At 66.5% G+C, this 57671-nt stretch carries 49 protein-coding genes, 1 tRNA gene, 1 other RNA gene and 1 pseudogene (2 of these 52 running past the window's edge); 29 read left to right on the top strand and 23 right to left on the bottom strand.

Going from position 1 to position 57671, the window contains the following annotated elements; genetic code table 11:
* The 3 genes from clpP to NL2_RS13740 form a co-directional block, all read left to right on the top strand.
* Window positions 1-689 carry the 3' portion of an ATP-dependent Clp endopeptidase proteolytic subunit ClpP gene (gene clpP, locus NL2_RS13750; protein ID WP_068076228.1) on the top strand. Its footprint begins 22 nt before the window's first position, so the window shows 689 of its 711 coding nt (coding positions 23-711); its start codon lies beyond the left edge, outside the window; it ends in the stop codon at window positions 687-689.
* Window positions 690-837: 148 nt separating this feature from the next.
* Window positions 838-2106 (top strand): ATP-dependent Clp protease ATP-binding subunit ClpX, encoded by a 1269-nt coding sequence (clpX, locus tag NL2_RS13745; protein WP_068076221.1) that lies wholly within the window; start codon window positions 838-840, stop codon window positions 2104-2106.
* A gap of 108 nt (window positions 2107-2214) precedes the next feature.
* Complete coding sequence (locus tag NL2_RS13740) at window positions 2215-2964, top strand: SIMPL domain-containing protein (protein ID WP_169799513.1); 750 nt, start codon at window positions 2215-2217, stop codon at window positions 2962-2964.
* Window positions 2965-3053: 89 nt separating this feature from the next.
* On the opposite strand, the gene NL2_RS13735 is transcribed toward NL2_RS13740, so the two are convergent.
* A complete protein-coding gene (locus tag NL2_RS13735) occupies window positions 3054-4025 on the bottom strand; it encodes a cation diffusion facilitator family transporter (protein ID WP_068076217.1) in 972 nt (323 codons plus the stop codon).
* A gap of 412 nt (window positions 4026-4437) precedes the next feature.
* Between NL2_RS13735 and NL2_RS13730 the strand changes: the two genes are divergently transcribed.
* Entirely contained in the window at window positions 4438-7776 is a 3339-nt protein-coding gene (locus NL2_RS13730) for a TonB-dependent receptor (RefSeq protein WP_068076215.1), read from the top strand.
* 184 nt (window positions 7777-7960) lie between these two features.
* Window positions 7961-9118, top strand: a complete 1158-nt coding sequence (locus NL2_RS13725) for a hypothetical protein (RefSeq protein ID WP_068076212.1) — start codon at window positions 7961-7963, stop codon at window positions 9116-9118.
* Window positions 9119-9124: 6 nt separating this feature from the next.
* Here the strand turns inward: NL2_RS13725 and mtgA are convergent, their stop codons facing one another.
* Window positions 9125-9832, bottom strand: coding sequence for a monofunctional biosynthetic peptidoglycan transglycosylase (gene mtgA, locus NL2_RS13720; RefSeq protein ID WP_068076280.1), 708 nt, complete (start codon window positions 9830-9832; stop codon window positions 9125-9127).
* Window positions 9833-9946: 114 nt separating this feature from the next.
* Here mtgA and NL2_RS13715 point away from each other — a divergent pair, with 114 nt between their 5' ends.
* Entirely contained in the window at window positions 9947-10759 is an 813-nt protein-coding gene (locus NL2_RS13715) for a transporter (protein WP_169799512.1), read from the top strand.
* Between the two features lie 115 nt (window positions 10760-10874).
* Here NL2_RS13715 and rpoH read toward each other — a convergent pair whose 3' ends face one another.
* Both rpoH and NL2_RS13705 read right to left on the bottom strand, forming a co-directional pair.
* Complete coding sequence (gene rpoH, locus NL2_RS13710) at window positions 10875-11780, bottom strand: RNA polymerase sigma factor RpoH (protein WP_068076209.1); 906 nt, start codon at window positions 11778-11780, stop codon at window positions 10875-10877.
* 113 nt (window positions 11781-11893) lie between these two features.
* Entirely contained in the window at window positions 11894-12865 is a 972-nt protein-coding gene (locus NL2_RS13705) for an RluA family pseudouridine synthase (protein WP_068076208.1), read from the bottom strand.
* Between the two features lie 28 nt (window positions 12866-12893).
* Here NL2_RS13705 and NL2_RS13700 point away from each other — a divergent pair, with 28 nt between their 5' ends.
* The 4 genes from NL2_RS13700 (at window position 12894) to rnpB (ending at window position 15264) form a co-directional block, all read left to right on the top strand.
* Entirely contained in the window at window positions 12894-13316 is a 423-nt protein-coding gene (locus NL2_RS13700) for a M67 family metallopeptidase (RefSeq protein ID WP_068076279.1), read from the top strand.
* A 99-nt stretch (window positions 13317-13415) separates the two neighbouring features.
* Window positions 13416-14072, top strand: a complete 657-nt coding sequence (locus tag NL2_RS13695) for a histidine phosphotransferase family protein (RefSeq protein ID WP_068076206.1) — start codon at window positions 13416-13418, stop codon at window positions 14070-14072.
* 6 nt (window positions 14073-14078) lie between these two features.
* On the top strand, window positions 14079-14783 hold the full coding sequence (locus NL2_RS13690) for an N-acetylmuramoyl-L-alanine amidase (RefSeq protein ID WP_068076204.1): 705 nt from the start codon (window positions 14079-14081) through the stop codon (window positions 14781-14783).
* A 39-nt stretch (window positions 14784-14822) separates the two neighbouring features.
* Window positions 14823-15264: RNase P RNA component class A (gene rnpB, locus NL2_RS13685), an RNA gene on the top strand.
* A 212-nt stretch (window positions 15265-15476) separates the two neighbouring features.
* Here the strand turns inward: rnpB and NL2_RS21660 are convergent.
* A pseudogene (locus NL2_RS21660) lies at window positions 15477-15929 on the bottom strand (metallophosphoesterase); the annotation flags it as partial.
* Window positions 15930-16232: 303 nt separating this feature from the next.
* Between NL2_RS21660 and NL2_RS13675 the strand changes: the two are divergent.
* Window positions 16233-16652 (top strand): VOC family protein, encoded by a 420-nt coding sequence (locus NL2_RS13675; protein ID WP_068076200.1) that lies wholly within the window; start codon window positions 16233-16235, stop codon window positions 16650-16652.
* 7 nt (window positions 16653-16659) lie between these two features.
* On the opposite strand, the gene NL2_RS13670 is transcribed toward NL2_RS13675, so the two are convergent.
* The 7 genes from NL2_RS13670 to NL2_RS13645 all read right to left on the bottom strand — a co-directional run bounded on the left by NL2_RS13670 (window position 16660) and on the right by NL2_RS13645 (window position 24761).
* On the bottom strand, window positions 16660-17340 hold the full coding sequence (locus tag NL2_RS13670; RefSeq protein WP_068076199.1) for a response regulator: 681 nt from the start codon (window positions 17338-17340) through the stop codon (window positions 16660-16662).
* Window positions 17337-20000 carry a DUF4118 domain-containing protein gene (locus NL2_RS13665; RefSeq protein WP_068076197.1) on the bottom strand — a complete coding sequence of 888 codons (2664 nt, stop codon included), beginning with the start codon at window positions 19998-20000 and terminating at the stop codon, window positions 17337-17339. The genes NL2_RS13670 and NL2_RS13665 overlap by 4 nt, the downstream gene beginning before the upstream one ends.
* Complete coding sequence (gene kdpC / locus NL2_RS13660) at window positions 19997-20590, bottom strand: potassium-transporting ATPase subunit KdpC (RefSeq protein WP_068076196.1); 594 nt, start codon at window positions 20588-20590, stop codon at window positions 19997-19999. The genes NL2_RS13665 and kdpC overlap by 4 nt, the downstream gene beginning before the upstream one ends.
* Window positions 20591-20635: 45 nt before the next feature.
* Window positions 20636-22660 carry a potassium-transporting ATPase subunit KdpB gene (gene kdpB, locus NL2_RS13655; protein ID WP_068076194.1) on the bottom strand — a complete coding sequence of 675 codons (2025 nt, stop codon included), beginning with the start codon at window positions 22658-22660 and terminating at the stop codon, window positions 20636-20638.
* A 12-nt stretch (window positions 22661-22672) separates the two neighbouring features.
* Window positions 22673-24376: a potassium-transporting ATPase subunit KdpA gene (gene kdpA / locus NL2_RS13650; RefSeq protein ID WP_068076278.1), complete on the bottom strand. Its 1704-nt coding sequence runs from the start codon at window positions 24374-24376 to the stop codon at window positions 22673-22675.
* Window positions 24377-24387: 11 nt separating this feature from the next.
* Window positions 24388-24477, bottom strand: coding sequence for a potassium-transporting ATPase subunit F (locus NL2_RS20825; protein WP_084356081.1), 90 nt, complete (start codon window positions 24475-24477; stop codon window positions 24388-24390).
* Window positions 24478-24687: 210 nt separating this feature from the next.
* Window positions 24688-24761, bottom strand: a tRNA-Gly gene (locus tag NL2_RS13645).
* Between the two features lie 158 nt (window positions 24762-24919).
* Here NL2_RS13645 and NL2_RS13640 point away from each other — a divergent pair.
* Window positions 24920-27040: an acetate--CoA ligase family protein gene (locus NL2_RS13640; protein ID WP_157083170.1), complete on the top strand. Its 2121-nt coding sequence runs from the start codon at window positions 24920-24922 to the stop codon at window positions 27038-27040.
* A gap of 177 nt (window positions 27041-27217) precedes the next feature.
* On the opposite strand, the gene NL2_RS13635 is transcribed toward NL2_RS13640, so the two are convergent.
* The 6 genes from NL2_RS13635 to lgt form a co-directional block, all read right to left on the bottom strand.
* Window positions 27218-27754, bottom strand: a complete 537-nt coding sequence (locus NL2_RS13635; RefSeq protein WP_068076276.1) for an adenine phosphoribosyltransferase — start codon at window positions 27752-27754, stop codon at window positions 27218-27220.
* A gap of 80 nt (window positions 27755-27834) precedes the next feature.
* Window positions 27835-28653 (bottom strand): cytochrome c1, encoded by an 819-nt coding sequence (locus NL2_RS13630; protein ID WP_068076190.1) that lies wholly within the window; start codon window positions 28651-28653, stop codon window positions 27835-27837.
* A 28-nt stretch (window positions 28654-28681) separates the two neighbouring features.
* Window positions 28682-29977, bottom strand: coding sequence for a cytochrome b (locus NL2_RS13625; RefSeq protein WP_068076186.1), 1296 nt, complete (start codon window positions 29975-29977; stop codon window positions 28682-28684).
* Between the two features lie 12 nt (window positions 29978-29989).
* Window positions 29990-30556 carry a ubiquinol-cytochrome c reductase iron-sulfur subunit gene (gene petA / locus NL2_RS13620; RefSeq protein ID WP_068076184.1) on the bottom strand — a complete coding sequence of 189 codons (567 nt, stop codon included), beginning with the start codon at window positions 30554-30556 and terminating at the stop codon, window positions 29990-29992.
* Between the two features lie 255 nt (window positions 30557-30811).
* Complete coding sequence (locus tag NL2_RS13615) at window positions 30812-31894, bottom strand: class I SAM-dependent methyltransferase (RefSeq protein WP_068076182.1); 1083 nt, start codon at window positions 31892-31894, stop codon at window positions 30812-30814.
* On the bottom strand, window positions 31891-32787 hold the full coding sequence (lgt, locus tag NL2_RS13610; RefSeq protein ID WP_068076180.1) for a prolipoprotein diacylglyceryl transferase: 897 nt from the start codon (window positions 32785-32787) through the stop codon (window positions 31891-31893). The genes NL2_RS13615 and lgt overlap by 4 nt, the downstream gene beginning before the upstream one ends.
* A 145-nt stretch (window positions 32788-32932) precedes the next feature.
* On the opposite strand from lgt, the gene NL2_RS13605 reads away from it, so the two are divergent.
* Both NL2_RS13605 and NL2_RS13600 read left to right on the top strand, forming a co-directional pair.
* Window positions 32933-34636 carry a class I adenylate-forming enzyme family protein gene (locus NL2_RS13605; protein WP_068076177.1) on the top strand — a complete coding sequence of 568 codons (1704 nt, stop codon included), beginning with the start codon at window positions 32933-32935 and terminating at the stop codon, window positions 34634-34636.
* An 83-nt stretch (window positions 34637-34719) separates the two neighbouring features.
* Complete coding sequence (locus tag NL2_RS13600) at window positions 34720-37464, top strand: [protein-PII] uridylyltransferase (RefSeq protein ID WP_068076175.1); 2745 nt, start codon at window positions 34720-34722, stop codon at window positions 37462-37464.
* Window positions 37465-37477: 13 nt separating this feature from the next.
* Here NL2_RS13600 and gltX read toward each other — a convergent pair whose 3' ends face one another.
* On the bottom strand, window positions 37478-38824 hold the full coding sequence (gene gltX / locus NL2_RS13595; protein ID WP_068076171.1) for a glutamate--tRNA ligase: 1347 nt from the start codon (window positions 38822-38824) through the stop codon (window positions 37478-37480).
* The gene (locus NL2_RS13590; RefSeq protein WP_068076168.1) at window positions 38821-40488 is read right to left on the bottom strand and encodes an NAD+ synthase; all 1668 of its coding nucleotides are present in this window, start codon (window positions 40486-40488) and stop codon (window positions 38821-38823) included. Before NL2_RS13590 ends, gltX begins: the two co-directional genes overlap by 4 nt.
* A 188-nt stretch (window positions 40489-40676) precedes the next feature.
* On the opposite strand from NL2_RS13590, the gene NL2_RS13585 reads away from it, so the two are divergent.
* Window positions 40677-41612 carry a ribose-phosphate pyrophosphokinase gene (locus tag NL2_RS13585; protein ID WP_068076164.1) on the top strand — a complete coding sequence of 312 codons (936 nt, stop codon included), beginning with the start codon at window positions 40677-40679 and terminating at the stop codon, window positions 41610-41612.
* A gap of 133 nt (window positions 41613-41745) precedes the next feature.
* On the opposite strand, the gene NL2_RS13580 is transcribed toward NL2_RS13585, so the two are convergent.
* Window positions 41746-42687, bottom strand: a complete 942-nt coding sequence (locus NL2_RS13580) for a helix-turn-helix domain-containing protein (RefSeq protein WP_068076162.1) — start codon at window positions 42685-42687, stop codon at window positions 41746-41748.
* Between the two features lie 299 nt (window positions 42688-42986).
* On the opposite strand from NL2_RS13580, the gene NL2_RS13575 reads away from it, so the two are divergent.
* From NL2_RS13575 to pheT, 7 genes are all read left to right on the top strand, one after another.
* A complete protein-coding gene (locus tag NL2_RS13575) occupies window positions 42987-43769 on the top strand; it encodes an inositol monophosphatase family protein (protein WP_068076160.1) in 783 nt (260 codons plus the stop codon).
* Window positions 43765-44265: a gamma-glutamylcyclotransferase family protein gene (locus NL2_RS13570; RefSeq protein WP_084356080.1), complete on the top strand. Its 501-nt coding sequence runs from the start codon at window positions 43765-43767 to the stop codon at window positions 44263-44265. Before NL2_RS13575 ends, NL2_RS13570 begins: the two co-directional genes overlap by 5 nt.
* Window positions 44266-44454: 189 nt before the next feature.
* On the top strand, window positions 44455-44655 hold the full coding sequence (rpmI, locus tag NL2_RS13565) for a 50S ribosomal protein L35 (RefSeq protein ID WP_068076156.1): 201 nt from the start codon (window positions 44455-44457) through the stop codon (window positions 44653-44655).
* An 18-nt stretch (window positions 44656-44673) separates the two neighbouring features.
* Window positions 44674-45033: a 50S ribosomal protein L20 gene (rplT, locus tag NL2_RS13560; RefSeq protein WP_068076154.1), complete on the top strand. Its 360-nt coding sequence runs from the start codon at window positions 44674-44676 to the stop codon at window positions 45031-45033.
* A gap of 164 nt (window positions 45034-45197) precedes the next feature.
* Window positions 45198-46115: a helix-turn-helix domain-containing protein gene (locus NL2_RS13555; protein WP_068076152.1), complete on the top strand. Its 918-nt coding sequence runs from the start codon at window positions 45198-45200 to the stop codon at window positions 46113-46115.
* A gap of 46 nt (window positions 46116-46161) precedes the next feature.
* Entirely contained in the window at window positions 46162-47277 is a 1116-nt protein-coding gene (gene pheS / locus NL2_RS13550) for a phenylalanine--tRNA ligase subunit alpha (RefSeq protein ID WP_068076150.1), read from the top strand.
* Window positions 47274-49703, top strand: a complete 2430-nt coding sequence (gene pheT, locus NL2_RS13545; protein WP_068076148.1) for a phenylalanine--tRNA ligase subunit beta — start codon at window positions 47274-47276, stop codon at window positions 49701-49703. Before pheS ends, pheT begins: the two co-directional genes overlap by 4 nt.
* On the opposite strand, the gene NL2_RS13540 is transcribed toward pheT, so the two are convergent.
* On the bottom strand, window positions 49704-50375 hold the full coding sequence (locus NL2_RS13540) for a hypothetical protein (protein ID WP_157083169.1): 672 nt from the start codon (window positions 50373-50375) through the stop codon (window positions 49704-49706). It lies immediately after the preceding gene.
* Between the two features lie 115 nt (window positions 50376-50490).
* On the opposite strand from NL2_RS13540, the gene NL2_RS13535 reads away from it, so the two are divergent.
* From NL2_RS13535 to NL2_RS13505, 7 genes are all read left to right on the top strand, one after another.
* A complete protein-coding gene (locus NL2_RS13535) occupies window positions 50491-51375 on the top strand; it encodes an aldose 1-epimerase family protein (RefSeq protein WP_068076145.1) in 885 nt (294 codons plus the stop codon).
* A gap of 11 nt (window positions 51376-51386) precedes the next feature.
* On the top strand, window positions 51387-52937 hold the full coding sequence (locus NL2_RS13530; protein WP_068076144.1) for a peptide chain release factor 3: 1551 nt from the start codon (window positions 51387-51389) through the stop codon (window positions 52935-52937).
* Window positions 52938-52968: 31 nt separating this feature from the next.
* Complete coding sequence (locus NL2_RS13525; protein ID WP_068076140.1) at window positions 52969-53838, top strand: alpha/beta fold hydrolase; 870 nt, start codon at window positions 52969-52971, stop codon at window positions 53836-53838.
* Window positions 53835-54404 carry a pyridoxamine 5'-phosphate oxidase family protein gene (locus NL2_RS13520; RefSeq protein ID WP_068076138.1) on the top strand — a complete coding sequence of 190 codons (570 nt, stop codon included), beginning with the start codon at window positions 53835-53837 and terminating at the stop codon, window positions 54402-54404. Before NL2_RS13525 ends, NL2_RS13520 begins: the two co-directional genes overlap by 4 nt.
* 27 nt (window positions 54405-54431) lie before the next feature.
* A complete protein-coding gene (locus NL2_RS13515) occupies window positions 54432-55130 on the top strand; it encodes an endonuclease/exonuclease/phosphatase family protein (RefSeq protein ID WP_068076136.1) in 699 nt (232 codons plus the stop codon).
* Between the two features lie 198 nt (window positions 55131-55328).
* Entirely contained in the window at window positions 55329-55667 is a 339-nt protein-coding gene (locus NL2_RS13510) for a P-II family nitrogen regulator (protein ID WP_068076134.1), read from the top strand.
* 32 nt (window positions 55668-55699) lie between these two features.
* Window positions 55700-57205 (top strand): ammonium transporter, encoded by a 1506-nt coding sequence (locus tag NL2_RS13505; RefSeq protein ID WP_068076133.1) that lies wholly within the window; start codon window positions 55700-55702, stop codon window positions 57203-57205.
* Between the two features lie 326 nt (window positions 57206-57531).
* Here the strand turns inward: NL2_RS13505 and NL2_RS13500 are convergent, their stop codons facing one another.
* Window positions 57532-57671 carry the end of a sterol desaturase family protein gene (locus tag NL2_RS13500; protein ID WP_068076132.1) on the bottom strand. It continues 757 nt past the right edge of the window, so the window shows 140 of its 897 coding nt (coding positions 758-897); the start codon falls outside the window, past its right edge; its stop codon occupies window positions 57532-57534.

Raw genomic sequence — 57671 nt, 5'->3', positions numbered from 1 at the left:
CCGGCGCAGGCGCCTATGGCGCACAAGGTAAGTTCACGCACGATCCGGTCACCGGCGCGCTCGTTCCCGTGGTGGTCGAGCAGACCAGCCGGGGCGAACGCAGCTTCGACATCTTCAGCCGCCTGCTGCGCGAACGCATCGTGTTCGTGACCGGAGAGGTCGAGGACAACATGGCCTCGCTGATCGTGGCGCAGCTGCTGTTCCTGGAAAGCGAGAATCCGTCGAAGGATATCTCGATGTACATCAACTCGCCCGGCGGCGTGGTGACGGCGGGCATGGCGATCTACGATACCATGCAATACATCCGCCCGCGCGTGTCGACCGTGTGCATCGGCCAGGCGGCATCGATGGGCAGCTTCCTGCTCGCCGCGGGCGAGCCGGGCATGCGCATCGCCCTGCCCAGCGCGCGAATCATGGTGCACCAGCCGTCTGGCGGCGCGCGCGGCATGGCGTCCGACATCGAGATCCAGGCGCGCGAAATCCTGCGCATCCGCGCGCGGATGAACGACCTGTATGTCAAGTTCACGGGCAAGTCGCTGGAAGAGATCGAGAAGGTCATGGATCGCGACACGTTCCTCGAAGCCGAGGAAGCCAGGGCGTTCGGCCTGGTCGACAAGGTGTTCGAATCGCGCCCCGCTGCTGAAGCTACCGGCGGTGCGGAAGGTACCGGCGGCGCGCCCAACGCCTGATTCTTTCCCCCGTACAGGCGCTTAAGCTTTGCGAAAGCGACTGTGCGGTAGGGCTTTTTTCGCTTTGATCGTGTCAGGTTGATTAATGGCCTAAGGCTATTAGGATGGCCAGACCCGTCTCCCGTGGGGAGACGATTGGGACTCAAGAATGACCAAGCTTTCCGGATCGGATACCAAGAGCACCCTCTACTGCAGCTTCTGCGGGAAGTCGCAGCACGAAGTGCGCAAGCTCATCGCCGGGCCGACCGTGTTCATCTGCGATGAATGCGTCGAACTGTGCAACGACATCATCCGCGAGGAAACCAAGGCCGGCATCGCGGGCAAGAAGGATGGCGGGGTACCCACCCCGCGTGACATCTTCGCGACGCTGAACGACTATGTCATCGGCCAGGACCGCGCCAAGCGCGTGCTCTCGGTGGCGGTCCACAACCACTACAAGCGGCTGAAGCACAGCGGCAAGGGTGGCGAGGTCGAGCTGTCGAAATCGAACATCCTGCTCGTCGGGCCGACCGGATCGGGCAAGACCCTGCTCGCGCAGACGCTGGCCAAGACGTTCGACGTGCCGTTCACCATGGCCGACGCCACCACGCTGACCGAAGCGGGCTATGTCGGCGAGGATGTCGAGAACATCATCCTCAAGCTGCTGCAGTCGAGCGACTACAACGTCGAAAAGGCGCAGCACGGCATCGTCTACATCGACGAGATCGACAAGATCAGCCGCAAGGCCGAAAACCCCTCGATCACGCGCGACGTGTCGGGCGAGGGCGTGCAGCAGGCGCTGCTCAAGCTGATGGAGGGCACCACCGCATCGGTGCCGCCGCAGGGCGGGCGCAAGCATCCGCAGCAGGAATTCCTGCAGGTCGATACCACCAACATCCTGTTCATCTGCGGCGGTGCGTTCGCGGGGCTGGAAAAGATCATCGCCGATCGCCTGCAGAAGCGCTCGATCGGATTCGGCGCGCACGTCGCCGATCCGGACAAGCGAAAGGTCGGTGAACTGCTGCAGAAGGCCGAACCGGAAGACCTGCTCAAGTTCGGGCTGATCCCCGAATTCGTCGGCCGCCTGCCGGTGATCGCCACGCTGGAAGACCTCGATATCGAGGCGCTGGTCAAGATCCTGAAGGAACCCAAGAACGCGCTGATCAAGCAGTATCAGAAGCTGTTCGACTTGGAAGACGTGGCTCTGACGTTCACCGACGATGCGCTGGAAACGATCGCCAAGAAGGCGATCGAGCGCAAGACCGGCGCGCGGGGCTTGCGCTCGATCGTGGAAAGCATCCTGCTCGACACCATGTTCGACCTGCCGACGACCGAAAACCTCTCGGAAGTCGTGGTCGATTCGGACGTGGTCGAAGGCCGCAAGGAACCCGTCCAGGTGCTCAAGGGCGACAAGGACAAGGAAGCCAGCGCGGCTTGATCTGACCGATCCGGTTAAAGTAGTTCGACGAAAAAGCGCTCTGCAGTAACTGATTGTTATTTGAGGGATGGTTATCTCGTGCATCTGGTGATGCGCGAGAGGCTATCCATGTTCGAATCCGAAAAATCTTTGTCGAAATCTTTGGTAAGACACTGGAAGCTGATTGCTTTAATTTCGGCCCCTTTGCTTTTGGGCGCTGCTACAGCGGCTGAAAACAGCGATGGTCGGTTCACGCGTCTTTCGCTGAGCGGCGAGGGATATTCCGAACAGGTTGCGGAATTTGTGTCCGTCAACGCGGCAACGATGACCTGGTCACGCAGTGCCTCATCAGCGATGACCGACAACGCGCAGGGCATGAGTCGGCTTCAGGCCCGACTTGAGCAGATGGGGGTCGCCAAGGCAGACTTTCGCACCTCTGACTTCAGCTTTCAGAAAGCGCGCGATCCGGACGAACACGATGGCCAACCCGCCGAAGGGTTCGCCGTCCGTCACCGCTTGTCCATCGTGATCCGTGATGCCGACAAAGCGGGAAAGATCATGGATGCCATGGTATCTGCCGGGGTACAGGATCTTTCGGTTAACCGCTCTTGGGGATATGCGGATCATATCGACGCCGCAGCACTGCAAAGCGCCCGCGCCCTCGCGATCAAGGACGCCATGACCAAAGCCAACGACTATGCCGTAGCCTTGGGAATGAAGGTTCGCAGGGTTGTTTCGGTGGAGGATCGTTCGGCCTACGCCAGCGACCGGCCCAAGCCCGCGATGAGTTTCGCGGCTGATACGGCTTCGACCCCGATACAGACTCGTCCTCAGGCGGTGCTGGCATCCGTGGGTGTAGAGTTCGAACTTGAAAAGTGACTGACGCGCTCGCGTTCGCAAGCGGCTGAACACCCCTTCACCGCCGCGCGGGCGGTCCCCTTCCCCATTCCTGCGGAACGGGGAGGATCCTAGACCACTTCCTCGGCTACCAGCTTGCAGGTTTCGTCGGCGGCGATCTCGACTTGCACGGTCGCGTGGCCGATGCCGAAATCGTGTTCGAGTTCCCCCGCCAGATCGTGCAGGAACGCGTCTCCGGGATGGCCCGTGGGCATCACGAGGTGCGCGGTCAGCGCGGTTTCGGTGGTGCTCATCGGCCAGATGTGCAGATCGTGGACGGCGGTGACGCCGGGCAGCCTGCACAGGAATGCGCGCACCTTGCCCTCGTCGATCCCGGCCGGGACGCCGAGCAGCCCCAGCTTCAGCGATTCCTTGAGCAATCCCCACGTGCCGATGCCGATCACCGCGACGATGGCCAGGCTGGTGACGGGATCGATCCATTTGGCGCCGGTCCACGCCATCAGCAGCCCCGCCACGACCACACCCGCCGAAACCGCCGCGTCGGATGCCATGTGCAGGTAGGCGCCGCGGATGTTTATGTCGTGTTCGCGGCCCCGCATGAACAGCAGCGCGGTGGCGGTGTTGACCGCGATCCCGACCAGCGCGACCGCGATCACGGTGCCGCCGGGCACCGACACGGGTTCGAACAGGCGGCGGATCGTCTCGACCAGGATCGCGCCGATCGCCACCATCAGCAGCGAGGCGTTGGCCAGCGCGGCCAGGATCGAGCTGGACTTGAAGCCGTAGGTAAACCGCGCCGAGGGCGGGCGCGCCGCCAGCACGCTCGCCGCCCAGGCGATCACCAGCCCCAGCACGTCCGACAGGTTGTGCCCCGCGTCGGCCAGCAACGCCATCGATCCGGTCAGCAGCCCGAAGCCGGCCTCCACCAGCACGAATCCGGCATTGAGCGCGATGCCGATCGCAAACGCGCGGCCCCGGCTCGCGGGCAGCCCGTGGGCATGACCGTGGTGCCCGTGGCCATGATGCCCATGATCGTGATGACCATGATCGCTGGATTGGCCGCCTGTGTGTGTCTCGTTCATCGTGCCTCGCTAGCGGTGCGCGATCCGACAGGCCACAACGATTTGATATTGCATTGCGGCAAAAAAATCGGGTGCGTTGCGCGGGTGCAACATCGCTAACAATAGTTCAGAAACTTGCGGTTTCCGGTAACTTTACAGTTACAGACGCAACCATTCATGGCGTTCTGTTACAGATCCTGCGGCTCGTCCGTAGCCGAACCGCAACCCCGTCATGCGCTTGTAACATCCGGGCCGTTTTTGCGCCGGGCAAGCGCGGCTAACTGCTGTTCCTGCGAACCGGACGGGGGTGATTCACGGGGGCGGTCGATTGGCCGTTGAACCATGCCTTTGCCTGGTGAAGCCAATGTAATCGTTCGCGTTTTCCACACAATTCCTGCCAGCAAGCAAGCTGGCCGAAGCTCGGGGTCACACGATGCAGCTCAGATTCTTCCTTGCCGCCAGCGTAGCCAGCCTGTCGCTCGCCGCCGGTCTCTCCACGCCGGTGATGGCGCAGGAAACCTCGTCCGCGATGCAGGGTTCGGTCACCGCCAGCGGCAAGGCCGTTGCCGGTGCGGCGGTCACGATCACCCATGTCCCCTCGGGCACGACCACGGTCGCCACCACCGACGGTTCGGGCGTGTTCAACGCCAACGGGCTGCGTCCGGGCGGACCGTTCACGGTCAAGGTATCGGCGGCGGGCTATCCCGATGCCTCGATCACCGATGTCTACACCGTTGTCGGCCAGACCTTCAGCCTGCCGATCGACCTGTCGAGCAGCGACCTGTCGAGCCCGGGCAGCGAAGGCGGCGCGATCATCGTCACCGCCACGCGCATCAAGGGCGCGGGCAGCCTTTCCGCCGGGCCGACCACGGTGCTCACCACGCAGGACATCGCCAAAGTGGCCTCGGTCAATCGCGACATCCGCGACCTGATCCAGCGCGATCCGTTCGCCACGCTCGACACCAGCCAGTCGTCCGGCCGCCAGGTGACCTTCGCCGGGCAGAACCCGCGCTTCAACCGCTTCACCATCGATGGCGTGGCGATCACCGACAGCTTCGGGCTCAACCCCGATGCGCTGCCTTCGCGGCGCGGGCCGGTGCCGCTCGATTCGATCGGCCAGTTCGAAACCAAGGTCGCGCCCTACGATATCCGCGAAGGCTTCTTCCAGGGCGGCGTGATCAACGCCATCCTGCGGTCGGGCACCAACAGCTTCCAGGGCACCGCGTTCTATTCGTTCAGCTCGGATGAACTGACCGGCAAGAAGACCAAGTCGTACATCACCAACCCGACCGGCGTGGTCACCCAGCCCAACTTCACCAGCAAGGACTTCGGGGTAGAGCTCTCTGGCCCGATCATTGCCGACAAGCTGTTCTTCATGGTCGCGGCGGAGCGCGTGCGCGCCAGCCTGCCGGTGCCCAACGGCACGGTTGATGACAACGCCGGTTCGCCCGTCACCAACCTGACCAGCGCCACGGTCGCGCAGATCCAGGCGATCTCGAAAGCGCGCTACAACTTCGATCCGGGCGGCATCCTGCGTACCAATGGTGACAAGGACGACCGCATCGTCGGCAAGCTCGACGCGAACCTGTCGGACACCCAGCGCCTGTCGCTGACCGGGCTGTACACCAAGGATTCGCAGCTGGTCGCCACCACCACCAGCAACACCTCGCTGGGGCTGGAATCGAACGCCTACATCAAGCCGAACAAGCTGCGCGCCGGGATTCTGCAGCTGAACTCACAGTGGAGCGACAACTTTTCGACCGAAGCGCGCGCGATCTACAAGGCGTATGACAGCGGCCAGTTCCCGCTGCTGGGCCGCACCGCCGCGTTCACGATCTGCACCGCGCCGACATCCGATCGCACCGCCGGTGGCGCCACCACGACCAACGTCAGCCTGAGCTGCCCGACCAACGTTCCGACCGTCGTGATCGGCTCGGGCGGTCCCAGCCAGTCGAACATCCTGACCGTGCGCAGCTGGGGCGGATCGCTCGTCGGGCGATTGATCGCGGGCGATCACAATGTGCGCGAACTGTTCGAATTCAACCACACCAAGACGTACAACCTGTTCGTCAATCCCTCGGCCGGCACGTACTATTTCGATTCGCTGGCCGATTTCCAGAACGGCAACTCGCAAAGCTTCAGCTACAACAACGCCGGGTCGCTCAACCCGAACGATGCCGCCGCCAAGTTCAGCTACACCACCTACACGTTCGGCCTGCAGGACGATTGGCGCGTCAATCCGATGCTCAATGTGTCGCTCGGTGTCCGCTATGACCTGTTCGGGTCGGGTTCGCGGCCCGCGCTCAACCCCAACTGGTTCAAGCGCTACGGCTATTCGAACACCTCGTTCCTCAGCGGCCGGGGGCTGTTCCAGCCGCGGTTCGGCTTTACGTTCAAGCCGATGCCACGGCTGATCGTGCGCGGCGGCGGCGGCATCTTCGGCGGCGGTTCGCCCGATGTCTATGCCGGCAACGCGTTCTCCAACACCGGCGTGCTCAACACCTCGATCACCGCGCGCCAGACCGATGGCGGCGTGTACCAGCTCAACGGCGCGGCCAGTGCCGCTGCGGGGACGATCCTCAACAACCCGTCGTTCACGACGATCCCCACCGCTGCGGATACCGCGCTGCAGGCGGCGGCGGCGGGGCTGACCACCAACCCCAACGCCACCACCACGCTCAACGCGCTCGACCCCAACCTGAAGATCCCGTCGCAGTTCCGCGCGACGCTTTCGACTTCGTACACCGCCAACCTCGGCCCGCTGGGCGATGGCTGGGTGTTCGGGCTCGACGGGCTGTATTCCAAGGTGCGAAGCCAGCTGATCGTCACCGATCTGCGCTCGATCCCGATCGCGGGCTCGCTCACGCCCGACGGCCGCCAGCGCTATACCAGCAAGATCGGCAACGCGAACGACACTGGGCAGGATCTGCTGCTGACCAACACCAAGTACGGTCGCAGCTACATCGGCGTGGCCCGCCTGTCGAAGCACTGGGACTTCGGCCTCGATACCAGAATCGCCTACACCTACCAGGACGTCCGCGATGCTGGTGCGCTGACCTCGTCGATTGCCTCGTCGCTGTACAACAACGGATCGTACCTCGATCCCAACTTCGGTGCGCCGGGCCATTCGAACGACGAAGTGCGCTGGGCATTCAAGTACAACGTCTCGTTCGAGCACGCGTTCTTCGGCGATGCCAAGACCCGCCTCGACATCTTCGGCGAGACGCGCGCGGGATCGCCGTACAGCTATGTGTTCCAGGATACCTCTGGCGGGCGCAGCACCACGTTCGGCACGGCGGGCAGCAACAGCCGCTACTTGTTCTACGTGCCGACGGGGATCAACGATCCGCTGGTCGCGTATGACAGCGCGGCCACTGCCACCCGGATCGACCAGATCATCGCGGGCAGCGGGCTGGCGCAATACCGGGGGCAGATCGCACCGCGCAACGCGTTCCGGTCGAAGGCATTCACGCGCATCGATCTTCACCTGGAACAGGAAGTGCCGTTGCCGCTGGGTTCCAAATTCTCGGTGTTCGGCGATATCGAGAACGTCACCAACCTGATCAACCACAACTGGGGCCAGCAGCTTCGCGCCAACTTCCCCTACAGCAAGATCGTGTCGAAGGTGACGTGCGTGGCGGTCGGCGCCAATGCCTGCGCGCAGTACAAATATTCGTCGCCGAGCAACGATACCACGCTGGCCGACCAGCTGATCACCACCAACGGATCGTCGCTCTACACGATCCGCGTGGGCGTCCGCCTCAGCTTCTGATCCGATCGAACAGTGCCGTGCTTGAGGCGCGGGGGAGGCACATTGCTTCCCCCGCGCTTTTTGTTTGCGGCGGGCGCCGATTGTGCGATTTTCCACTCATGGCTGCGACCAACGGTTTCATACGAGCGACGTGCCGTTTCAAAAGCCGGGCGGCGCGCAACTCAGGGCTTTGGGGATGACGAGAATGTCGAGGATATTTCTGCTTGCCGGTGCGGCCATCGCGGCCATCGTTTCGGGATCGGGCGCGGCGCAAGCCACCGCCTGTGCCAGCGCCGGCGCGACCCCCGTCACAGTGGGCCAGCTGATGGCGATCGCGCCCGGCGCGGCCGCGCGGTTCGCGGTCGATCTGGCCGCCGGTGAAGGCGTGCAGGTCGATCTGACAACGGCCGGCGATCCCGCCGGTTCGGACAAAAGCGACGGGTCGGGTGGCGCTGACGCGGCACCCACCGGGCTTGCCGCGTGCGACAGCCGGGGATCGGTGCTGGCGCCGCTGCCGAGCGAGGTGTTCGTCAAGGGCGGCAGCCTCACCGCCGGCGACGATGGCCTGCACTTGCGCTTCGTCGCCCCGGCGGCAGGTCGCTATGTGATCGTCGCCGATCCCGCCGACGGTCCGCGCGAGTTGCTGCTGCGGCACCGCGCGATCGCGCCAGGCGGGACCAGCGTGATCAAGCTGGACCTTGGCGGCAGCGATTTCATCAAGGTGTCCAAGACCACCCCGCGCGTGTTCGCGTTCGAGGCGAAGCCGGGGCAATGGGTGCGGATCACCGCCAATTCGCCCAGCGACACCGTGCTGCATCTTGCCGGCGCGGCGCCGGGCGGCGGCTATGCCGTGCTGGCCGACAACGACGATGCCGACGGGCTCAATCCGCGCATCACGACCAGGCTGGTCCGGGGCGGCACGTATTACGTCCAGCTCGAATCGCTCGCCAGCGACCCGGACGACGTCACCATTCTGATCGAACCGACCCAGGCACCGCCACCACCGCCACCCCCGCTCGCGCTGAAGGCCGGGACGACGGTCAGCGGCAAGCTCGCCAGCGGTGACGACCGGCGCATCTACGTGCTGCCGGTCATCGCGGGGCACGCCTACCGGCTCGATCTGGATGCGGCGTACGATGCGGTGATCGAGGTGGGCATGGCCGATCCGATCGAACCCGACGGCAGCGACGAACCCGGCGACGGCTTCTCCGCGCTGCGCACCAAGGACGACGGCACGTCGGGCAAGGAGAAGCTGGCGTTCACCGCGCGCACCACCGGCCAGGTGCTGGTGCAGGTGCGCGCCTACGGCATCGACGATGGCGACGGCGGCTACACGCTGGCGGCCACCGACGGGGGCAACTGACCGGCTCTACCGATACACGCAGCCGTCCAGCGCCGCGCCGCGCACCGTGCCGATGCGCGCGGCGATGGCGTTGCCGTGGCGGCGGGTGAACCCGGTCGCGCCGTTGACTGCGCGCACCTTGGGCTGGGGAAAGGCGGCGGCGATGCGCGCGGCCTCGACCGGGCTCAGGTGCAGCGCGGGCTTGTTGTAGTACCGCTGCGCACCGGCTTCCACGCCGTATGTGCCGATCCCGGTCTCGGCCACGTTGAGGTACACCTCCATGATCCGGCGCTTGCCCCACAGCGTCTCGATCAGCAGCGTGAACCACGCTTCCAGCCCCTTGCGCAGATAGCCGCCGCCCTGCCACAGGAACACGTTCTTGGCGGTCTGCTGGCTGATCGTCGATCCGCCGCGGATGCGCCCGCCCTGCCGGTTGCGGACAAAGGCTTTCTCGATCGCCACCGGATCGAAGCCGTTGTGCAGGCAGAACTTGGCATCCTCGCCCGCGATCGCGGCATCGACCATGTTGCGATCGATCTCGCCCAGCGAGGTCCAGTCCTTGGAGAAGCCGCTGGGGTCGGCGAGCATCGTCACCGTCACCGGCGGCGGCACGAACCGGTAGATCAGCACCAGCCCGACACTGAGCGCGAGGAACCACACGATCAGGCGGCCCAGGAACCAGCCGAGGCGAAAGGCGGGCCCGTGGCTGGCGGTCGGTCGCGAAGGCTTGAGCATCTTGAACATCGCGCCAAGCTGTAGCCGTTCGCTGCCGGGCCGCAAAGCGGGCGGAGCGAGAGATGGCGGGAAATTCATGTGCGCGGCGCGATGCGGCGCGTTACCGCGATTGGCATGACAAATGCCTATCATCCCCGAGCCTTGTCGCTCGTCATCGTGCTGGCAGCGGGGGTGTTCACCGCCGCACCTGCACTGGCCGAAGATCGCGAGTTCTGTGCCAACCGGCCCGGGCTCGACACGCCGCCGTGCACGATGGCGCCGGGCACGGTGATGGCCGAAGTAGGGCTCGCCGGCATCCAGCACAGCAGCGACGGCGGGGCGAGCAGCGACGTGCTGACCGCCGCCGATCTCGCGCTCAGGGTAGGCATCGCGCAAAGCGCCGAACTGGAACTGGGCGTGACCGGATTCGTGCGCGACCGCGAGACCGATGCATCGGGCCAGCGTTCGACAACCAGCGGCGTGGGCGATTCGTTCGTGGCGATCCGGCGTGGGCTGGCGGGCCCCAACGGCCCGGTCGCGATCCAGGTCTATGCCACGCTACCCACCGGCAAGGCGGGCGTCGGCGCGGGTGACTGGGGCGCAGGCGTGCTGCTGCCGATGCAGTTCGACATCGGCCACGGATTTTCGCTGGCGCTGACGCCCGAGGTCGATGCGGCGGTCAATTCGAGCGGGAACGGGCGCCACCTTGCCTACGGCAGCGCTGGCGGCCTGTCGCATCCCCTGACCAAGGCGCTGACGCTCACCGGCGAACTGGCGGCCTTCCGCGACAACGATCCCGGCGGCCACGCCACGCAAGTCACGGCCGCCGGATCACTCGCCTGGCAAGTCGCGGACGACTGGCAGCTCGATCTCGAAGGCGACGCGGGGCTCAACCACAACACGCCCGACTACGCGATCATGATCGGCGTGGCGCGGCGGATCAGATAAGTTCTGGCCCCTCCTCGTCAGAGGAGGGGTTGGGGTGGTGACTTGAAAACGTGGCGGATGCGGAAAGACCCCACCCCCGACCCCTCCCCTGAAGAGGAGGGGAGCAAGTGGCAGATCACGCCATCGCGGGCAGCAGGCGCCGTTCGCCGGCGATGCGCTGCATCGCCTTCTGCAGCTTCTCGAACGCGCGCACCTCGATCTGGCGGACGCGTTCGCGGCTGACGTTGTAGACCTGGCTCAGTTCCTCGAGCGTCTTGGGATCATCGACCAGGCGGCGATCGGTGAGGATGTGCTTCTCGCGGTCGTTGAGGCCTTCCATCGCTTCCACCAGCATTTCGTGGCGCACGGTGGCTTCCTCGGCATCGGCCACGGTCTGGTCCTGCAGCGGGCGATCATCGACCAGCCAATCCTGCCACGTGCCGTCGCCGTCCTCGCGCATGGGGACGTTGAGCGAGGCATCGCCGCCCATCATCATGCGCCGGTTCATGTTGACCACTTCCTGCTGGGGCACGCCCAGCGTGGTCGCGATCTTCAGCACGTCGTCGGGGTGAAGATCGGTATCCTCGAACGCCTCGAGGTTCTTCTTCATCCGCCGCAGGTTGAAGAACAGCTTCTTCTGCGCGGCGGTGGTGCCCATTTTCACCAGGCTCCACGAGCGCAGGATGAACTCCTGGATCGAGGCCTTGATCCACCACATCGCATACGTCGCCAGCCGGAACCCGCGATCGGGCTCGAACTTCTTGACGCCCTGCATCAGGCCGATGTTGCCTTCGGAAATCAGCTCGCTCACCGGCAGGCCATAGCCGCGATAGCCCATGGCGATCTTCGCCACGAGTCGCAGATGGCTGGTCACCAGTTGTGCGGCGGCTTCGGGATCGCCATGTTCCTGATAGCGCTTGGCGAGCATGTATTCCTGCTCGGGCTTCAGCACCGGAAACTTGCGGATCTCGGACATGTAGCGATTGAGGCTGGCTTCGCCACCCAGCGCGGGGACGGACAGCGCATTTCTCTGGTTACTCACCTGAACACTTCCTTTCGTCGCGTCGGAACCCGTTGCGTCGACCCCTGGAGCATTAACCCCTACCCGGGCATCGTGCGGTGGGACCACACATCATTTGTTGTAGCGCGCGAGCATCAGCTTGAACCCCCCAGTTCGACGATCAGTTCCCCTATATCGACCGGCGTCGGGCTGGAAAAAAGAACAGGCGCGCCGGTGATCGGGTGGATGAACCCCAGCTGCGCTGCGTGCAGCGCCTGGCGTCGGAAGCCGAGCCTGGCGAGAATCGGCCGGATTGGGGAGGGTGCGCGTCCATAGACAGGGTCTCCCAATAGCGGATGGCCAATTGACGCAAGGTGAACGCGCACCTGGTGAGTCCTACCCGTTTCGAGCCGGCACTCGATCAGCGCCGCGCCGTCGAGCCGTTGCAGCGTGCGGTAGTGGGTCACCGCATGCTTGCCGCGCCCTTCGCCCTTGCCGTCGCGGGCATCGACCAGCGCCATTTTCTTGCGATCGTGGACGGACCGGGCGATCGCGCCGCGAATCGTGCCTGCAGGCGGCATCGGCTGGCCGCCGGTGACGGCAAGGTAAGCGCGGGTGATCGAATGGTCGGCAAACTGGCGGGCCAGGCCTTCGTGCGCGGCATCGCTCTTGGCCACCACCAGCAGGCCCGAGGTGTCCTTGTCGATGCGATGGACGATCCCGGGCCGCGCGACTCCGCCGATGCCCGAAAGCTGGCCCCGGCAATGATGCAGCAGCGCGTTGACCAGCGTCCCGTCGAGGTTGCCGGCGGCAGGGTGCACCACCAGCCCGGCGGGCTTGTCCACCACCACGAGGTGCTCGTCCTCGAACGCGATGACGAGCGGGATGTCCTGCGCCACGGCGGTGGCGGTGGTCACGTGCGGGATGGCGATCGACCAGGCCGATCCGGCGGCGACCTTGGCCGATGCCTGCACGGGCACTTTGCCGTCGATCCGCACGCGCCCGTCGTCGAGCAGCGCCTTGACGCGTTCGCGCGACAGGCCGCTGGCGTCGGCCAGCGCCTTGTCCAGCCGCGCTGCGTCGCTGGCGATCACGCCGGCAAGGATGTTTTCGCCATGGCCCCCCATGCTAGGGAAGATGGGGACGGAGTCGGGCATGACAAGATTGGATGCGACGGGAATTGCACTGGCGGGCGATGTTTTCGAACGCCTGCTGGCAGAAGCGCAGCGCGCGGCTCCGCTCGAATGTTGCGGGCTGCTGCTGGCGCAAGCGGCCGATCCGGGCCGCGTGACCGCACTGGTCCCGACAGCGAATGTTTCCGCCACCCCGCACGAAAGCTTCGAAATCGATCCGGCGGCGCTGCTGGGCGCGCACCGCGCCGCGCGATCGGGCGGACCGGTGCTGGCCGGCTTTTACCATTCGCACCCCAACGGGCGGCGCGATCCGTCGCCGTGCGATGCGACGATGGCCAGCGGCGATGGCCGGGTCTGGGCGATCATCGCCGGCGGCCGGGTCGGGTGCTGGCGCGATACCGCCCACGGCTTCGAACCACTTTTCTACACGATCGTGGATAACTAAGGGCATTCGGGCGGTGCGCCGCAGGGAAAAGGGGGTGATTGTGCGCCAAGGCGTGTAAACATCGTCAACTTCGCCAGAAAAAAGGCCGGAATCCTGAACATGACCACTGCCACGCTCACCACCTCTTCGCTCGATCTGGCGAGCCTGCTCTGTTCGCGGCTGTGCCACGACATGCTGAGCCCGGTCGGCGCGCTCTCCAACGGGCTTGAGCTGCTGGCCGAGGAAAAGGACCCCGAGATGCGCAAGCGCTGCTTCGAACTGCTCGAGCAAAGCGCGCGGATTTCCGCCGACAAGCTCAAGTTCTTCCGCCTCGCGTTCGGCGCGGCGGGCGGCTTTGGCGATATGGTGCCGGTGGCCGAACCGCGCGCGCTGGTCGACGCGCTGGTCGGCAACGCCCGGCGCATCGAGGTCAACTGGTCGCTGGGCTGCGACAGCCTGCCCAAGCCTGCGGTCAAGACGCTGCTCAACCTCGCGCTGATCGGCATCGAGTCGCTGGTGCGCGGCGGTACGCTCGACATCGCCGCCGAACAGCGCAGCGGCGCCAGCGAGATCGCGATCCGCGCCGCCGGCCCGCGCATCGCGTTCGATCCCACGATCGGCGCCGCGCTCGACGGATCGTTGCCGGTCGAGGAGTTGTCCAGCCGCACCGCCGCCGCCGCGATGGTCCACCAGCTTGCCTCCAGCCTGGGCGGGGGCATCCAGTTTGCGGTGACCGCCGATGCGCTGGTGATGGGCGCGGTGCTTCCGGTCGGCTGACCCGCCATGGACGACGAACTCGTCACCCGCGAAAACCTCTCGCCCAACTGGAACGAGCGGACGCTGCCGGTGACGATGCTCGTGCTCCACTACACCGGCATGCAGACCGGCGCGGAAGCCGAGGCGCGACTGGTCGATCCGGCAGCGCAGGTCAGCGCGCACTACATCATCCACGAAGACGGCTGCGTGGTGCGGCTGGTGCCCGAGGACAAGCGCGCGTGGCACGCCGGGCGCAGCTTCTGGCGCGGCATTTCGGACGTCAATTCGGCCAGCATCGGCATTGAACTGGTCAATCCGGGGCATGAATGGGGCTACCGCGAGTTCCCCGAGGCGCAGATGGACGCGCTATTGCCGCTGCTCGCCGCGATCGTCGACCGGCACGACATCCCGCGCGCCAACGTGGTCGGGCATTCGGACGTGGCCCCGGCGCGCAAGGACGACCCGGGCGAACTGTTCGACTGGCCGCTGCTGGCGCGCCACCACCTGGCGCTGCCCGTGCCCAAGCCGCGCATGCGGCTGGTCTATGACAACGACAGCGCGTTCTTCCTCGCGCTCGAACGGTTCGGCTACGACATCTCCGATGGCCACGCCGCGATCCGCGCGTTCGAGCGGCGCTGGCGCCCGCACAAGATCGCCGGGGAACCCGATGGCCAGATCGGCGCGATGCTGTTCGAACTGCTGCTGCAGCGCGACATGGGGCAGGCAAGGTGAGGCGTTTCCTTTCTGGCGCATGGTGCTATGCGCGGTGCGCCAGGGGGCCGGGCAGCCGCGTCATTGCGCAAGCAATGCCGAGGAAAGTCCGGGCTCCACGAAACAAGGGTGGCGGGTAACGCCCGCCGGGTCGGCATTTCGGTGCCGGCTTAGGGAAAGTGCCACAGAGAGCAGACCGCTAACCCCCGCTCCGGCGGGGGCAGCAAGGGTGAAAGGGTGCGGCAAGAGCGCACCGCGGGACCGGCAACGGAACCGGCATGGTAAACCCCACCCGGAGCAAGACCGAATAGGGGCGGCGGGCTTTTCCGCAAGGAGAGGCGGGTGTGTTTCGCACCCCGATCGCAAGATCGACGACCGCCCGGGTTGGTTGCTGGAGCGTTGCCGCAAGGCATCGCCTAGAGGAATGGCTGCCGGCGCCGCTGCCGTCCCGCAAGGGAAACGGGCGGCGTCACAGAACCCGGCTTACAGGCCCCCTGGCATCTCGTTTTCGTCTCCATCGTCGTCGTCCCCGGCGGGCGGCGGTTCGGTCGAGAGGAACCAGCGTCCTGCGCCTTCCAGCCCGACCGCGGTCAACCGGCCCGAGGCATAGGCGCCGGTGTCAATGCCGATGCGGTTGGCGCGCTGCACGACATCGTCGGTGATGGTGTGGCCGTGCACCACGATGCAGCCGTGGTCGGTCCGGTCTTCGAGGAACTCGCTGCGGATCCAGCGCAAGTCGGCCTTGTGCTGCTGGTCCAGCGGCACACCGGGGCGGATGCCGGCGTGGACGAACAGGTAATCGCCGATCAGCACCTGGTCTTCCATCGCCGCGATGAATTCCATGTCTTCGGCGGGCACGAAACCGGGCATCAGCTTGCGCAGTTCGCCCAGCGTGGCGCGATCGTATTCCTCGCGCTCGATCGGGTAGCTCAGCAGCGTTTCCTTGCCGCCGTGGAGCAGGAAGTGGCGCAGCACTTCGTCGCGCTTGAAGCTGCCGATGAACATTTCCTCGTGGTTGCCCGCGATGGTCCGCACCGCGCGCCGCCGGCCAAGGTCGCGTGCGGCGGCGATCACCCCGGCGCTGTCGGGTCCGCGATCGACCAGGTCGCCCAGCAGCACGATCGTGGTGTCGGCCGGCCCGCGCGCCGCATCGTCCGCCTCGACCATGGCGATCAGTTCATCGAACAGATCGCGCCGCCCGTGGATGTCACCCACCGCATAGACGCGCTGACCCGCGGGCACCTCGGCAGCGAGGACGGGGGCGGACGACCGCGTGAAAAGGGCGCGAAGTTTGTTGATCATCGTTTTGCGATCACGACCGGACTGGAGACCCGGTTCCGGAACGTGCCTATAGTGAGTGGCCTTGCGGCCGGCAAGCCGACTGCGGCGCGCGATTGTTGCATTGAATTGGCTAACCGGCGATGAACCCGTTGCAAGCGCTCATCCCATCGCCGTCAGGAAAGACCCGCCGTGACCAAGTTCCTCCACACCATGATCCGGGTGACCGATCCCGATGCGACGATCCGTTTCTTCAAGCTGATCGGTCTGGAGGAAGTGCGCCGGTTCGATAGCGAGAAGGGGCGGTTCACGCTGATCTTCCTCGCCGCGCCGGGCCAGGACGGGATCGCCGAGGTCGAACTGACGCACAACTGGGACCCGGAAGACTACAGCGGCGGCCGCAATTTCGGGCACTTGGCCTACCGCGTCGACAACATCTACCAAACCTGCCAGCGGCTGATGGACGCTGGCGTGGTCATCAACCGCCCCCCGCGCGACGGCCACATGGCGTTCGTGCGCTCGCCCGATGGAATTTCGGTCGAACTGCTGCAGGATGGCCACCTGCCGCCGGCAGAGCCGTGGGCCAGCATGGCAAACACCGGCAGCTGGTAGGCGCGCCTCAGCTGTCGACCAGCCGGTAACCCACGCCCGGCTCGTTCTGCAGCAGCACCGGCGCGGCGGGGTCGGCTTCCAGCTTGAGCCGCAATCCGCGCATGGTCACGCGCAAGTACTCGACATCGTCGACGTGGGCCTCGCCCCAGATCGTGCGGAGCAACTGGGCGTGGGTCACCACGCGGCCCGGATGGCGGGCCAGTTCGGCCAGCAGGGCGAATTCCTTGCGGGTCAACCGGACCTCGACGCCGTCGCGCGTCACCCGGTGGGCGAGGATGTCGACACAGATGGCCCCGACAGTGACCTCGCCGTGGGCAGAGGCGAACGGCAGCTTGTGCCGCAAGGCCGTCCGTATGCGGGCCAGCAGTTCGTCGGTGTCGAACGGCTTGACCACATAATCGTCGGCCCCCAGATCGAGCGCGGCGACCTTTTCGGAAGTTGCGTTGCGCGCGGTCAGCACGATCACCGCGCGATCAATCGCCTTGATCAGCGGGACCAGCTCGATCCCGTCGCGATCGGGCAAGCCGAGATCGAGCAGCACCAGCTCGCACCCTTCGCGCCGGGCCAGGATCAGGGCCTCGCCCGCCGTCGCGGCTTCGGCGACGGCGAACCCGGCGCGCTCGACCGCCCCGCGCAACAGCCGGCGTATCGCCAGCTCGTCGTCGACGATCAGGATATGCGCGTTCATCCGGCGTCCTTGGGCGCGCGGCGGATGAGCGAGCCGGGCCACACGATCTCGAACCGCGATCCGCTGCGGTCTGCGCGGTTGCCGGCGGTGACCGCAAGGCCCATGGCGTCGGCAAATCCCTTGACGATGGCCAGGCCCAGCCCGGTGCCGCCGGTCATGTCGCCGCCTTCGACGCGGGTGAAGCGGTTGAACAGCGCCGCTTCACCGCCGGCGGGCAAGCCGGGCCCGTCGTCGATCACCGCCAGCACCAGCCGGTCGGGCGACCGCCGCGCCTCGATCCGGATCTCGCTGTGCGCCGGGGTGAATTTTGCGGCGTTGCCGATCAGGTTGATCAGGATGTGATGCAGCATGCGCGGATCGGCATCGACCAGCGGCAGCGTCGGCGGCACATCGACCACCAGCTTGCGCTGGCCGAGTTCCGCGCGCAGATCCTGCACCGCTGCGGCCACCGCATCGATCAGGTCGATCGCTTCGCGGCGGACCGCCAGCACACCCGATTCGATCCGGGTCATCTCGACCAGATCGTCGAACACCCGGCGCAGCCTGCGCGCTTCGGCCATCAGCGTGTCGGTGGTGGCCGACGGTCCCGACCGGGCGGCGAGCGCATCCGCCGCCGCGACCACGGCGGTGAGCGGGGTCTTGAGGTCGTGGCCGATCGAGGCCAGCAGCGTCGCGCGCAGATCGTCGCGCTGGATCAGCGCGCTGACCTTGCGCGCCTCGGCATCGAGCTTGATCCGTTCCTGGGCCAGCGCGGCCTGGCCGAGCAGCGTGGCGAACAGGATGCGCCGGTCGGCGGGCAGCGGTTCGCTCTGGTCGGGCCGGGCGATGCCGAGCACGCCGAGCACGCCCAGCGAGGTCGTCAGCGGGTGGAACTGCCAGTCGCTGGCATTGAGCGTGGCGGTGGCACGCCCGGTCACGTCCTGCCGTTCGAACGCCCATTCGGCTGCGGCAATGTCGATCGGGCCGAGCGCGGGATGGGCCGGCGTCGCACCGATGACGATGACCTCGCGATTCGTGCGCGTGGCGAGCAGCGTGGTGACGCCGAGCAGGCTGGCGACCTCCTCGCACACGGCCTCCGCCGTGCCCGCTTCGTCGGACACCGAGGCCAGCCGTTGCCCGAAGGCGGCGATCGCGGCATTTTCGATGGCGGTGCGCGCGCCGATGGTTGCTTCGCGGCGCAGTTGCCCGGCCAGCTGGCTGGCGAAGATCGCCACCCCGGTCAGCACCAGCATCGTCATCACGTTCTGCGGATCGCTGACCGTGAAAGTGTAGATCGGCGGCAGGAAAAAGAAGTTGTAGGCCAGCGCCGCGGCCAGACTGGCGATCAGCCCTGAGCGCAAGCCATACAGCGCCGCGGTCGCGATGACCGGAACCAGGTACAGCAGATCGATCGAATTGTGCCCGATCAGCCGCGCCAGCGGGATCGCGGCGGCCGTGGTCAGCGCCACCAGCAACAGGCCGATGCCGGTCCCCGAGATGTTGAGCGGCCGCCGGGTGCCCGCTTCGGCCCGAACGATCCCCGCCGGGACAACGGTGGGCATCACGTGGATCGCGACGTTCTCCAGCCCGCGCACCAGCTGGTCCACCACCGAGCCGTGGCGCAGCTCGAACCACCAGCTGCGCTGCGACTTGCCGATCACGACCACCGTCGTCCTGGCTTCGACGATGTGGGCGCGCAGGCCGTCGAGCACCGACGCGGCCGGGACGGTGGCCAGGCTCGCGCCCAGTTCGGACGCCAGCCTGAGCGCCGCCGCGATGCGCCCGCGCGCGTCTCCACCCAGGATGGCGCTGCGCGGTGTCTCCACGGTCACCGCCGTCCAAGGTGCCCGCATCGCATCGGCCAGCCGCTTGGCGGCCCTGACCAGCGCATCGCCGCCGGGCTGTTCACCCACCGCGACGACGATCCGCTCGCCCGCCGCCCAGTTGCCCGGTTCGCCGGCCAGCCGGACATGTTCGAGCATCTGCAGGTCGACCGTCTGTGCCGCCCGCCGCAAGGCCAGTTCGCGCAGCGCGGAAAGGTTGGACTTGGAGAAGAAATGCCCGAGCGCGCGCGTCGCCTCGTTCGGGATATAGACCTTGCCCGCCTTCAGCCGCTCGATCAGTTCGTCGGGCGGCAGATCGACCAGTTCGATCTCGGCGTCGTCCAGCAAGGCGTCGGGCACCGTTTCGCGCACCCGCACCCGCGTCAGGCCGGCGACGACGTCGTTGAGGCTTTCGACATGCTGGACGTTGAGCGTGGTCAGCACGTCGATCCCGGCGTCGCGCAGCTCCTCGATGTCCTGCCACCGCTTGGGATGGCGGCTGCCCGGCGCGTTGGTGTGCGCGAATTCATCGACCAGCGCGACAGCGGGCTTGCGCGCGATCACCGCGTCGATGTCGAGTTCGGACAGCTGGTGCGGGCTATGCGCGATGGCCTTGCGGGGCAAGACCTCGAACGGCGCGACCAGCTTTTCGGTCTCGGCGCGGCCGTGCGTTTCCACCAGCGCGACGATCACGTCCTGGCCCTGTGCCAGCATTTCCGCGCCTTCGCGCAGCATCTCGAACGTCTTGCCCACGCCCGGCGCGGCGCCGAGAAACAGCTTGAGCTTGCCGCGCGCTTCCTTCTTCGCCTGCTTCAGCAGATCGTCCGGCGTGGCTCGTCTGGGCTGGGCTGGGGTCACTGCACCTGCTTAACCGACAGGCGGTCGAGTTGTCGATTGAGCAGCAGCACATTGACGTGGGGCTCACCGATCAGGCCGAACAGCGGATAGCTGGTCCGGCTTTCGACCAGCGCGCGAACCTGCGGCTCGGCAAGGCCGCGCGCCCTGGCGATGCGTGCGGTTTGCGCCAGCGCCGCCTCGGGGCTGATGTCGGGATCGAGTCCCGACGCCGATGTCGTGACGAGGTCGGCGGGCACGGACGCCCCGGTCAGGCCCTGCGCGCGCAGATCGGCCACGCGCGCGGCGATCGCATCGCGCAAGTCCTTCGATCCCGGCGCGAGGTTGGTCGCCGCCGACGCGCCGGCGTCGTATCCCTTGCCTGCGGCCGACGGGCGCGGATGGAAATAGCGCGGGCTGGCGAAGCCTTGCGCGATCAGTTCGGACCCGACGACCTGCCCGCCGTCGCGGATCAGGCTGCCGTTGGCCTGGTGGGGGAACGCGACTTGCGCGATCCCGGTCACCGCCAGCGGGTAGGCAAGCCCGGTCAGCGCCGAAAACAGCAGCAGCATGACGACGGCGGGGCGCAAGGCGGAGCGGATTTCGGCGAGCATCGCAAAGTTCCTGTGAATGACGGGAGCCCGTAAGCGTATGGGGCCTTAAGCCAGGTTGAGGCCGGTGACGGCAAGGTCGATCAGCTTGATGCCGGCGAACGGCGCGATCAGCCCGCCGACCCCGTAGATGGCAAGGTTGCGCGCCAGCAACGTGCCCGCAGGGGCCGGGCGATAGGCCACGCCCTTCAGCGCCAGCGGCACCAGCGCCGGGATGATCAGCGCGTTGAAGATGATCGCCGAAAGGATCGCGCTTTGCGGGCTGCCCAGCTTCATCACGTTGAGCGCCGCCAATCCCGGATACAGCACGATGAAGATCGCGGGCAGGATCGCGAAATACTTGGCGACGTCGTTCGAGATCGAAAACGTGGTGAGCGCGCCGCGCGTCATCAGCAGCTGCTTGCCCAGCCCCACGATCTCGATCAGCTTGGTCGGGTCGCTGTCGAGATCGACCATGTTGCCGGCCTCGCGCGCGGCCTGCGTGCCGGTGTTCATCGCCACGCCGACATCGGACTGCGCCAGCGCCGGGGCATCGTTGGTGCCATCGCCGCACATCGCGACGAGCTTGCCGCCTTCCTGTTCCTTGCGGATCAGCGCCAGCTTGTCCTCGGGCGTCGCCTCGGCGAGGAAATCATCGACCCCGCTCTCGGCGGCGATGGAGGCGGCGGTCAGCGGGTTGTCGCCGGTGATCATCACCGTGCGGATGCCCATCCGGCGCAGTTCGCCAAAGCGTGCGCGGATGCCGGCCTTGACGATGTCCTTCAAGTGGATGACGCCGAGCAGCCGGTTGCCTTCGGCCACCGCCAGCGGGGTTCCGCCCGATCGGGCAATGCCGTCGGAAATGTCGCGCATCGCCTGCACCGCTGCCGGATCGGCCGCCGCGCCGATGCGCTTGAGCACGGCATCGACCGCGCCCTTGACCAGCGCACGATCGCCGATCTGCAGGCCGCTGACGCGCGTCTGCGAGGTGAACTTGATCGCCACGGCGTCTTGGGGGATCGGGTCGCCATGGCCCGCCAGAACGACGATCGAGCGGCCCTCGGGCGTCTCGTCGGCCAGGCTGGCGAGGCGTGCGGCGGACACGAAATCGGCGTGCGCGATGCCGGGCAGGGGCAGTAACTCGGTCGCCTGCCGGTCACCGATGGTGATCGTCCCGGTCTTGTCGAGCAGCAGCGTGTCGATGTCGCCCGCCGCCTCGACCGCACGGCCCGACTTGGCCAGCACGTTGAACCGCACCAGCCGGTCCATCCCGGCAATGCCGATCGCCGACAGCAGCGCCGAAATGGTCGTCGGGATCAGCGTTACGAACAGCGCGACCAGCACCGGCACGGCGATGGTGCCGTGGGCGTAGGAGGCAAACGCGGGCAGGGTGCCGACCGCGATCAGGAATATCAGCGTCAGCCCCGCCAGCAGGATGGTCAACGCAATCTCGTTCGGCGTCTTCTGGCGCTGTGCCCCTTCGACCAGCGCGATCATGCGGTCGAGGAAGCCCTGGCCGGCGGCCGCGGTCACCTTGACCTTGATCTGGTCCGAGATGACGCGGGTGCCCGCCGTCACCGCCGAACGATCGCCACCCGCCTCGCGGATCACCGGCGCGCTTTCGCCGGTGATCGCGGCTTCGTTGACCGAGGCGACACCTGCGACCACGTCACCGTCCGCCGGAATCAGGTCGCCGGTTTCGACCAGCACGACATCCCCGACCTCGAGCTGGCTGGCGGCCACGGTCTCGAACAGGTCGCCGGTGCCGATCAGCAGCTTGGCCTTGAGCTCTGCCTTGGTCGCGCGCAGCGATGCCGCCTGCGCCTTGCCGCGCCCTTCGGCCATGGCTTCGGCGAAGTTGCCGAACAGCACGGTCAGCCACAGCCAGAACACCAGCTGCGCCTGAAACACGATCTGGCCCCCACCGATGACGATCTCGCGCACCAGCAGGATGGTCGAGAGCGTGGCGACCAGCGCGGTCACGAACATCACCGGCGTGTGGATCAGCTTGCGCGGGTCGAGCTTGAGGACCGCGTCGCGGGTGGCGGCTGCCATCAGCGGTCCGGTAAACAGCGAGGGAGATGGGGCGTTCATCGTCTGGGGGACCTAGTTCAGCGTGCCGGCAGCGACCTGGAACTGGTCGGCTATCGGTCCGAGGGCGAGCGTGGGGAGGAAGGTCAGGCCGCCAACGATCAGGATGATCGCCGCGAGCAGGCCGATCCACAGGGGACCGGTGGTGGGGAACGATCCCGGTCCCGGCGGGACGCGGCGCTTTACGGCCAGTCCGCCGGCAATGCCCAGCACTGGCAGGATCACCCCGAACCGGCCGAAGAACATGCCGATCGCCAGCGTGGCGTTGTAGAAAGGGGTATTGCCGCTCAGCCCGCCAAACGCACTGCCGTTGTTCGCCGCCGCGCTGGAATAGGCATAGAGGATCTCGGAAAATCCATGCGGGCCCTTGGCCAGCGGCCCGGCCAGCCCCGGCCCGACGACACTCGCCAGCGCTGCCAGCCCGAGGATGCACAGCGGCGGGATGACGATGGCGATCACGGTGAGCTTCATCTCGCGCGATTCGATCTTCTTGCCGACGTATTCGGGCGTGCGGCCCACCATCAGCCCGGCGATGAACACCGCCAGGATGGCGTAGATCAGCACGGCATAAAGTCCCGATCCAACGCCGCCGATCACCAGTTCGCCCAGCTGCATGTTGAACATCGGTACAAGCCCCGCCAGCGGCATCAGGCTGTCGTGCATGCCGATCACCGCCCCGCACGAGGTGGCGGTGGTGACCACCGCGAACAGCACCGTGGCGGCAATGCCGAAGCGCACTTCCTTGCCCTCCATGTTGCCGCCGGCGATGCCCAGCGCCTGATGGATCGGATTGCCCGCAGCTTCCGCCCAGTAGGCGAAGGTCACGCCCGCCAGCACCAGCAGCACCATCGCGGCGAGCAAGGACCAGCCCTGTTTCACATTGCCGACCGCCTTGCCGAACGTCAGCGTCAGCCCCGCGCCGAGCACGAAGATGCTCAGCATCTGGATGTAGTTGGACAGCGCACTGGGATTTTCGAACGGGTGCGCCGAATTGGCGTTGAAGAATCCCCCGCCGTTGGTGCCCAGCATCTTGATCGCCAGCTGCGATGCCACCGGGCCCAGCGCGATACTCTGCCTGGCGCCTTCCAGCGTGGTCGCGCCGACCGATGCATCGAGCGTCTGCGGTACGCCCAGCAGCACGTAGACCAGCGCCAGCACGATGCTCGCGGGCAGCAGCAGGTACAGCGTGACGCGGGTGATGTCGGCCCAGAAATTGCCGATGCCTTGCGCGCTGGCCCGGGCGAAGCCGCGAATGATCGCGAAGGCGACCGCGATGCCGGTGGCGGCGGACAGGAAGTTCTGCACCGTCAGCCCGGCCATCTGCGAGAAGTTCGACAGCGTCGATTCGCCGCCGTAATTCTGCCAGTTGGTGTTGGTGACGAAGCTGACCGCCGTGTTGAACGCCAGCCAGTTGTCGATACCGCCGAAATGCTGCGGGTTGAACGGCAGCACCGCCTGCAGTTTCAGGATCGCGAACAGCAGGCCGATCCCGGCCAGGTTGAAGCACATCAGCGCGGCGGCATAGCCGACCCAGCCTTGCTCGCGCGCCGGATCGACGCCCGACAGCCGGTAGCAGCCCTGCTCCAGCGGCCCCAGCACCCGGCCGAGCGGCATCGCCTCGCCCTTGTAGAGCGTGAACATCCAGTCACCCGCCGGCTTGGCCAGCGCGATGAACAGGGCGGTAAACAGGAGGATCATCCCCCAACCGGCAAGCGTCATGGCAGGCTCCATCAAAACCGTTCGGGACGCGCCAGCACGGCCAGCAGGTACAGCAGGATCACCAGCGCGACGAAGCCGCCCAGGACAAGGTCAACGGACATGGTTCGAGGCCTTGGGTGGGACGTGGAGAGATTGGGGATCGGGGAACATGGCGTCGGCCTCCTGATTGGCGACCGATATGCTGCGCTTGCCCGTTAAGCCGCGAGACGGAATGCGCCTTGCCGGCGTAAGCTGCGCGTAAAATGTCCAGACGGCGGCGTGCCCGCAGTATGGTGATCCACTTGCAACGTGCCTGATGTCGGTGGGGAAAATGGAGCGGGTAGCGGGAATCGAACCCGCCTAGCTAGCTTGGAAGGCTAGTGCATTACCACTATGCTATACCCGCGTCGTGGGGGCGATTGCCACGGCGGGCGCGCCGTCGTCAACCCGCTGCGGGCGTTTCTCCCGGCGGCGCCGTGCGGGCGCAGCGTGACACCACCAGCCTGCGGGCCTTTACCGGTTCTCCAGTTTGTTATACCGTATAACTAACACTGGAGGATGCCGATGAGCCAAGACCCGCAATTGCCCGCAGGGGCGATCGACCGTTTGCTGCGTCCGCGCTCGGTGGCGGTGGTTGGCGCGTCGGACAAGCCGGGGGCGCTGGGCACGACCTTGCTGGGCAATCTCGATCGCAACGGGTTTGCCGGGCCGATCTATCCGGTCAACCCCAAGCGCGACGAGATCATGGGTCGCAAGTGCCTTGCCTCGGTCGATGCGCTGCCCGAAGGGGTGGACGTGGCGGTGCTGGCGATCCCGCGCGCGGGCGTGCTCGATGCCGTGCTCGCGCTGGCCGGGCGCAAGGTCGGCGGCGTGGTGATCTTTTCGGCCGGGTTTGCCGAAGGCGGCGAGGAAGGTCTGGCCGAACAGCAGGAAATCGCCCGGATCGCACACGCGGCGGGGATGGTCGTGGAAGGCCCCAACTGCCTGGGCCTGGTCAACTACGTCGATCGCATCCCGCTGACGTTCGTCGAAACCAATGCCGTGCCGCCGGGAAATCGCCGCGCGACGGGCATCGTTTCGCAGTCGGGCGCGATGGCGGCGGTGCTGTCGACCACGCTGGTCGCGCGCGACGTGGGCGTCAGCTTTTCGATCTCGACCGGGAACGAGGCGGCCAGCGGCGTGGAGGATTACGTCGACTGGCTGGTCGACGATCCGGCGACGCATGTGATTGCGATGATCGTGGAGCAGTTCCGCAAACCGCAGCGCTTCCTCGATGCGGCGCGGCGTGCGCAGGCGGCGGGCAAGCCGATCGTGCTGCTGCATCCGGGCAAATCGAGCGCGGCGCGCGAATCCGCCGCCACGCACACCGGCGCGATGGCGGGCGACTACAAGTTGATGCGCGTGATGGTCGAGCGCGCGGGCGTGGTCATGGCCGAATCGCTGGAAGAACTGGGCGACATTGCCGAAATCGCGGTGCGCTGCGCGGTGCTGCCGTCGGGCGCCACCGCAGTGTTGGGCGAATCGGGCGCGTTCAAGGCGCTGGTGCTCGATCTGGCCGAGGAGCTGGAGCTGCCGCTGGCCGATCTGGACGACGACAATGCGCCCGCCTTGCGCGCGGTGCTGCCGCCGTTCGTTCCAGTGAGCAATCCGCTCGACATCACCGCGCAGGGCCTCAGCGAACCGGCGATCTACACGCGCACGCTGGCGGCGTTGCTGGATGACGAGGCGGTCGGCACGATCATCGCGGGCATCATCCAGAGCGATCCGGTGACCTGCACGATCAAGGTGCCGCCGATCCTGGCGGCGCTGGAGGGACGGGCGGCGACCAAGCCGGTGATCTTTGCCGGGCTCGACGAAGGGGCGGGCATCCCGGCCGAGCGCATTGCCGCGCTGCGCGGCGCCGGCATTCCGTGGTTTCCCTCGACCGAGCGCGCGTTTCGCGCGGTGCAGCGGTTGACCGCCTTTTCGGCGCGCGCGTTCGACGCGACCCACGCAGCGCCGCTGCCGGTTCCGGGGCTTGCCGGCATGGCGGGCGTGGTGCCGGAATATCGCGCCAAGCAGCTGCTGGCACCGCTCGGCATCCCGTTCCCGCAGGGCCGGTTCGCGGCGAGCGCGGACGAAGCCGTCGAGGCGGCCCGGGCCGTCGGCTATCCGGTTGCGATGAAGGCGCAAGCCGCCGCGCTGGGCCACAAAAGCGACGCGGGCGGCGTGCTGCTCAACCTGGCCGACGACGCGGCGGTGCGTGGCGGCTGGGACCGCATCCACGCCAATGTCGCGGGCTATTCGGCGGCGATCCACCTCGACGGCGTGCTGATCGAGGGCATGGGCCAGCGCGGACTGGAAATGATCATTGGCGCAAAAGCCGATCCGGAATGGGGTCCGGTGGTGCTCGCGGGCTTCGGCGGGGTGACTGCCGAGATCCTGCAGGACGTATGCCTGTTTCCTGCCGACCTGCCGCACGATGCGATCGTGGCGGGTTTGATGCGGTTGAAAAGCGCGGCGCTGCTGTCGGGCTATCGCGGCTCGCCCGCGCTGGATGTGGCGGCGTTGGCGCGCCTGATCGGTACGGTCGGACAGATCCTGCGCGCCGAGCCGCGCATCGCCGAGATCGACCTCAACCCCGTGATCCTGCACCCGGCGGGCCAAGGCGTGGTTGCGCTCGATGCGCTGATGCTGGTGCGGTGATATGGGCCTTCCCTGGCGTTCGCGGGAATCAGCCGGACAGAATCACGATATTCCCCCGATCCGCTCATCCCGAGCGAAGTCGAGGGACTCCGCGCCGCGTTCGCCTGCTGCGCAATGTGTCTCGACTACGCTCGACACGAGCGGTGACGGTGTGGATGAATCAAATTTCATCAGGCCCTAATGCCCGGCGAAATCCATCAGCGCCTGCACGATGACCCCGTCTCCGCGCAGCCGTTCGGCACCATGCAGGTCGGGCAGGTCGATCATGAACAGCGCGTGGTCGATGCGCGCGCCCGCCCGGCGCAGCAGCTCGGTGGCAGCGAGCGCGGTGCCGCCGGTCGCGATCAGATCATCGACGATCACGATGCGTTGGCCCGGCGGAACCGCACCGGGATCGATCTCCAGCCGGTCGCGGCCGTACTCCAGCGCATAGTCGATCCCGATCGTGGGGACGGGCAGCTTGCCCGGCTTGCGCACGAGCACGAAGCCGATGCCCAGGCGCGCCGCCACCGCCGCGCCGAAAATGAAGCCGCGGGCTTCCATCCCGGCGATCGCTTCCGCGTCGGCTGCGCGCGCCAGATCGGCCAGATGCTCGACCGACGCGGCAAAGCCATCGCCGTGGCTGATCAGCGTGGTGATGTCGCGGAACAGGATCCCCGGTGAGGGGAAGTCGGGCACGGTGCGCACCAGCGCCTTGAGATCGTCGGGGCTCATCATGTCTCCAGCGATAATCGCAGATACGAAAAAGGCCACCGTCGCCGGTGGCCTTTCGTGATTGTTCAGCCTTGCCGGCCTTAGTGCGCCTGGTCGGCCCAGACGTTCTTCTTGGCGAGGTAGGCCAGGATCGTCGCGGCGATCAGGAAGCCCACCACCGGCCAGCCGGTCTGCTTGCGCTTGTCGAGCTTGGGCTCTGCCGTCCACACCAGGAACGCCGAGACGTCCTTGGCCATCTGGTCGACGCTCGCCTTGGTGCCGTCGCTGTAGGTCACCTGACCATCGGTGGTCAGTGGCGGCGGCATGGCGAGGTTGAGGTTGGCGAAGTACGGGTTGTAGTGCAGCCCGTCCGGCGTCTTGGCATCGGGGAACTGCTTGAGCATCGCGGCCGGCTGCGCCTCGTACCCGGTCAGCAGCGAATAGACGTAGGCCGGGCCTTCGTGGCGGGCCTTGGTCATCAGCGACAGGTCGGGCGGGCTGCCCTGACCGGCGTAATACACCGGCGGGAAGTGATCCGAGGCCAGGTTCTCACGGTCGGCGCGGTCGCCGGTCTTGGGATCGAAAGTCTGCGCCTTGTTGCCCCACTGCTTGGCGATCGCCTTCACTTCGGCTTCGCTGTAGCCGATCGCGGTCAGGTCGCGGAACGAGACCTGCTTGAGGCTGTGGCAGGTCGAACACACTTCCTTGTACACCGCGAACCCGCGCTGCAGCTGTTCCTTGTCGAACCGGCCGAACACGCCGTCGCTGGCGAAGTGCACCTCTTTGGGGTGCTTGTGGAACACCGACTCCGCGGTGGCCGCAGCCGGTTCGGTAATCGCGACGTAGGCGCCGTTACCGAACGACCACAGTAGCGCGACGGCGAAGAAGAGGCCGATCAGGGGGCCAAAAAGACGGACCATGGGGTTCTCTCGATCTTTCCGGTTGCGCTCAGGCGGCAGCGGGTTGGGCGGGGGCGAGCACGGCGTGGTCATCCTTGCCCAGCACATCCTCGGTGATCGAGAACGGCAACGGCTCGGGCTTCTCGATCGACGAGACGATCGGGAGGATCACGAGGAAGTGCAGGAAGTAGTACGCCGCGGCGATCTGCGAGATCATCACGAAAGGTTCGGCAGCGGGCGAACCGCCGCAGTAGCCCAGGATGATCACGTCGGGCAGCAGGCCGAACCACACGAACTTGCGCAGCAGCGGGCGATAGCGCGACGAGCGCACCGGCGAGGTGTCCAGCCAGGGCAGGAAGAACCACACCAGGATCGCGCTGAACATGGCGAGCACGCCCATCAGCTTGGCCGGGATGAAGAAGAAGTCCCAGGTGAACGCGCGCAGGATCGCGTAGAATGGCCAGAAGTACCATTCGGGCACGATGTGCGCCGGCGTCGAAAGCGGGTTGGCGGGGATGTAGTTGTCGGGGTGACCCAGCGCGTTGGGCGCGAAGAACACCACGGCGGTGTAAAGGATCAGGAACACGCCCAGTCCGAAGCCGTCCTTGGCCGTGTAGTACGGGTGGAACGGCACGGTGTCGCTTTCGGTCTTCACTTCCACGCCGGTCGGGTTGGTCGAGCCGGGGATGTGCAGCGCCCAGATGTGCAGGATCACGACTGCAGCGATCACGAACGGCAGCAGGAAGTGCAGGCTGAAGAAGCGGTTGAGCGCGGCGTTATCGGGCGCGAAACCGCCCAGCAGCCACTGTTGCAGCGGCGTGCCGATCAGCGGGATGGCCGAAAACAGGCCGGTGATGACCTTGGCGCCCCAGAAGCTCATCTGGCCCCAGGGAAGCACGTAGCCCATGAACGCGGTGGCCATCATCAGCAGGAAGATGACCACGCCCAGCAGCCAGATCATCTCGCGCGGGGCCTTGTACGAACCGAACAGGAAACCGCGGAAGATGTGGGTGTAGACCACCACGAAGAACGCAGAGGCGCCGTTGGCGTGCGCATAGCGCATCATCCAGCCCCAGTTGACGTCACGCATGATGTGCTCGGTCGAATCGAAGGCGACGCCCGCGTTGGCGGCATAATGCATCGCCAAGATCACGCCGGTCACGATCTGGATGACCAGGCAGAAGCCGGCGAGCACGCCGAAGTTCCACCAGTAGTTCAGGTTGCGCGGCACCGGGTATCCGGCGCCCACCGCATTGTAGACGAAGCGCGGAAGCGGCAGTTTTTCGTCCATCCACTGCATGAACGGGTGGCGAGGCTCGTAATGTTGCGCCCAGGGAAAGCTCATCGGATCTTATCCTCAGCCGATCTTCACGACAGTGTCGCTGTTGAACTCATACACCGGAACCTCAAGATTCTTGGGAGCCGGGCCTTTGCGGATGCGCGCAGCGGTATCGTAAGTCGATCCGTGGCACGGGCAGAAATAGCCGCCGAATTCACCGCGCGGCTCACCCTCGCCGGCACCCAGCGGAACGCAGCCCAGGTGGGTGCACACGCCCATGGTGATCAGCCAGTTTTCCTTGCCGGGCTTGGTACGCTCGGCCAGCGTCTGCGGATCGCGCAGCGAACCGATGTCGACCTTGTTGGCCAAAGCGATTTCCGCCGGGGTCAGGTTGCGCAGGAACACCGGCTGCTTGCGCCAGATGGCCTTGATCGCCTGGCCCGCCGCAATCTGCGAAATGTCGATTTCGGTCGAGCTTTCGGCCAGCACGTCGGCCGACGGGCTCATCTGCCGGATCAGCGGCCACAGCGTGGCAAGACCGCCGACGCCCGCAAAACTTACCGCCGCGACATTGATGAAATCGCGGCGCCGCACGCCTTCCCCGGTCTCATGCACCGGAGTGTCGATGCCTGCATCGTCAGCCATTTGAATTCCCTGCCTGCTGCCGCCCCGGGCACGGATCGCCCGTGGTCCAACTTGCCCCCACTTGGCCGCGAGACGGCATTTTCGTGAAAACGCCCTCGCAGCCGGAGGACCGAACGCCTGTTTCAACGGCGCAACGGACCCCACTTGGCGCGCCTGATAGACGCAAAAACGCCGGTTTGCCAACAGGCATTTTGGCATCGCGAAACTCGGGGAATCGCGGGCCTTGCAGCCGTTGTCGCGCCGCTGCCGGAATCATCAGAACCCCGCGCCGTCGGGCCAGTTCGGCCCGGCCAGTCCCATTACCTTGAACAGGGCGCCCATCTGGCCTTCGCCGATCAGGCGGTCGCGGCCTGCGAGAATCGCCGCGGTGTGTTCGGGTGCGGCCCGGCACAGCGTTTCGGCGCGGGCCTCGATGCCCAGCGCGCGCAGCCAGCGGCCCTGCTCGACCGTGCCCAGCCAGCGTGCGGAGCGCGACTGGGCGATCGCGGCGAGCGCCGCAAAATCGACATGCGCCGTCAGGTCCGCTTCGCCCGGCGTGGAGAACGGATCCACCTTGCGATGTTCGCGCACCGCCTGCAGCGTGCTGCCGAGCCGGGAATGGGCCTGGCCATAATCGATGATCAGCGCCGCCCCACCTTGCGCCGCGAGACGACCGGCCAGTTCGTAAACGATCGCGGCGGCGGCGGGGCTCGTCTCGATGATCGCGCCGTCGGGCAGATCGAGCGCCTGCATCGCCGGCGGGACCGCGGCGTCCATCGGCCGGTCGCCGGCGACGAGCGCCAACCCGCCGCGTTCCAGCCCCACCATCCGTTCCCGCCACCCCGCCGGGGTGCGCACCAGCTGGCGCACGGGCAGGGCATCGAGGAATTCGTTGGCGACGACCAGCAACGGCCCGTTGTCGGGCAGGGTCGACAGGTCATGGTGCCACTGCGCGCCCGGGTGGAGGTCCAGCTGCACGGCTTTGAGCGCGGTGCTGGTTTCGACGAAGTGCACGCGCGGGGTCAGGCCATAGCGACCGACCGCACCCAGCGCATCGTGCGCCAGCGTGCCGCGTCCGGGGCCGAGTTCGACGTAGTGCACCGGCTCGTCGCGGCCGGACCTGATCCACATGTCGGCCAGCCACAGGCCGATCAGTTCGCCGAACATCTGGCTGATTTCGGGCGCGGTGACGAAATCGCCGTTCGTGCCCAGCGGGTCGCGCGTGTTGTAATACCGCGCATTCGATTCGGCCATGAAGTGGGCGAGGCTGATCGGGCCGGTGTTGGCGATCAGCCGGTGGAATACCTGTGCAAGCGCCCGTGCAGGCGGTTGTCCGCCTGCGGCTCCGCCGTCGTTCACGCAGGGATCGTCCCTGAACCCGCCGCTACTGGCGGCGATCCTTGCGCCGACACTTGTGGCTTCATCAGCGCCCGGATGGTGAAGAACAGGCCCACCGCCATCAACGGGATGGTCAGCCACTGGCCCATCGACAGACCGGTCGCGTGGGCGAAATCCTCAAGCTGGGCATCGGGCTCGCGGAAGAATTCGACCGTGAAGCGTGACAGCGCATAGCCGAGTGCGAACAGGCCCACGAGCAGGCCGGGCCGCCACCGCGCGCGTGTTTTCCAGAACAGCGTGACCAGTACGATCGCCAGCACCAGCCCTTCCAGCAGGGCTTCGTAAAGCTGGCTGGGGTGGCGCGCGGCGGGGCCACCGCCGGGGAACACCATGGCCCACGGCACGCCTGGCCCCGCAACGCGGCCCCACAGCTCACCGTTCACGAAATTGGCGAGCCGGCCAAAGCCCAGCCCGAACGGCACGCACACCGCGAGATAGTCGCACGTGCGCAGGAACGACAGCTTCCCGCGCCACGAAACCCAGGCGATCGCCAGCAGCGTGCCGACCAGGCCGCCGTGGAAGCTCATGCCGCCTTCCCACAACTTGCCCAGATCCGCGGGGTGGGTGAGCAGCTGCGGCGCGTAGAAGATCGCATAGCCCATCCGCCCGCCTAGGATGATGCCCAGCGTGGCATAGAAGAACAGATCGTCCGCGTGGCGCTGCGCCATCGGTGCGCCGGGCGCCTTGATCATCTTCGACAGGTGCCAGTAGCCCAGCAGGATGCCGGCCAGATACGCCAGCGAATACCACTTGAGCGTGAAGAACCCGAGATCGAGCGCGATCGGCGAAAGTCCCAGCTCATCCCATTGCAGCGGGTGGATCGCGGCGGATGCCGCGGCCAATAGTGACAGCAAGTAGCGAACTCCCTAGAACCGGGTCAGGGCAAGCGTCGGTGCGCGCCCCATCCCCCGTTGGGATGGGCTTTTGGCATAGCGACAGGCGCAAGCAAACCCGAAAAGCCGGAAGCGGCGCGGGGCAACGGGAGAGGTAGTCGATCTGATGCAGAGCGAACTTGATCGCGACTTGGCCCGGGTGATGGAATCGCTGTCCGCGCACGGCGGAATGTTCGAAACGGTGCCGTACCACCGCTTCGGGCGCGATCTGCCGATGATCGCCGCCGCCCCGGCGACGCTGGCGGACTATTTCGCGCATTTCTGCGCCGCGCATGGCGATCTGCCGTTCATCGTCGATGGACCGATGCGGCTGAGCTTTGCCGAGACCTATGCCGCCGCGCGCGTGGCGGCCGGCGGGCTCGTTGCCGGCCATGGCCTTCAGAAAGGCGACCGCGTTGGCATCGCCGCGCGCAATTCCACCAGCTGGATCGTGGCGTACATGGCGGTGCTGATGGCCGGAGGGTGCGCGGTGCTGCTCAACGGCTGGTGGCAGGGCGAGGAACTCGCGCAAGGCGTCGATCTGGTAGGTTGCAGCCTGATCCTGGCCGATGGCCCGCGTGCGGCCCGGCTTGCCCAGGTGACCCACTGCGCCACGATCGTGCCGGTCGTGCACGATGTGCCGCCGGGCGAAGGCCTGGCCGCGCTGACCGCCAAGGGCGGCGGCGCGGATACCCCGCTGCCCGGCATCGCACCCGACGATCTGGCCACGATCCTGTTCACCTCGGGCTCCACCGGGCAATCCAAGGGCGCCTATTCCGATCATCGTCAGGTCGTGCAGGGCACGTTCAGCTATCTGGCGCAGTCCGTGCTGATGCTCAGCCTGATGACCGAGCGGGGCAAGGCGCCCACGGTGCAGCCGTCCACGCTGGTCAACCTGCCGCTGTTCCACGTCACCGGGGAAATCCCCGTGCTGCTGCAAAGCTTCGCGCTGGGGCGCAAGCTGGTGCTGATGCCCAAGTGGGACGTCGAACAGGCGATGCAGCTGATCGAGCGCGAACGGATCACCTACTTCGTCGGCGTGCCGCTGATGAGCTTCGAGATCGCGACGCACCCCGATCGCGCCAGGTACGATCTGTCCAGCTGCACCTTGTTTGCCGCCGGCGGCGCGCCGCGCCCGGTCGATCACGTCTCGCGCATTCGCGAATCGCTGCCGCATGCATTTCCGCTGCTGGGCTACGGCCTGACCGAGACCAATGCCGTGGGCGCCGGCAACTTCAATGAGAACTACCTGGCCAAGCCCGGCAGCACCGGCACTGCATCGCGCCCGCTGGTCGATCTGGCGATCCTCGACGATGACGGCAAGCCGGTGGCGCAAGGCGCGACCGGCGAGGTTTCGATCCGCAGCGTCGCCAACTTCATCGGCTACTGGAACAACGAAGCCGCCACCCGTTCCGCCGTCACCGACGACGGATATTTCCGCACCGGCGATCTGGGGTATCTCGACGCGGAGGGCTATCTGTTCATCGTCGATCGCAAGAAGGACATCATCATCCGCGGCGGCGAGAACATCAGCTGCATCGAGGTGGAAAGCGCGATCTACGCCCATCCCGACATTGCCGAAGCCAGCGTGTTCGGCCTGCCCGACGAGCTCTATGGTGAAGTGCCGGCGGCGGTCTACAAGCCCAAGGACGGCCGGGTGCTGCACGACGACGATCTGCGGGCGTTTCTGGCGCGGCACATCGCCGCGTTCAAGATCCCGGTGCGGTTCTGGGAAGTGGACGAACCGCTGCCCCGGCTCGGGACCGAAAAGGTCGACAAGCGCGCGTTGCGCGAACGGTTCACCCGCGAATGGGCCGGGGCGGGGAGCTAGGGTTTGGCGGGAATCGACGAGGTGGCCGGTTCGGGTCGGTTTCGGTGTGTCGCTGAAACCGATCCTGGCCTAGGTACGCGGCCATGACCCTACACCGCATTGCCAACCAGCGCCTGATCATCGATCGCCGCGCGCTTGCCGAAGCCGTTGCCGCCGCCGTGGCCGAAAGCGGGGCCAAGGCGCGCCCCGCCGTGGTCGAACTGTTGCGCGAAGCACTCGCGGCCGGTCGCACCGAAATCGCCCGGCGGCTGATGGAAAAACCGTCCGCCGGCCATGACTGTGCCGCGGCGCAGGCGTTCCTGGTCGATCAGCTGGTTCGGATCATCCACGACCATGTCGTCACCGATGTCTATCCCACCGGCAACCGCAGCACGGGCGAACGTCTGTCGATCATGGCCGTGGGCGGCTACGGGCGCGGCGAGATGGCACCGCATTCGGACGTCGACATCGCCTTCCTCACGCCCTCCAAGCAGACCGCGTGGTGCGAGCAGGTGATCGAGGCGATGCTCTACTTCCTGTGGGACCTCGGGCTCAAGGTCGGGCAATCGAGCCGCTCGCTCGACGATCTGGTGCGCATGGCCAAAAGCGATCTCACGATCCGCACCGCGCTGCTCGAAGGGCGCTATGTCTGGGGCGATCGCGACTTGTACGAGGAAGGCTCGCGGCGGTTCTGGGCCGAAGTCGTATCGGGCACCGAGCGCCAGTTCGTCGCCGAAAAGCTGGGCGAGCGCAACGACCGGCACAAGCGGCTGGGCGACAGCCGTTACGTGGTCGAACCCAACGTCAAGGAAGGCAAGGGCGGCCTGCGCGACCTGCACACGCTCTACTGGATCGGCAAGTACATCCACAAAGTGCGCGATCCCAGCGAGCTGGTCGATGTCGGCCTGCTGACCGCCGAGGAATATCGCGCATTCCGCCGGGCCGAGAATTTCTTCTGGGCGGTGCGCAGCCACCTGCACAACATCACCAACCGCGCCGAGGACCGGCTCACGTTCGATCTGCAGCGCGAAGTGGCGTCGCGGATGCAGTTTTCCGACCGGCCGGGCAAAAGCGCGGTGGAGCGGTTCATGCAGTACTTCTTCCTGCAGGCCAAACAGGTCGGATCGCTGACCGGGGTGTTCCTGGCCCAACTCGATGACCAGTTTCCGCCGAAGAATCGCGGCTTCCTGGCAGGCCTGCGGCGCCGGCCGAAAAAAGTCGGGGCGTTCACGGTCGACAGCGGCAAGATCTCGGTATCGGGCGACGACTTCTTCCGAAAGGATCCGGTCCGGCTGATCGAGCTGTTCGTGCTGGCCGATCGCGAGAAGGTCGAGATCCATCCCGATGCGATGCGGCTGGCGCGGCGCGATGCCAAGCTGATCGATGGCGCCGTGCGCAAGGACCCGCGCGCCAATGCGCTGTTCCTCGACGTTCTGACCAGCCGCAACGATCCGGAAACGGTGCTGCGCTGGATGAACGAGGCAGGCGTGTTCGGGCGGTTCGTGCCCGATTTCGGCCGCGTCGTCGCGCAGATGCAGTTCGACATGTACCACCACTACACGGTCGATGAGCACACCATCCGCGCGATCGGGCTGCTCGCCAGGATCGAAAAGGGTGATTTCAAGGACGACCATCCGCTGGCCAGCGTGGTGATGCCCAAGATCGCCTCGCGCCGGGTGCTGTACCTGGCCACGCTGCTGCACGACATCGCCAAGGGCCGGCAGGGCGATCACAGCGTGCTGGGCGCCGAAGTGGCGATGAAGCTGTGCCCGCGGCTGGGCCTGTCGGGCGCGGAGACCGAGCTGGTGGCCTGGCTGGTGCGCTATCACCTGCTGATGAGCGCGACCGCGTTCAAGCGCGATCTGGCCGACTACAAGACGATCGCCGATTTCGGCGCGCAAGTGCAGAGTGTCGAACGGCTGCGGCTGCTGCTACTGGTCACCGTCGTCGATATCCGCGCGGTCGGCCCCGGCATCTGGAACAGCTGGAAGCGGCAGCTGCTGGGCGATCTGTACCAGTCGACCGAGGAAGTGCTGCGGCTGGGCTACAAGCAGCATGGCCGGGCCGAACGGATCGCCGCCAAGAAGGCTGCCGTCGGTCAGGTCCTGAAGGAGCGCGATGCGCTGATCGGCACGGTCGGGCGCCAGCTGGGCGATGCCTACTGGATCGCCGAGCCCGAGGACATCATCGCGCTCAACCTTCAGCAGATGGACCGCGCGCTCGACCAGCCGCTGACGGTGGAGACGCACTGGTATCCCGCGCGCGGCGCGACGCTGGTCACCGTGCTGGCGGCCGATCACCCGGGGCTGTTCTACCGCATCGCGGGGGGCATTCACCTCGCCGGTGGCAACATCATCGACGCGCGCATCCACACCGCCAAGAACGGCATGGCGGTCGACAATTTCCTCGTGCAGGATCCGCTGGGGCGGCCGTTGAACGAGGACAGCCAGATCGAACGCCTGAAAAGCGCGATTGGCGATGCGCTGGCCAACCGCGTCAAGCTCGTGCCCCGGCTCGCCGCGCGCCCGCTGGCGCGCCCCCGCGCCGATGCGTTCGACGTGCGGCCGATCGTGATCTTCGACAACACCGCCTCCAACCGCTTCACCGTGGTCGAGATCGGCGCGCGCGATCGTCCGGCTCTGCTCAACCGGCTGGCGCGGGCGCTGTTCGAGGCGCGGCTGATCGTGCACTCCGCCCACGTCGCCACGTATGGCGAGCGCGCGGTCGATACGTTCTACGTCACCGATCTGCTGGGCGAGAAAGTGGAAAGCGAACCGAGGCTGAAAGCGGTGGAGAAACGGCTGCTCGAAGCGGCCGAAGACCGCAAGCTCAAGCCGATCGCCGCCTGAAGCGCAGCGCGTTTCAGGCCGCCGCCAGCCGCCGCACGGTCTCGTCCTGGCCGATCAGCGGCAGCAGCGCGGCCATGTCCGGCCCGTGGTCCAGCGCGGTCAGCGCCTGACGCAGCGGCAGGAACAACCCTTTGCCCTTGCGCCCGGTGCTCGCCTTGAGTGCGCCGGTCAGCGCGGCCCAGGGGGCATCCGACCAATCGAGCGTCGCCGCGACTTGCGCAGCCTTGGTCAAATAGCCTTGCGTCTCGGTGTCGAACGCGGGCGGCGTTACCGGGCCGCGGATCACGCGCCACCAGTCCGCTGCCTCGTCGATATGCGCAAGATTGGGCCGGATCCCCTCCCACGCCGCTTCGCCGAAGCCGCCCGCGACCATCTCGGCGGGCAGCTTGTGCGCCACGCGCGCGAACGGCAGGCGGTGGACGATGGCGGCGTTGACGCGGTGCAGTTCGGCCTCGTCGAACCGCGCGGGTGCCCGCCCGAAATGGCCAAGGTCGAAGCTGTCGGCCAAGGCCGCTGCATCGAGCTTCGGATCGACCGGATCGGACGTGCCCAGCCGCGCCAGCAGCGCGACCAGCGCCTCGGGCTCGATCCCCGCATCGCGCAGTTCCGCCACGCCCAGCGAACCCAGCCGCTTCGACAGCTTGCCCTCGCTGCCCACCAGCAGCGCCTCGTGCGCAAAGCGCGGCGGCTTGGCCCCCAGCGCGGTGAACATCTGGATCTGCGAGGCGGTGTTGGACACGTGATCCTCGCCGCGCAGCACGTCGGTCACGCCCATCGCGACATCGTCGATCGCCGACGGCAGCATGTACAGCCACGATCCGTCGGCGCGGCGCACCACCGGATCGGACAGCTGCGCCGGATCGAACTGCTGCGGTCCGCGAATGCCGTCGTCCCACGTGATCGGCTGCGCGTGGTCGAGCAGGAAGCGCCAGTGCGGGGCGTCTCCCGCCGCAGCCTTTGCGGCATGATCGGCCTCGGTCAGGGCCAGCGACGACCGGTCGTAGATCGGCGGCAACCCGCGCCCCAGCTGGACCTTGCGCTTGAGGTCCAGCTCCTGCGCGGTTTCATAGCAGCGATAGAGCCGCCCCGCCGCAACCAGCCGCGCGAACGCCGTTTCGTAAAGATCGAAGCGCAGCGACTGGCGCTCCTCGCCGTCGGGATCCAGCCCCAGCCAGCCCAGATCCGCGCGGATCGCATCGACGAAATGCTCGGCACTGCGCGCCGCATCGGTATCGTCGATCCGCAGCAGGAACCGACCGCCGTGCTGCTTGGCGAGCAGCCAGTTGTGCAGCGCGGTGCGGATGTTGCCGACGTGGAGCATGCCCGTCGGCGACGGCGCGAAGCGGGTAACGGTGGTCACGCCGTGCGGAAGCCGTGGGTGATCGGATAGCGGCGGTCGCGGCCGAAGTTGCGCACGCCCAGCTTCACTCCCGGCGGCGCCTGGCGGCGCTTGTATTCGGCCAGGTGCAGCAGGCGTTCGATCCGCACCACGGTGTCGCGATCGAACCCGGCGGAGACGACCTGTTCGACGCTTTCCTCATGCTCCACCAGCCGCAGCAGGATGGCATCGAGCACGTCGTAGGGTGGCAGCGAATCCGAATCCTTCTGGTCGGGACGCAGTTCGGCGCTGGGCGGCTTGGTGATGATCCGCTCGGGCATGACCGGGCCGGTCGGGCCCAGCCCGATCTTGGGCTTCTTCGTGTTGCGCCATTTCGAAATGGCGAACACGGTCATCTTGTAGGCGTCCTTGAGCGGGTTGTAGCCGCCCGCCATGTCGCCATAGATCGTGGCGTAGCCGACGCTCATCTCGCTCTTGTTGCCGGTGGTCATCAGCATCGGGCCGAACTTGTTCGACAGCGCCATCAGCGTCACGCCACGGATGCGCGACTGCAGGTTTTCCTCGGTCAGGTCGGGCTTCACATCGGCAAACGGCGCGGCGAGCATTTCGGTGAAACCGGCGACGGCCGGCTCGATCGGGATCGTGTCGATCCGGCAGCCGATCATTGCCGCGCACTGGGCGGCATCGTCGAGGCTGTCCTGGCTGGTGTAGGCGCTGGGCAGCATCACGCACCACACCCGGTCCGGCCCCAGCGCATCGGCGGCAATCGCCGCGCAGATCGCCGAATCGATCCCGCCGGACAGCCCAAGCACCACGCCGGGGAAGCGGTTCTTGTCGACATAGTCGCGCAGCGCGAGGACCATTGCGCAGTAGATGTCCTCGGGATGTTCGGCCAGCGTGGCGATCTCGCCCGGCTCGCAGCGCCAGCGGTGGCCCGAACCATAGGGCACGCGGCTCCAGCGGGTATCGACCACGGCTTCTTCCCAGTCGGGCAGCTGCGCCCACACCGCGCCTTCGGGGCCGACGACGAAGCTGGCGCCATCGAACACCACCTCATCCTGACCGCCGACGCGGTTGAGATAGGCCAGCGGAATGCCGGTATCGATCGCGCGACGCTTGGCCACGCCGTCGATCCGCAGCTCGTCCTTGTCGATCTCGTACGGGCTGCCGTTGACGCAGATGAAAATTTCTGCGCCCAGTTCAGCCAGGTGGCGGCACACGTCGGGGTGCCAGATATCCTCGCAGATCGGCAGGCCGATCATCGCGCCCTTGAACAGCACCGGCTCGGGCAGCGGGCCGGGCAGGAAATAGCGCTTTTCGTCGAACGTGCCGTAGTTGGGCAGCTCGTACTTGAAGCGTACCGCCGCGACCTTGCCACCATCGAGCAGCGCCACGCCGTTGTGCAGCGCGCCGTCGCGCACGAACACCGAGCCCACCAGCATCGCCGGGCCGCCATCGGCGGTGACGCGGGCGAGCCGTTCCAGCTCGGCGGCGGCGCGGGTGATCAGCGCCGGTTTCTGGATCAGGTCCTCGGGCGGATAGCCGACCAGCTGCATCTCGGGATAGACGATCAGGTCGCTGTGCATCGAGCGCGCGCGCACCGCGAGCATCGCTTCGGCATTGGCGGCAAGATTGCCGACGTTCTGGTTCAACTGGGCGAGGGTGATGATGAGCTGGTCTGCCATGTTCCCGCTCTAGGCCGCGCGAGCCGCTCGCCGCAACCCCGGCTGACGCCCTGTTCCGCCATTCGATTGCGGCTTGCATCCCGTTTTGGACGCAAAGCAGTGGGCGAAGGGTGCGCGAACATTGCAATGGCGCGACCATCCGGTAAGGGCAGTCACGGGGAAAAGACGACTGCAGGGACTTGCGCAAAATGAAGATCATGGCCGGCAACAGCAACCTGCCGCTTGCGCGGGCGATTGCGTCGTATCTCGAAATTCCGCTGACCGACGCCAGCGTGCGCCGTTTCGCGGACGAGGAAGTGTTCGTCGAAATCCACGAGAACGTCCGCGGCGAGGATGTGTTCGTGGCGCAATCGACCAGCTTTCCCGCCAACGACAACCTCATGGAACTGCTGATCTGCATCGACGCGCTGCGCCGGGCGTCGGCGCGCCGGATCACTGCGGTGGTGCCCTATTTCGGCTATGCCCGGCAGGATCGCAAACCCGGGCCGCGCACGCCGATCTCGGCCAAGCTGGTGGCCAACCTGATCACCCAGGCGGGCGCCGACCGCGTGCTGTCGGTCGATCTGCACGCCGGGCAGATCCAGGGCTTCTTCGATATTCCGACAGACAACCTGTATGCCGCGCCCGTCATGGCGGCCGACATCCAGTCCCGCTACCACGGGCAGGAACTGATGGTGGTTTCGCCCGACGTGGGCGGTGTAGTGCGTGCCCGCGCGCTGGCCAAGCGGCTCGACAATGCGCCGCTGGCGATCGTCGACAAGCGCCGCGACCGACCGGGCCAGTCCGAAGTCATGAACATCATCGGCGACGTCAAGGGCCGCATGTGCATCCTGATCGACGACATCATCGATTCGGGCGGTACGCTGTGCAATGCCGCGCAGGCGCTGATGGAAGCCGGTGCCGCAGGCGTTTCGGCCTACATCACCCACGGCGTGCTGTCGGGCGGTGCGGTGGCGCGTGTGGCCAATTCGGCGCTGAAGGAACTGGTGATCACCGACACCATCCTGCCGACCGACGCGACGCGCGAATGCAAGCGCATCCGCATCCTCACCATCGCGCCGCTGATCGGCGAGGCGGTGCGCCGCACGGCCGAGGAAAGCTCGGTCAGCTCGCTGTTCGACTGATCGGGTGGACGACACCGGGCTGGTGTCGCACCGACGTCAGTCGGAAAGTCTGATCGGAATCGCAGTGGGGGGCGAAGTCGGGGCCGATCCGGGTTAGGGCCGAGACTGACCCAAACCGACCCCGCGTCCCGGTTCACTGCCAGGGACGTATCGCTCCGGGGGCCAGCCGCTCGGTCATTTCGAGGCGGCGGGCCTGGCGGGTTTCGAGCGCCAGCGTCATCAACGGCTGGGGCGTGTCGACGAACTGGCTGGGCGACAGGCCGAACAGTTCGCTGAATTCGCGGATCAGGTGGCTCTGGTCGTAATAGCGCAAGGCCAGCGCCTCGGCTTCCTCATGATCGGCCACGCCGCGCAAGTGGCTGGCCATGTCGAGCGCGCGGGCGCGGCGCAGCACCTGCTTGGGCGGCATGCCGAAGTCGCGGCGGATCAGGCGTTCGAGCCGCCGCAGCTCGATCCCGCATTCGCGCGCGAAGCCCGAGATGGTGACCGAAGGATCGGTAAACGCCGTAGCCTCGAACCGGGCTGAGATGGGATCGGGCTCGCGCGCGCCGGATTTGGCGAGTTGCGTGCGAAATTCATCCTCGAGCGCCACGAGCCATTCCTCGTGGCAGGCATCGGGATCGATCAGGCCGAGCATGCGCTGGCCCGACTGGCCGATGTCGTCGAGCCGGGTGATGCAATCGACATGGTCGGCCACCACCGGCCCGCCCAGCGCGTGGCAAGCGCCTGGGCGCAGCGAGTAGCCCAGGCTGGTGAACGGTCCCGTCACCCGCAGCGGCATGCGGCGCGAATGGGGGCCGAAGAACAGCGCCTCGCGGCCGAAGTGGTACCGCCCGCGAACCGTATCGGCCCGCCACCGACCGCCCAGTTGCATGCGCACGAAGGCGGTGTCGTTCAACAGGCCGCATTCGAACGAATAGTCCTGCGGGGCCTCGACCACCGTGACATAGAGCCGTGCGATCCACGGTGCCAGGTCGGCGGCGGGCGCGCGGCTGAACGACATCGGCTGACCATCGCGGGTCGCGCCGCTGCCCGAAGCAATCGATCGGTCCAGCGCGGGTCTGATATGGTTCATGGCGCGTCCCCGTTCCTGTTGCGCTGCCAGACCCGATAGACATCGGGTGTGGTAGCGCTGTGTCATCGGTCATTCGTCCGACGATTGCGGCGTTGCAGCCGTGATGGTCGTTTAGGGCGATGTCGGGAACCGATCCCGTGGGGTTGCTGGAAAGATACTGTCACAGAATTTTTCCAGAATTGGCGGTGCGCGACCTCGGTGCGGCTCGAAAAGCATTTCGACACAAGATCAAGTGCTTGCCGCCGCACGTCCAACCCGGTGCTTGACCGGGCGCGGTCGGCACGGGCACAGCGCTGCCCATGAAACTCGATGTCGATATCGCGCTTGCGATCCGCCTTGCCGACGCTGCCGGCGCGGCGATCCGTCCGCACTTCCGTTCGGGCCTGGCGGTCGAGCGCAAGGACGATGCCTCGCCCGTCACGCTGGCGGACCGCGCGGCGGAACAGGTGATGCGGGCGCTGCTGAAGGCCGAAGCGCCGCAGGACACCGTGATCGGCGAGGAATTCGGCGCTACGCCGGGCACAAGTTCGCGCAGCTGGGTGCTCGATCCGATCGATGGAACCGCCGGGTTTCTGGCGGGCAGGCCGCTGTTCGGCACGCTGATCGCGCTGGTGGTCGAAGGGTTCCCGGTGCTGGGCATCATCGACCAGCCGATCCTCAACGAGCGCTGGATCGGCGTCAGCGGGCGCCCGACCACGCTCAACGGCAAGCCGGTACGCACCCGCCTCTGCCGCGTCCTGGCCGATGCGACGCTGGCCACCACCGGCCCGCACTACTTCGACGATCACGACGGTGCGCACTTCATGGGCCTTGCCGCCAAGACCGATCATCGCCGGATGGTGATGGGCGGGGACTGCTACAACTACGCCATGCTTGCCACGGGGCAACTCGACGTGGTGTGCGAGGCCAACCTAAAGCTGCACGATTGGGCGGCGCTGGTGCCGGTGGTGGAAGGCGCCGGCGGCTCCATGGCCGACTGGAACGGCGATCCGCTCCACGCCGGATCGAACGGCCAGGTCATCGCGGTGGGCGATCCCGCGCGGCTTGACGATGTGATCGAGGCACTGGCCTGCGCGCATTGATGCGGCGCGCAGGTCAAGGACCGGGGAGGCGGCCACGCGGTTCTTCTTCTACGGCACGCTGACGCATGAACACGCCAATCCCGTGACCGCGCGCGTGCGCAGTGCGCTTGGCCCGCCACGCCGGGCGTTTGTGCGCGGGCAATTGCACGCGGTGCGCACGCCAGACGGCTGGTATCCGGTGCTGCTAACGGGCGGAAAGAACCGGGTGTGGGGCTACCTTTATACCACCGGGCCGGATTTCGACCGCCGCCTGCTGCGTTTGCTCGACGCTTACGAGAACTATCTGCCGCATCATCCGGCGGCATCGGAGTATGTGCGCAAAACGATCAGCGTCCGCCCCGTTCCCGGAACGACCAGCAAGGCGCAAGCCTATGTGTTCATGCGCAAGCTGACCCCGGCGATGCGCCGCGTGCCGGGCGGCGACTTTGCGCGGTTCCTGCGCGACACGGGATTTGCCGCGCTGTCGTCGGGCGATGAGGGCGCAAGTCGGCGGTAGAAGTCCAGCCGCCGCTAGAGGTCCAGCCGCCGCTAGAGCTATCGCGTGCGGCTTGCCTTTTGCCCCCCACATGCCTAAGGGCGCGTCCTTCAATCGACGCGGATTCGAATCTCGCAAGGGATTCTGGAACCGGCCTGGCTGTAAGGGCTGCCAAGGCTGGTTGCATGCGTCACACCACAGGAGACCGAAATGCCCAAGCTCAAGACGAAGAGCGGCGTCAAAAAACGCTTCAAGCTCACCGCAACCGGCAAGATCAAGCATGGCGTGGTCGGCAAGCGCCACCGCCTCATGAGCCACAATGCCAAGTACATCCGCCAGCAACGCGGCACCGACGTGATTTCCGACGCTGATGCGAAGGTCATCAAGAAGTGGGCGCCCTACGGGCTGTGAATTGAGGAGTACTGAAGCATGTCACGTATCAAACGCGGCGTTACCACGCGCGCCAAGCACAAGCGGCTCCTCGAACAGGCCAAGGGCTATCGCGGTCGTCGCAAGAACACCATCCGCGTCGCTCGCCAGGCCGTCGAAAAGGCCGGGCAGTACGCCTATCGCGACCGCAAGGTCAAAAAGCGCACCTTCCGCGCGCTGTGGATCCAGCGGATCAACGCCGCCGTCCGCGCCGAAGGCCTGACCTATTCGCAGTTCATCCACGGCACCAAGCTGGCCGGGATCGACCTGGACCGCAAGGTCATGGCCGATCTGGCGATGAACGAAGGCGGCATCTTCTCGACCGTGATCGCGCAAGCCAAGGCTGCGCTGCCGGCCTGAGAATCATTGCTTCGGGACCCTGCGGGTCCTTCGGCTTGAAAAAGGCTGTCGACCGTTGACCGGTCGGCAGCCTTTTTTCGTCGCCGAGTGATTGAGGGCACATTGGTCCTTTTTGGAGGCTTTTAACCGTCGCTTAGACACGGTATGCTAACGGCGATAAGACAATGAAACAGGGGCGCATTTTGACCGGCGATTGCAGGGTCAGGGTTCAATTTCATCAACCGCCGCTCGCGCTGCGGCGCTTTTTCACGACGTTTTATCTCACCGAAATCGAAGTGCCGGACGGCCAGCGGGTCACCGACTATCTCCACCCGGAATGGGGCAACCTGCGCATGATCTCGGGCGATCCGCCCGAAGCGGAGATCGCCGGCGTCACGCCACGCCACGATATCCGGGACATCGCGACCGGGCCCACCAGCACGACGATCCGGTTCACGATCGGTCGCGCGCGCATCTGGGGCATCGGCCTGCTGCCGCTGGGCTGGTCCAAGTTCGTCACCACGCCCGCCAACAACCTGGCCGATTCGCTTCTGGATGCGCGGCAGGAACCCGCGTTCGCCCGCTTCGTGCCCTTGCTCGATACGCTGTTCGGCGATGCACCGGACGAAGCGGCCGAGCTGGCGCGGATCGAGGCGCACTTCGCCGCGCGGCTGGCGGAACCGCTGGCCGATGAAGCGCGCATCGAAACCTGCCACGCCGCGCTGGTCGATACCGACGTGTGGACGGTGTCGGACATGGCAAGCGCCGCCGGCCTGCCGCCGCATACGCTCGAACGATTGTGCCGCCGCCATTTCGGCTTTGCGCCCAGCCTGCTGCTGCGCCGCCAGCGGTTCATGCGCAGCCTGGCGCAGTACATGCTCGATCCCTCGCTCAAGTGGATCGGCGCGATCGACGGGCACTATCACGATCAGGCACAGTTCGTGCGGGACTTCCACCGGTTCATGGGCATGGGACCGCGCGAATATACCGCGCGGCCGCATCCCATCCTCGGCGCGGTGATGCACGCCCGGATGGCCTCGGCGGGGGCGGCGGTGCAGGCGCTGCACTTGCCCGAAGCGACACGTCTGGTGACCGGCGGATAGCACTACCGCTTTTATCGCGGGGCATTTGGCGCTAGCGGCAGCGCCGATGGAACAGCTTGCACACCAACAGGCCGAAACGCTGGCCGCGATCGCTGCCGCAGCTTCGGCAGATGCTCTCGAAACGATCCGCATCGCCGCGCTGGGCAAGCAGGGCTGGATCAGCGCCCTGCTCAAGACGCTGGGCGCGATGACCCCCGATCAGCGCAGCGTCGAGGGGCCGCGCATCCATGCGGCACGCGAATCGGTCACGGCGGCACTGGCGGCGCGCAAGGCCGACCTCGAAAATGCCGAGCTGGAGCAACGGCTGGCGCGCGAAACGATCGACCTGACGCTGCCCGCGCCCGAGCGCCCACGCGGATCGATCCACCCGGTCAGCCAGGTGATGGACGAACTGGCGGAAATCTTCGCCGACATGGGCTTTGCCGTGGCGAGCGGGCCGGAGATCGAGGACGACTGGCACAACTTCACCGCGCTCAACATGCCCGAAACGCACCCGGCGCGGGCGATGCACGATACGTTCTACTTCCCCGATCAGGATGCCGCCGGCCGCTCGATGCTGCTGCGCACGCATACCTCGCCGGTGCAGATCCGCACGATGCTGGCAGTTGTCGAAAAAAATCCGGGGGGCGCGCCGCTTCGGATCATCGCGCCGGGGCGGGTCTACCGTTCCGACAGCGACGCGACGCACACGCCGATGTTCCACCAGGTCGAAGGGCTGGTGATCGACAAGGGCATCCACCTCGGCCACCTCAAGTGGACGCTGGAGACGTTCCTGAAGGCGTATTTCGAGCGCGACGACATCGTCCTGCGCCTGCGCCCCAGCTATTTCCCGTTCACCGAACCCTCGGTCGAAGTGGACGTGGGCTACACGCTGGTGTCGGGGAAGCGCGTGCTGGGCGGCTCCGAAGGCTGGATGGAACTGCTCGGCAGCGGCATGGTCAACCGCAAGGTGATTGAGATGGGCGGGCTTGACCCCGACGTGTGGCAGGGCTTCGCGTTCGGCGTCGGCGTCGATCGGCTGGCGATGCTCAAGTACGGGATGGATGATTTGCGCGCGTTCTTCGACGGCGATGGCCGCTGGCTGGCGCATTACGGTTTCGGCGCGGGCGATGTGCCGACGCTGTCGGCCGGGGTCGGAACGCAGGCAGGAGCGCGCGCATGAAGTTCTCGCTCTCTTGGCTCAGGCACTTCCTCGCAACCGACGCCGATGCGACCGCGATCGCCGACAAATTGACCTCGCTCGGGCTCGAGATCGAGGGGGTGGAGGATCCGTCCGCCAAGCTCGAAGGTTTCCGCATCGCGCGCGTGCTGACGGCGGACAAGCATCCGCAGGCCGACAAGCTGCAGGTGCTGTCGGTCGATATTGGGTCCGGCCAGCCGCTACAGGTGGTGTGCGGCGCGCCCAATGCCCGTGCCGGGATGCTCGGCGTGCTCGGCCTGCCCGGCGCGGTGGTGCCCGCCAACGGCATGGAACTGCGCAAGTCGGCGATTCGCGGGGTCGAATCGAACGGCATGATGTGCTCGACCCGCGAACTGGGGCTGGGCGAGGAGCATGACGGCATCATCGAGCTGCCCGCCCATGCGCCGGTGGGCCAAAGCTTTGCCGACTACAGCGGCAGCGATCCGGTGTTCGACGTGGCGATCACCCCCAACCGCCCCGATTGCATGGGCGTTGCCGGGATCGCGCGCGATCTGGCGGCAGCGGGTCTGGGCAAGATGAAGCCGGTCGCGGTCGATCACGTTGCCGGCAGCTTTCCCTGCCCGACCGAAATCCGCACCGACGATGCCGAAGGGTGCCCCGCGTTTTATGGCCGGGTGATCCGGGGCGTGACCAACGGCGCCTCGCCCGACTGGATGCAGGCGCGGCTGAAGGCGGCCGGACAGCGGCCGATCTCGGCGCTGGTCGACATCACCAACTACGTCATGCTCGGCTATGGCCGCCCGGCGCATGCCTATGATCTCGCCAAGCTTTCGGGTGCGGTGGTGGCGCGGCGCGCGCGCGACGGTGAGGGCGTGACCGCGCTCAACGGCAAGCATTACCTGCTCGATCACCGGATGACCGTGATCGCCGACGACGTGCAGGTGCACGACATCGCCGGGATCATGGGCGGCGAGCATTCGGGCGTGGCCGACACCACCACCGATGTCCTGCTCGAGGTGGCCTACTTCGACCCGCAGCGCATTTCGCGCACCGGGCAGACACTGGCGCTGTCGAGCGACGCGCGCACGCGATTCGAGCGCGGGGTCGATCCGGGGTTCCTTGACGGCGGGCTGGACCTGTTGACCCGCCTGATCCTCGACATCTGCGGCGGCGAGGCCAGTGAAGTGGTTCGCGCGGGTACGCCGCCATCGGCGCAGCACGTGGTCGGCTACGATCCGGCGCTGGCCGACAAGCTGGGCGGGGTGGATGTGCCGCTGCCCGAGCAGAAGCGCATTCTCGAGGCGCTGGGCTTCAGCATCGTGGCGCAGGCCGATGCCTCGGGCGGCGAGCGTTGGGCGGTCAGTGCACCGTCGTGGCGTCCCGACATCGATGGCGCGGCCGACATCGTCGAGGAAGTAATCCGCATCCACGGGCTCGACGCGGTGCCCTCCACCCCGCTGTCGCGTGCCGACGGCGTGGCGAGGCCCACCGCGACGCCGGTGCAGGCGCTGGAACGGCGCGTGCGGCGCGCGGCGGCAGCGCGCGGGTTGAACGAGGCGATCACCTGGTCGTTCCTGCCCGAAGCGGACGCGAGCGCGTTTGCCGAAGCCAGCGGCGGGCTGTGGCTGCTGGCCAACCCGATCAGCGAGGATCTCAAGGCGATGCGGCCGTCGCTGCTGCCCGGCTTGCTGGCGGCGACCCGGCGCAATCTGATGCGCGGCGCGGCGTCGGTACGGCTGTTCGAGGTCGGGCGGCGGTATTTGCGCGGCGAAAACGGCGCGAGCGACGAAAAGCTGTCGCTGGCGGTGGTGCTGGCGGGCGAGGCGGCGCCGCGTGGCTGGGATCCGAAGGTCAACGGGGGCAAGGCCAGGGCGTTCGACGCGTTCGACGCCAAGGCCGAAGCGCTGGCCTTGCTGGCCGAAGCGGGCGCGCCGGTCGACAGCCTGCAAGTCATGGGCGAGGCGGGGTCGCAGTTCCACCCCGGCCAGTCGGCCACGTTGCGGCTGGGCCCCAAGGCGGTGCTGGCCCGGTTCGGCATGCTTCATCCGGCGACGGCCAAGGCGTTCGACATCGATGGGCCGGTGGCCGTGGCCGAACTGTTCCTCGATCGCATCCCGGCCAAGAAGGCGGCGGCAGGCTTCGCGCGCGCGGCTTATGCTCCGCCCGCCTTGCAGGCGGTGACGCGCGATTTCGCGTTCCTGGTGACCGATACGCTGCCGGCGGGCGATCTGGTGCGCGCGGTGCGCGGCGCGGACAAAGTCGAAATCGTCGCGGCGCGGCTGTTCGACGATTTTCGCGGCGCGGGCGTGCCCGATGGGCACAAGTCGCTGGCGGTCGAAATCACGCTCCAGCCCGGCGACAAAAGCTACGACGAAGCCGCGCTCAAGGCGATTGCCGACAAGGTTGTTGCAGCGGCGGCCAAAGTGGGCGGCGTGCTGAGAGCCTGATTACTCGGTCGAACTGCCGCCCGAATCGCCCTGCGCCTGATCCATCGGCTGGCTGTCGTCCTTCGCCTTCAGGACCTTTTCCGCATCGATATCGCGGGCCTCGTTGATCGTCGGGCGGGGGTGGCTGCGTTCCATCTCCTCGGACGCCCTGGCCGCTGCTTCGACCGACTTCTGCATGTTGCCCATGTTGCCGATCGCGGCCACGGCCATCTGTCCGCTGATTGCGTTGAAGTTGAACGGCCTGCCTTCCAGCCTGGCGTCGATCTGCTCGGCCATCGCCGCCTGATAGAGGTTGGCGATCTCGGGCCGTTCCTTCAGGCGGCCCGACACGCCCTGCTTGTTTTCGCCTTCGGGCGGCAGGATGGTGACGACAACGCGCGTGGCAGCGGGGCCTTCGGCGCTGGTGTTGGCGGCAAAGCGCAGGATTTCGGGGCCGGACGGTTCCGATACCACCCACACGAACCGGTCATTGCCGGGCTGGACGACGTCGGACACCACCTCGTTCTCGCCGAAGATCATCGACGGCACATGGGTATCGCGCAGCGTATCGCGCACTTGCGCCACCGGCCTGGGATAGACCTTGCCATCACCGCAGCCCGCCAGCAGGGCCAGCGAACCGAGCGCGGCCAGCCGCACCATGTGCCAGGTGACCTTCATTTTCTCCCAGAGCATGGCCCGATCCCCCGCGTCTGCCCAATCCGACGATTTCAGATCATGCGGCTAGCACGATCGACTTAATTAACCTTAAAGGGCGCTGGGGAACCTTGTTCATTCCGGAGGTGCTGCGGTGACTGCGAGCCTTGTCGAGGTACGATCGGATGGGCTGTCGGCCCGGATCAATCCGCTGGGAGCCGAACTTTGGTCGCTGACCGATGCGCAGGGCCGCGAGTACATGACCGACGCGAACCCCGCGTTCTGGACCGGCCATGCACCGGTACTGTTTCCGATCGTGGGCGCGCTGGCGGGCGATCGCTATCGGTTGGGCACCAGCGAATACCCGATGGGCAAGCACGGCTTTGCGCGCGGCAGTCTGTTTGAGGTGGTCGAAACGACGGGAGATGCAGCCCGCTTCCGCCTGACCGACAGCGCGGCGACCCACGCGGCCTATCCGTTCGCGTTCGTGCTGGAGCTCGCATTCCGGCTCGACGGGATGCGCCTGGAGATGGAGGCCAGCGTGGCCAATCCCGGCGCGGTCGCGCTGCCGTTCAGCTTTGGCTTCCATCCCGCGTTTGCCTGGCCGTTGCCCGGTGACGCGCCCAAGGCGGCGCATCGCGTGACGTTTGCGGATGCCGAACCGCAGCCTATCCGCCGTATCGATCCGCCCAGCGGCCTACTGCTGCCCAAGGCTTTCCCCACGCCGGTCGATGGGCGCGATCTGGCGCCCGATGCGGCGCTGTTCGTACCCGACGCGATCATCTGGGGCCATCTGTCCAGCCGTGCGCTGCGCTGGGGTGCGCCGGGCGGAAGCGCGCTCGACATCGCGTTTCCCGATACCGCCATGCTGGGCATCTGGCAGAAACCCGGCGCCGCATACTTGTGCATCGAGCCATGGGCCGGGATCGCCGATCCGGTGGGTTTCGATGGCGATTTCCGCGACAAGCCGGGGGTACTGGAACTGCCGCCGGGCGATACGCGCCGCTTCCGCATGGACGTGACCGTGCGACCGGGCTAACCGCCCGGCGCATGACCGCAGAATCCAACGCTTCCACCCCCGCATCCAGCCGCCGCACGTTCGCGATCATCTCGCATCCTGACGCCGGCAAGACCACGCTGACCGAAAAGCTGTTGCTGCAGGGCGGCGCGATCCACTTGGCCGGTGAGGTCAAGGCGCGGGGACAGGCGCGGCGCGCGCGGTCCGACTGGATGAAGATCGAACAGCAGCGCGGCATCTCGGTGACCAGCTCGGTGATGACGTTCGAGCGGCAGGGCATCACCTTCAACCTGCTCGATACGCCGGGGCACGAGGATTTCTCCGAGGACACCTACCGCACGCTGACCGCGGTCGATTCGGCGATCATGGTGATTGACGCGGCCAAGGGCATCGAACCGCAGACGCGCAAGCTGTTCGAAGTGTGCCGGATGCGCTCGGTGCCGATCATCACGTTCATCAACAAAGTCGATCGCGAGGGCCGCAGCCCGTTCGAACTGCTCGACGAAGTGGCCGATGCGCTGGCGCTCGACGTGGTGCCGATGGGCTGGCCGGTGGGCATGGGCGGGCAGTTCATGGGGGTGATGGACCTCGCCACCAACCTCGTCAGCCGACCCGAAGGCCCCAGCCGCGAATTCCTCGGCAAAGTGGAAATCGCGACCGATATTCCTCCCGAGTTCGCGGAGGAGATCGAGCTGGCGCAAGGCGCCTATCCCGATTTCGACATCGAAGCCTATCGCCACGGGGACATGACCCCGGTCTATTTCGGCTCCGCGCTCAAGAACTTCGGCGTGCTGGAACTGATCGAGGCGATCGCGAAGTTCGCGCCGCCGCCGCGCCCGCAGCCCAGCGATCAGGGCACGATCGCGCCAGACCGCGCCGACGTGACCGGTTTCATCTTCAAGGTGCAGGCCAACATGGACCCGCAGCACCGTGACCGCATCGCGTTCATGCGCATGGTGTCGGGCACGTTCCGGCGCGGTATGAAGCTGACGCCTTCGGGATCGGGCAAGCCGATCGCGGTGCATTCGCCCATCCTGTTTTTCGCGCAGGACCGCGAAATCGCCGATACCGCCGAGGCGGGCGACATCATCGGTATCCCCAACCACGGCACCCTTCGCGTCGGCGATACGCTGAGCGAGCGCAACGATGTGCGGTTCACCGGCCTGCCCAACTTCGCCCCCGAAATCCTGCGCCGCATCGCGCTCAACGATCCGACCAAGACCAAGCAGTTGCGCAAGGCGCTGGATGATCTGTCCGAGGAAGGCGTGATCCAGGTGTTCTATCCCGAGATCGGCGCGCAGTGGATCGTCGGCGTGGTCGGGCAACTGCAGCTGGAAGTGCTGATCTCGCGGCTGGAGGCGGAATACAAGGTCGATGCCCGGCTGGAGTCCTCCCCGTTCGATACCGCGCGCTGGGTCAAGGGCTCCGAAGCGGCGATCAAGGCGTTCACCGACATCAACAAGTCCAACCTGGCGCACGATCGCGACGGCGATCCGGTGTTCATGGCGCGCTCTGCATGGGACGTCGGCTACCAGCAGGAACGCAACCCCGAGCTGACCTTCAGCGCCACCAAGGAACGGTGACGGGCGGGGCTGAATTGACTATGCGAATCGCATGACGATCCACGGACCCACTTCGCACAGCTTCATCTCGCAGCGGCTGCGGCTGCATTATGTCGACTGGGGCAATGCCGAAAAGCCGCCGCTGCTGCTGGTCCACGGCGGGCGCGATCATTGCCGCAGCTGGGACTGGACCGCGCAGGCATTGCGCGAGGACTGGCACGTGATCGCGATGGACCATCGCGGCCACGGCGACAGCGAATGGACCGCCGATGGCAACTATCGCGGCATGGACATGGTCTATGACGTGGCGCAGCTGGTTCACCAGCTCGACCTGGCGCCGGTGACGATCGTGTCGCACTCGATGGGCGCCAACGTGTGCCTGCGCTATGCCGGGCTCTACCCCGAGGCGATGCGCAAGCTGGTGGCGATCGAGGGCATTTTCCCGACGCCAGAGCGTAGCGCACAGTTGAAACTGGAGCATTTCAACGACCGGGTGCGCGATTTCATGGCCGCCAAGCGCAAGGCCGCCGGCCGCCTGCCGCGCCGTTACGCCACGCTGCAGGAAGCCTATGCGCGGATGAAGGAGGAAAACTCCTACCTCAACGACGAGCAGGCCCGGCACCTTACCGTCAACGGCATCAACCGCAACGAGGACGGGACGTTCACCTGGAAGTTCGATCCGCACCTCAACGTCGATTCGCCGTATGACATCACCGAAGAGCGCAAGCACGCGATGTGGGAAGCGATTACCTGCCCGACGCTGCTGCTCAACGGCGCCGACAGCTGGGCCGGCAACCCGGTGCGCGACGGGCGCATCGCGCATTTCCAGAACGCCGAGGCGGTCGAGTTCGAGAATGCCGGGCACTGGCTCCACCATGACCAGTTCGACCGGTTCGTTGCGACATTGAAGGGGTTCCTCTGATGGATTTCAGCGATCACCTGACCGACGATCACCGCGCGATGATCGGCGCGCAAAGCGTGTTCTTCGTCGCCACGGCGGCTGCCGATGGGCGGATCAACCTCAGCCCCAAGGGCTACGATGCGTTCCGCGTACTCGGGCCGAACCGGGTGGCCTGGCTCGACCTGGGTGGCTCGGGCAACGAGACCAACGCGCACCTGCTCGCGGACCAGATCGACCGGGGCCGCATCACGATCATGATGTGCAACTTCCAGCAGCCCGCGCTGATCCTGCGGATCTACGGCCGGGGCAAGCCGGTGCTGCCGTGGGAGGCGGGCTGGGACGCGCTGGCCGCGCATTTCACGCTGATGCCGGGCACGCGCCAGATCTTCGACGTCGCGGTCGAAAGCGTGCAGACCAGCTGCGGCTGGGGCGTGCCGGTGATGACGCTCGACCATGAGCGGGTGACGCTGGCCAAGTATCACGCGCAGGCGGATCCCGAAGCGTGGACCGCCAAGGTCAAGGGCCGCACGACCAGCATCGACGGGCTGCCGACGCGCACCACCGACCGCTACATTGCCGGGAACTGAAATCCGTCGCTGGCGCTTGGCAGCCGCATGATGCTCACGTTCGCCAGCTACAACATCCACAAGGGCGTGGGGCTGGACCGGCGCCGCGATCCCGAGCGGATCCTGGCGGTGTTGCGCGAAATCGACGCGGACATCATCGCACTGCAGGAGGCCGATCGCCGGTTCGGCGCGCGCGAAGCGGTGATCCCGCGTCAGGCGATCGACGATCACAGCCCGTGGAAGCCGGTGTCGCCCGGCATGCGCTCGGCCAGCATGGGCTGGCACGGCAACGTGCTGCTGGTGCGCCGGGACATCGACGTGGTCGCGGTCAGCGTGGTGCCGCTGCCCACGCTGGAGCCGCGCGGCGCGGTCTGCGCCGAACTCGACGTGGGGGGAAGCCGGCTGCGCGTGGTGGGCATGCATCTCGACCTGTCGGGCCTCAGGCGCCGGCACCAGGTCGATGCGGTCTGCGCCCACGTCGGGCGGGGCGCCAAGATGCCCGCAGTGATGATGGGCGATTTCAACGAGTGGTCGGCGCACGGCGGGGCCTTGCGCGGGTTTTCGGACGGATTCCGCGTGCTGGCGCCGGGGCGCAGCTTTCCCGCGCGGCGGCCGGTGGCCCATCTCGATCGCATCGTGGTCACCCGCGACTGGACCGTCGAGCAGGCCGGCGTCCACCACAGCGCGCTCGCGGCCATTGGATCGGACCACTTGCCGGTGTGGGCCCGGTTGACGCTGCCAGCCTGAAAACGGGCAACGGTGACTGCCTAAAAAACAGGCAGCGACCCCGCACTGCACAAGATTCGGGCGCTGGTGCGGTATCGCTCGCGGCGAAATGTTCGCGCAGGGCACCGGAATCCGCAATTTTTGAATCTGGCACGTCTCTTGCTGCGCTTGCGAAAGCCGGGTCGCCCGGATGGTTCAATCAGCGAAAGGGGGGCGTGAATGAAATTCATCATCGCCATCATCAAGCCGTTCAAGCTCGACGAAGTGCGTGAAGCGCTTTCCAGCCTGGGCGTTGCCGGGATGACGGTGTCCGAGGTCAAGGGTTTCGGTCGGCAAAAAGGCCAGACCGAGATTTACCGCGGTGCCGAATATTCGACCAATATGCTGCCCAAGGTTAAGATCGAGATCGCCGCGAGCGACGATCTTGCACCGCAGATCGTCGAGACGATCCAGCAGACCGCGAGCACCGAAGCGATCGGAGACGGGAAGATCTTCGTGATCGATCTTGCATCCGCCACGCGAATCCGCACCGGCGAAACCGGGGATACCGCGCTGTGAGCGCCTTACCATCCGACACGAGGGGTAACACCATGATCCGAAAGACGATCGGTGGCCTGGCCGGCGTGGGCGTTTCGCTCTTCGCCGCCACGGCCGCTTTTGCACAGGAGGCCTCGTCGGCTGCGGCCGATGCCGCCGCCACCGCCGCGCCTTCCGTTGCTGCTTCCGCTTCCGCCGTCGCCACGGCGGCCACCACGCTGATCAAGGCGCCGACCGTCGAGCAGATGGCCACCATGGTCAACAAGGGTGACACCACCTGGATGCTGGTCTCGTCCGTGCTGGTGCTCATGATGAGCGTCCCGGGCCTGGCCCTGTTCTACGGCGGCCTCGTCCGTACCAAGAACATGCTGAGCGTGCTGATGCAGGTGTTCATGATCGTTTCGGTCACCGGACTGCTGTGGGCAACGGTCGGCTATTCGCTCGCCTTCACCGGCGGTTCGCCGTTCATCGGCGGCTTCGGCAAGGCGCTGATGGCGGGCGTCACCAGCGGCACGTATGCCGCGACGTTCTCCAACAACGTCTACATTCCGGAACTCAGCTACTTCGTGTTCCAGATGACCTTCGCCATGATCACCCCGGCGCTGTTCATCGGATCGTTCGCGGAACGCATCAAGTTCACCCCGCTGATGATCTTCACGGTGCTGTGGTCGCTGCTGGCGTATTACCCGATCGCACACATGGTGTGGTACTGGGCCGGCCCCGACTTCCTGCCCGACGCACCGACCGACTCCGGCTTCCTGTTCGCCAAGGGCGCGCTCGATTTCGCGGGCGGCACGGTCGTTCACATCAACGCCGGTATCGCCGGCCTGGTCGGCTGCATCATCGTCGGCAAGCGCCTTGGCTTCGGCAAGGAAGCCACGCCGCCGCACTCGCTGACCATGACCATGATCGGCGCTTCGCTGCTGTGGGTGGGCTGGTTCGGCTTCAACGCCGGTTCCAACCTGGAATCGAACGGTGTCGCCGCGGTTGCGTTCGTCAACACGATGCTCGCCACTTGCGCCGCTGCCGTAAGCTGGGCGGTTGTCGAACAGATCGTACACAAGAAGCCGTCGATGCTGGGCGCCGCCTCGGGTGCCGTTGCCGGCCTCGTCGCGATCACTCCGGCTTCGGGTTTCGGCGCGCCGATGACCTCGATCGTCCTGGGCCTGATCGTTTCGCCGCTGTGCTTCTTCTTCGTCGGAACGGTGAAGAGCAAGTTCAAGTACGACGATACGCTCGACGTGTTCGGTGTCCACTGCATCGGCGGGATCACCGGGGCGCTTGCCACGGCGATCGTCGCGGCACCCAGCCTGGGCGGTCAGGGCTACTTCGACTACACGAAGTTCCCTGCCGTCGCAGTCGCACCGGGCGATTATTCGATCGTTTCGCAGCTGTGGATCCAGGTTCAGGCTGTCAGCCTCACGCTGCTGTGGTCGGGTCTCGTCACCCTCGTGCTGCTGCTCATCCTCAAGGCGACCCTGGGTCTCCGTCCGAGCGAGGAAGCCGAGCGCGAAGGCCTCGACATCAGCGAGCACGGCGAACGCGCCTACAACTACTGATTGGCAACTACTGAATACCGAGCTTGGCGGGACGCGGGGGGAACGATCCTCTCCCTCACACCCCCCGGTCCCGCCAGACCATGTTCCTCCTGCGAACACACTAAAGGCCGGAGCGCTAGCCCGCTCCGGCCTCTTTTCGTGCGTCTGAGGGGTGAGCAGGACAGTGGCCTGGATGCACTACGTTGTCCCGGACCCGATCTTGCGGTCGCTGGCGAGGAAGGGCGGGGCGGGGCGGAACCGTCGTCCCGGACCGGATCCGGGACCGCTGCCAGGAAAGCGCAGACTTGCCAGCGGTCTCGGGTCGAGCCCGGGACCACGGATATGGATCAGCCCCGCCGCTCCAGCCACCGCTTGCGGATCGCGTCGCTGGTGTCGCGCGATCCGTCGTGGCTCCAGCCGGGTGGGCGCCACACGTATGACAGCTTGTGCCGCCACGGCGCGGACCACACATCGCCCGCGATGCCGA

This window comes from Novosphingobium lentum NBRC 107847 (genome assembly GCF_001590965.1).
Classification (GTDB): Bacteria; Pseudomonadota; Alphaproteobacteria; order Sphingomonadales; family Sphingomonadaceae; genus Novosphingobium; species Novosphingobium lentum.
The sequence above is the reverse complement of the archived record's forward strand: the minus strand, read 5'-3'. Positions and strand labels throughout refer to the sequence as shown.

Coding starts and splice junctions, on each gene's coding strand:
- NL2_RS13640 (WP_157083170.1), top strand. CDS start 24,920: ATGAGCCAAGACCCGCAATTGCCCGCAGGGGCGATCGACCGTTTGCTG.
- NL2_RS13625 (WP_068076186.1), bottom strand. CDS start 29,977: ATGAGCTTTCCCTGGGCGCAACATTACGAGCCTCGCCACCCGTTCATG.
- NL2_RS13510 (WP_068076134.1), top strand. CDS start 55,329: ATGAAATTCATCATCGCCATCATCAAGCCGTTCAAGCTCGACGAAGTG.
- NL2_RS13555 (WP_068076152.1), top strand. CDS start 45,198: ATGAAACAGGGGCGCATTTTGACCGGCGATTGCAGGGTCAGGGTTCAA.
- kdpB (WP_068076194.1), bottom strand. CDS start 22,660: ATGAACGCCCCATCTCCCTCGCTGTTTACCGGACCGCTGATGGCAGCC.
- NL2_RS13690 (WP_068076204.1), top strand. CDS start 14,079: ATGGACGACGAACTCGTCACCCGCGAAAACCTCTCGCCCAACTGGAAC.
- rplT (WP_068076154.1), top strand. CDS start 44,674: ATGTCACGTATCAAACGCGGCGTTACCACGCGCGCCAAGCACAAGCGG.
- NL2_RS13670 (WP_068076199.1), bottom strand. CDS start 17,340: ATGAACGCGCATATCCTGATCGTCGACGACGAGCTGGCGATACGCCGG.
- NL2_RS20825 (WP_084356081.1), bottom strand. CDS start 24,477: ATGTCCGTTGACCTTGTCCTGGGCGGCTTCGTCGCGCTGGTGATCCTG.
- petA (WP_068076184.1), bottom strand. CDS start 30,556: ATGGCTGACGATGCAGGCATCGACACTCCGGTGCATGAGACCGGGGAA.
- NL2_RS13575 (WP_068076160.1), top strand. CDS start 42,987: ATGAAACTCGATGTCGATATCGCGCTTGCGATCCGCCTTGCCGACGCT.
- NL2_RS13540 (WP_157083169.1), bottom strand. CDS start 50,375: ATGCTCTGGGAGAAAATGAAGGTCACCTGGCACATGGTGCGGCTGGCC.
- NL2_RS13705 (WP_068076208.1), bottom strand. CDS start 12,865: ATGGGGGGCCATGGCGAAAACATCCTTGCCGGCGTGATCGCCAGCGAC.
- NL2_RS13725 (WP_068076212.1), top strand. CDS start 7,961: ATGTCGAGGATATTTCTGCTTGCCGGTGCGGCCATCGCGGCCATCGTT.
- NL2_RS13695 (WP_068076206.1), top strand. CDS start 13,416: ATGACCACTGCCACGCTCACCACCTCTTCGCTCGATCTGGCGAGCCTG.
- kdpC (WP_068076196.1), bottom strand. CDS start 20,590: ATGCTCGCCGAAATCCGCTCCGCCTTGCGCCCCGCCGTCGTCATGCTG.
- NL2_RS13605 (WP_068076177.1), top strand. CDS start 32,933: ATGCAGAGCGAACTTGATCGCGACTTGGCCCGGGTGATGGAATCGCTG.
- NL2_RS13630 (WP_068076190.1), bottom strand. CDS start 28,653: ATGGTCCGTCTTTTTGGCCCCCTGATCGGCCTCTTCTTCGCCGTCGCG.
- NL2_RS13715 (WP_169799512.1), top strand. CDS start 9,947: ATGACAAATGCCTATCATCCCCGAGCCTTGTCGCTCGTCATCGTGCTG.
- NL2_RS13505 (WP_068076133.1), top strand. CDS start 55,700: ATGATCCGAAAGACGATCGGTGGCCTGGCCGGCGTGGGCGTTTCGCTC.
- NL2_RS13515 (WP_068076136.1), top strand. CDS start 54,432: ATGATGCTCACGTTCGCCAGCTACAACATCCACAAGGGCGTGGGGCTG.
- NL2_RS13635 (WP_068076276.1), bottom strand. CDS start 27,754: ATGAGCCCCGACGATCTCAAGGCGCTGGTGCGCACCGTGCCCGACTTC.
- pheS (WP_068076150.1), top strand. CDS start 46,162: ATGGAACAGCTTGCACACCAACAGGCCGAAACGCTGGCCGCGATCGCT.
- NL2_RS13700 (WP_068076279.1), top strand. CDS start 12,894: ATGACAAGATTGGATGCGACGGGAATTGCACTGGCGGGCGATGTTTTC.
- NL2_RS13730 (WP_068076215.1), top strand. CDS start 4,438: ATGCAGCTCAGATTCTTCCTTGCCGCCAGCGTAGCCAGCCTGTCGCTC.
- NL2_RS13525 (WP_068076140.1), top strand. CDS start 52,969: ATGACGATCCACGGACCCACTTCGCACAGCTTCATCTCGCAGCGGCTG.
- NL2_RS13735 (WP_068076217.1), bottom strand. CDS start 4,025: ATGAACGAGACACACACAGGCGGCCAATCCAGCGATCATGGTCATCAC.
- clpX (WP_068076221.1), top strand. CDS start 838: ATGACCAAGCTTTCCGGATCGGATACCAAGAGCACCCTCTACTGCAGC.
- NL2_RS13600 (WP_068076175.1), top strand. CDS start 34,720: ATGACCCTACACCGCATTGCCAACCAGCGCCTGATCATCGATCGCCGC.
- rpmI (WP_068076156.1), top strand. CDS start 44,455: ATGCCCAAGCTCAAGACGAAGAGCGGCGTCAAAAAACGCTTCAAGCTC.
- NL2_RS13740 (WP_169799513.1), top strand. CDS start 2,215: ATGTTCGAATCCGAAAAATCTTTGTCGAAATCTTTGGTAAGACACTGG.
- NL2_RS13530 (WP_068076144.1), top strand. CDS start 51,387: ATGACCGCAGAATCCAACGCTTCCACCCCCGCATCCAGCCGCCGCACG.
- NL2_RS13585 (WP_068076164.1), top strand. CDS start 40,677: ATGAAGATCATGGCCGGCAACAGCAACCTGCCGCTTGCGCGGGCGATT.
- pheT (WP_068076148.1), top strand. CDS start 47,274: ATGAAGTTCTCGCTCTCTTGGCTCAGGCACTTCCTCGCAACCGACGCC.
- NL2_RS13590 (WP_068076168.1), bottom strand. CDS start 40,488: ATGGCAGACCAGCTCATCATCACCCTCGCCCAGTTGAACCAGAACGTC.
- NL2_RS13580 (WP_068076162.1), bottom strand. CDS start 42,687: ATGAACCATATCAGACCCGCGCTGGACCGATCGATTGCTTCGGGCAGC.
- kdpA (WP_068076278.1), bottom strand. CDS start 24,376: ATGACGCTTGCCGGTTGGGGGATGATCCTCCTGTTTACCGCCCTGTTC.
- mtgA (WP_068076280.1), bottom strand. CDS start 9,832: ATGCTCAAGCCTTCGCGACCGACCGCCAGCCACGGGCCCGCCTTTCGC.